This is a genomic window from Clostridium sp. UBA5119 (assembly GCF_002414285.1).
In the GTDB taxonomy this organism is placed as follows: Bacteria; Bacillota; Clostridia; order Clostridiales; family Clostridiaceae; genus Clostridium_J; species Clostridium_J sulfidigenes.
The window spans coordinates 474-45,245 of record NZ_DHYX01000053.1 but is presented as its reverse complement, the minus strand read 5'-3'; the positions used below and the strand labels follow the sequence as shown (position 1 = coordinate 45,245).

41 protein-coding genes are annotated in these 44,772 nt (G+C 30.0%); 2 read left to right on the top strand and 39 right to left on the bottom strand.

Features of this window, described 5'->3' with window-relative positions; genetic code table 11:
* The 36 genes from dnaE to B2671_RS08225 form a co-directional block, all read right to left on the bottom strand.
* A partial coding sequence (gene dnaE, locus B2671_RS08400) for a DNA polymerase III subunit alpha (RefSeq protein ID WP_346870007.1) occupies window positions 1-1,558 on the bottom strand: 1,558 nt, incomplete at its 3' end.
* A gap of 61 nt (window positions 1,559-1,619) precedes the next feature.
* Window positions 1,620-2,210 (bottom strand): class D sortase, encoded by a 591-nt coding sequence (locus B2671_RS08395; protein ID WP_346870006.1) that lies wholly within the window; start codon window positions 2,208-2,210, stop codon window positions 1,620-1,622.
* A 197-nt stretch (window positions 2,211-2,407) separates the two neighbouring features.
* A complete protein-coding gene (locus B2671_RS08390; protein ID WP_346870005.1) occupies window positions 2,408-2,698 on the bottom strand; it encodes a Dabb family protein in 291 nt (96 codons plus the stop codon).
* 32 nt (window positions 2,699-2,730) lie between these two features.
* A complete protein-coding gene (locus tag B2671_RS08385; RefSeq protein ID WP_346870004.1) occupies window positions 2,731-4,035 on the bottom strand; it encodes a DRTGG domain-containing protein in 1,305 nt (434 codons plus the stop codon).
* A gap of 2 nt (window positions 4,036-4,037) precedes the next feature.
* Entirely contained in the window at window positions 4,038-4,988 is a 951-nt protein-coding gene (gene whiA / locus B2671_RS08380) for a DNA-binding protein WhiA (protein WP_346870003.1), read from the bottom strand.
* Between the two features lie 4 nt (window positions 4,989-4,992).
* A complete protein-coding gene (locus B2671_RS08375; RefSeq protein WP_346870002.1) occupies window positions 4,993-6,336 on the bottom strand; it encodes a gluconeogenesis factor YvcK family protein in 1,344 nt (447 codons plus the stop codon).
* Window positions 6,333-7,217, bottom strand: a complete 885-nt coding sequence (gene rapZ, locus B2671_RS08370) for an RNase adapter RapZ (protein ID WP_346847672.1) — start codon at window positions 7,215-7,217, stop codon at window positions 6,333-6,335. Before rapZ ends, B2671_RS08375 begins: the two co-directional genes overlap by 4 nt.
* A 250-nt stretch (window positions 7,218-7,467) precedes the next feature.
* Complete coding sequence (locus B2671_RS08365; protein ID WP_346870001.1) at window positions 7,468-8,652, bottom strand: pyridoxal phosphate-dependent aminotransferase; 1,185 nt, start codon at window positions 8,650-8,652, stop codon at window positions 7,468-7,470.
* A gap of 24 nt (window positions 8,653-8,676) precedes the next feature.
* Window positions 8,677-9,600 (bottom strand): UDP-N-acetylmuramate dehydrogenase, encoded by a 924-nt coding sequence (gene murB, locus B2671_RS08360; protein ID WP_346870000.1) that lies wholly within the window; start codon window positions 9,598-9,600, stop codon window positions 8,677-8,679.
* 152 nt (window positions 9,601-9,752) lie between these two features.
* Entirely contained in the window at window positions 9,753-11,615 is a 1,863-nt protein-coding gene (gene uvrC / locus B2671_RS08355) for an excinuclease ABC subunit UvrC (RefSeq protein WP_346869999.1), read from the bottom strand.
* Between the two features lie 127 nt (window positions 11,616-11,742).
* The gene (locus B2671_RS08350; protein WP_346869998.1) at window positions 11,743-13,161 is read right to left on the bottom strand and encodes a peptidoglycan D,D-transpeptidase FtsI family protein; all 1,419 of its coding nucleotides are present in this window, start codon (window positions 13,159-13,161) and stop codon (window positions 11,743-11,745) included.
* Window positions 13,154-14,470 carry an FtsW/RodA/SpoVE family cell cycle protein gene (locus B2671_RS08345; protein ID WP_346869997.1) on the bottom strand — a complete coding sequence of 439 codons (1,317 nt, stop codon included), beginning with the start codon at window positions 14,468-14,470 and terminating at the stop codon, window positions 13,154-13,156. Before B2671_RS08345 ends, B2671_RS08350 begins: the two co-directional genes overlap by 8 nt.
* Window positions 14,471-14,486: 16 nt before the next feature.
* Window positions 14,487-14,915, bottom strand: coding sequence for an FHA domain-containing protein (locus B2671_RS08340; protein ID WP_346869996.1), 429 nt, complete (start codon window positions 14,913-14,915; stop codon window positions 14,487-14,489).
* A gap of 70 nt (window positions 14,916-14,985) precedes the next feature.
* Window positions 14,986-17,811: an excinuclease ABC subunit UvrA gene (gene uvrA / locus B2671_RS08335; protein WP_346869995.1), complete on the bottom strand. Its 2,826-nt coding sequence runs from the start codon at window positions 17,809-17,811 to the stop codon at window positions 14,986-14,988.
* Between the two features lie 11 nt (window positions 17,812-17,822).
* The gene (gene uvrB / locus B2671_RS08330) at window positions 17,823-19,808 is read right to left on the bottom strand and encodes an excinuclease ABC subunit UvrB (protein ID WP_346869994.1); all 1,986 of its coding nucleotides are present in this window, start codon (window positions 19,806-19,808) and stop codon (window positions 17,823-17,825) included.
* A gap of 26 nt (window positions 19,809-19,834) precedes the next feature.
* Window positions 19,835-21,139 carry a hypothetical protein gene (locus tag B2671_RS08325; RefSeq protein ID WP_346869993.1) on the bottom strand — a complete coding sequence of 435 codons (1,305 nt, stop codon included), beginning with the start codon at window positions 21,137-21,139 and terminating at the stop codon, window positions 19,835-19,837.
* A gap of 208 nt (window positions 21,140-21,347) precedes the next feature.
* Window positions 21,348-22,577 (bottom strand): S41 family peptidase, encoded by a 1,230-nt coding sequence (locus tag B2671_RS08320; protein ID WP_346869992.1) that lies wholly within the window; start codon window positions 22,575-22,577, stop codon window positions 21,348-21,350.
* 164 nt (window positions 22,578-22,741) lie between these two features.
* A complete protein-coding gene (gene ftsX, locus B2671_RS08315; protein ID WP_346869991.1) occupies window positions 22,742-23,635 on the bottom strand; it encodes a permease-like cell division protein FtsX in 894 nt (297 codons plus the stop codon).
* Entirely contained in the window at window positions 23,625-24,311 is a 687-nt protein-coding gene (gene ftsE / locus B2671_RS08310; RefSeq protein WP_346869990.1) for a cell division ATP-binding protein FtsE, read from the bottom strand. The genes ftsX and ftsE overlap by 11 nt, the downstream gene beginning before the upstream one ends.
* A 171-nt stretch (window positions 24,312-24,482) precedes the next feature.
* Window positions 24,483-24,860, bottom strand: a complete 378-nt coding sequence (locus tag B2671_RS08305; RefSeq protein ID WP_346869989.1) for a hypothetical protein — start codon at window positions 24,858-24,860, stop codon at window positions 24,483-24,485.
* Window positions 24,861-24,975: 115 nt separating this feature from the next.
* Window positions 24,976-25,914 (bottom strand): transketolase family protein, encoded by a 939-nt coding sequence (locus B2671_RS08300; protein WP_414632626.1) that lies wholly within the window; start codon window positions 25,912-25,914, stop codon window positions 24,976-24,978.
* Window positions 25,914-26,741, bottom strand: a complete 828-nt coding sequence (locus B2671_RS08295) for a transketolase (RefSeq protein ID WP_346869988.1) — start codon at window positions 26,739-26,741, stop codon at window positions 25,914-25,916. The genes B2671_RS08300 and B2671_RS08295 overlap by 1 nt, the downstream gene beginning before the upstream one ends.
* Before the next feature lie 363 nt (window positions 26,742-27,104).
* A complete protein-coding gene (locus B2671_RS08290; protein WP_035132183.1) occupies window positions 27,105-27,458 on the bottom strand; it encodes a type II toxin-antitoxin system PemK/MazF family toxin in 354 nt (117 codons plus the stop codon).
* A gap of 15 nt (window positions 27,459-27,473) precedes the next feature.
* Window positions 27,474-27,746 (bottom strand): CopG family transcriptional regulator, encoded by a 273-nt coding sequence (locus B2671_RS08285; protein ID WP_198028572.1) that lies wholly within the window; start codon window positions 27,744-27,746, stop codon window positions 27,474-27,476.
* 117 nt (window positions 27,747-27,863) lie between these two features.
* Complete coding sequence (gene alr / locus B2671_RS08280) at window positions 27,864-29,027, bottom strand: alanine racemase (protein WP_346869987.1); 1,164 nt, start codon at window positions 29,025-29,027, stop codon at window positions 27,864-27,866.
* A 169-nt stretch (window positions 29,028-29,196) separates the two neighbouring features.
* A complete protein-coding gene (locus tag B2671_RS08275) occupies window positions 29,197-29,703 on the bottom strand; it encodes a germination lipoprotein GerS-related protein (RefSeq protein WP_346869986.1) in 507 nt (168 codons plus the stop codon).
* Between the two features lie 98 nt (window positions 29,704-29,801).
* On the bottom strand, window positions 29,802-30,704 hold the full coding sequence (locus tag B2671_RS08270) for an NAD(P)H-hydrate dehydratase (protein WP_346869985.1): 903 nt from the start codon (window positions 30,702-30,704) through the stop codon (window positions 29,802-29,804).
* A gap of 1 nt (window position 30,705) precedes the next feature.
* Window positions 30,706-31,080, bottom strand: coding sequence for a holo-ACP synthase (locus tag B2671_RS08265; protein ID WP_346870008.1), 375 nt, complete (start codon window positions 31,078-31,080; stop codon window positions 30,706-30,708).
* Between the two features lie 203 nt (window positions 31,081-31,283).
* Entirely contained in the window at window positions 31,284-31,589 is a 306-nt protein-coding gene (locus B2671_RS08260; RefSeq protein ID WP_422653231.1) for a DUF6514 family protein, read from the bottom strand.
* 298 nt (window positions 31,590-31,887) lie between these two features.
* Complete coding sequence (locus B2671_RS08255) at window positions 31,888-33,153, bottom strand: hypothetical protein (RefSeq protein WP_346869983.1); 1,266 nt, start codon at window positions 33,151-33,153, stop codon at window positions 31,888-31,890.
* Window positions 33,153-34,280 carry a DUF58 domain-containing protein gene (locus B2671_RS08250; RefSeq protein WP_346869982.1) on the bottom strand — a complete coding sequence of 376 codons (1,128 nt, stop codon included), beginning with the start codon at window positions 34,278-34,280 and terminating at the stop codon, window positions 33,153-33,155. The genes B2671_RS08255 and B2671_RS08250 overlap by 1 nt, the downstream gene beginning before the upstream one ends.
* A 9-nt stretch (window positions 34,281-34,289) precedes the next feature.
* Window positions 34,290-35,240, bottom strand: coding sequence for a MoxR family ATPase (locus B2671_RS08245; RefSeq protein ID WP_346869981.1), 951 nt, complete (start codon window positions 35,238-35,240; stop codon window positions 34,290-34,292).
* 317 nt (window positions 35,241-35,557) lie between these two features.
* Window positions 35,558-35,899, bottom strand: a complete 342-nt coding sequence (locus B2671_RS08240; protein ID WP_035132193.1) for a single-stranded DNA-binding protein — start codon at window positions 35,897-35,899, stop codon at window positions 35,558-35,560.
* Between the two features lie 150 nt (window positions 35,900-36,049).
* Window positions 36,050-38,089 carry a PAS domain-containing sensor histidine kinase gene (locus tag B2671_RS08235; protein WP_346869980.1) on the bottom strand — a complete coding sequence of 680 codons (2,040 nt, stop codon included), beginning with the start codon at window positions 38,087-38,089 and terminating at the stop codon, window positions 36,050-36,052.
* A 233-nt stretch (window positions 38,090-38,322) separates the two neighbouring features.
* A complete protein-coding gene (gene galU, locus B2671_RS08230) occupies window positions 38,323-39,198 on the bottom strand; it encodes a UTP--glucose-1-phosphate uridylyltransferase GalU (protein WP_346869979.1) in 876 nt (291 codons plus the stop codon).
* A gap of 129 nt (window positions 39,199-39,327) precedes the next feature.
* The gene (locus B2671_RS08225; RefSeq protein WP_346869978.1) at window positions 39,328-40,155 is read right to left on the bottom strand and encodes a YihY/virulence factor BrkB family protein; all 828 of its coding nucleotides are present in this window, start codon (window positions 40,153-40,155) and stop codon (window positions 39,328-39,330) included.
* Window positions 40,156-40,443: 288 nt separating this feature from the next.
* Between B2671_RS08225 and B2671_RS08220 the strand changes: the two genes are divergently transcribed.
* Both B2671_RS08220 and B2671_RS08215 read left to right on the top strand, forming a co-directional pair.
* On the top strand, window positions 40,444-41,241 hold the full coding sequence (locus B2671_RS08220; RefSeq protein ID WP_346869977.1) for a nitrilase-related carbon-nitrogen hydrolase: 798 nt from the start codon (window positions 40,444-40,446) through the stop codon (window positions 41,239-41,241).
* A 93-nt stretch (window positions 41,242-41,334) separates the two neighbouring features.
* Window positions 41,335-41,505: an HTH domain-containing protein gene (locus tag B2671_RS08215; protein ID WP_346869976.1), complete on the top strand. Its 171-nt coding sequence runs from the start codon at window positions 41,335-41,337 to the stop codon at window positions 41,503-41,505.
* A 144-nt stretch (window positions 41,506-41,649) separates the two neighbouring features.
* On the opposite strand, the gene B2671_RS08210 is transcribed toward B2671_RS08215, so the two are convergent.
* The 3 genes from B2671_RS08210 to B2671_RS08200 are packed head-to-tail and all read right to left on the bottom strand — an operon-like array spanning window position 41,650 to window position 44,720.
* The gene (locus B2671_RS08210) at window positions 41,650-42,642 is read right to left on the bottom strand and encodes a hypothetical protein (protein ID WP_346869975.1); all 993 of its coding nucleotides are present in this window, start codon (window positions 42,640-42,642) and stop codon (window positions 41,650-41,652) included.
* An 18-nt stretch (window positions 42,643-42,660) separates the two neighbouring features.
* Window positions 42,661-43,689: a M42 family peptidase gene (locus B2671_RS08205; RefSeq protein WP_346869974.1), complete on the bottom strand. Its 1,029-nt coding sequence runs from the start codon at window positions 43,687-43,689 to the stop codon at window positions 42,661-42,663.
* Window positions 43,680-44,720, bottom strand: a complete 1,041-nt coding sequence (locus B2671_RS08200) for a M20/M25/M40 family metallo-hydrolase (protein ID WP_346869973.1) — start codon at window positions 44,718-44,720, stop codon at window positions 43,680-43,682. Before B2671_RS08200 ends, B2671_RS08205 begins: the two co-directional genes overlap by 10 nt.
* Between the last annotated feature and the right edge of the window lie 52 nt (window positions 44,721-44,772).

Genomic DNA, 44,772 nt, shown 5'->3' with positions numbered 1-44,772 from the left:
ACCCTTCTAAATCTCTAGCTACATCTATAAGTTCGCGTACTCTCTCATCTACATCATAAAGTTCTTGTAGCTCACTATTCATCTCCAGTGATTTGTCTATAGTTATATTTAATACTGAAGGGATCATCTTTGCAATTTTATCTACCTCAGCATAGGAATAATTCATTGCTCTTCCTACATCTCTGATACATGCCCTTGGTGCCATGGTTCCAAAGGTAATTATCTGTGATACATTATTTTCTCCATACTTATCAACAACATAATCAATTACCCTTTGACGCCCTTCATAGCAAAAGTCTGAGTCAATATCAGGCATACTTACCCTTTCTGGATTAAGAAATCTCTCAAAAAGCAAAGCATACTTTATTGGATCTATTTTGGTTATTCCCAAAGTATAAGCAACTATAGCTCCTGCTGCTGAACCTCTTCCCGGTCCTGTAGGAATTCCATTTTCATTGGCATATTTTATAAAATCCCAAACAATTAGAAAATAATCAACATATCCCATTTTCTTGATTATTCCTAACTCATAATCTAATCTATCGCACAGAAGTTTTCCTTCTTCATTTTCTCCTCTTATTGCATTTACTTTTTCTTCATCCAATACTCCATTTAAAGCTGAGAATACTTTATATCTTTCAATAAGTCCCTTATAGCAATTTTCCCTAAGATATTCAAAGGGATTTACTCCCTCAGGCAAAGGAAATTTAGGTAACTTAGATTCATGAAATTTATAATCGAAATTACATTTTTCTGCTATCTTTAGCGTGTTTTCCATAGCTTCTGGTATATAAGAAAAAGTTTCATACATTTCTTCAGGTGACTTAAGATAAAACTGATTTGAAGGATATCTCATCCTAGTTTTATCTTCTACTGTTTTACCTGTTTGAATACAAAGTAATACATCGTGTGATTTACTATCTTCTTCATTTATATAGTGAGTATCGTTAGTACATACTAATGGTATATCACATTCCTTAGACAACTCTAATAACATTTCATTCACTTGTAACTGCTGTGAAATTCCATGGTATTGTAATTCTAAATAAAAATCATCTTTAAATATTTCCTTATATTTTAAAGCAACTTCCTTGGCCTTTTCTTTATTATCTCTAAGTAAATTTTTTTGAACCTCACCACCTAAGCAAGCACTAGTAGCAATTAATCCTTCACAATTTTCCTTTAAAAATTCATAGTCTACTCTTGGTTTATAATAAAACCCCTCTATAGAAGCAGTAGATACTATTTTCATTAGATTTTCATAACCTACCTGATTTTTAGCTAACAAAACTAAGTGATAGGTATCATTGTCTTTTTGAGGTTCTTTAATGTACATTGATTTTCCTGCCACATATATTTCACATCCAATTATGGGTTTTATCCCATTTTCTATAGCTTCTTTATAAAAATCTACTGCACCGTACATAGTTCCATGATCAGTAATAGCAATAGCTTTCATACCTAATTCCTTAGTTCTTTTAATAAGTTTAGATATTTTCCCTGAACCATCTAAGAGACTATACTCTGTATGCACATGCAGATGTACAAAATCCTTCATATTTTCACCCCCTGCATCCTTGGTAACAAAACTAATTTCTTTTAAAATACTTATTTTTATATTATCTTTCTAACTTACCTCTTACTATTAATCTGTCCTTACCATCATAAGTACATGTTACAAGGGTTATTGTTGCATCCTCACTTTTATCTAAAACATAGGTGTCTTCTGGAGCAACTGTAAAGCTCTCTGTAACTTTATAAGTAAAGGTCTTATCATGAGTAGATACTATTATATCATCATTAACTTCTAATTTGTTTAGTCTTAGAAAAAATTCTCCTGTATCATAGTTTCTATGTCCTGCTAGTGCAAAGTTACCCATTTCCCCCGGCATAGCAGTATCCTTAAAATGTCCTACTGCATATTTTATAATTTCATCCTCAGCGCCTTCTGCTACTACTACTTTCAAATTCATTTTTGGTATTTCTAAAACTGCAATTGGATTTACCATATCTATATAAGGAAGTTTTTCTTCCTTACTTTTCTTATTTTTTTCATGATTAATTTCTTGCTTTTCTTCTGATACAAATTTGTCATAAAGCTGATCTTGAACTTTTTTTGTTTCCCACTTTCCTCTAAAAGCAAACAGTAATAATCCAACCCCCACTAAAATTAAAAGTATACTTATAATGTTTCTAATTTTCCCCTTCATTAAAACACCTCTTTACTTAAATTATAAACTATTAAGTAATTATACACACATATGTTTTGCAACATTCTCAAAAATGGAATGTCTTATATAATTAATCTTTTTAGCCCCAGTAATTTATCTATAAAACTGATCTAAAAATTAATGATTTTGAGACATTCCATGATAAACAGAGTTCTTTTTATCTTTAAAATAACACTTTATTTAATATAGTCAGCCACTTTAGAAACCTCAATATAAGGCTTAATTTTACCTAAAACTTCATTAACATGATATGGATGTATCTGATATTCATTCATGTCATCTACAGAATCAAATCTAGTTATAAGACATACATCAAAAGATCTATCCGTATGAAGCTCATCTATTCCTACTTCTATCTCCTTAAGCTCAGGTATTTTTCCTTCCTTAGCTTTAAGAGTATTTGCTACAAACTTTACGTTTTCCCTTGTATTTTCTTTTAACTTAAATAAAACCACATGTGTAAACAACTTTTTCCCCCCTATACATTAACCTATTTTATTTAATTATTTTTTAGTACCTTAGCTGATAGCATAGCCTTTGCCATAATCTCTTTATTTTGATTATACATTGTTACTTCTACCTTTGAATAATATCTTCCTCTATCTATTACTTCAGAATATACATCAATTATTCTACCCATTTGAACTGGCTTAGTAAAATAAGATGTGAAACTATCTATAGCTACATTTGTAATACCATTTTGTCTTAACACCATAGTTCCCATAGTTGATAAAAGCATATTTAATGCATTCCATGATGCAGTACCTATAGAGTCAAGCATTTCAGGTACAATTTCTCCCCAGAAATGCATCTTATTTTTACTAGACTCAAATTCAAAATTCTTTAAAATTAAATCATCCATAGTATGACCTACATGAGGCTGTCTTGTAACTATTTGTAATGCCTTTATTACATCTCCTCTGGAAATTATACCTATTAATTTCTTTTTATATACCACTGGGCATATTTGAATTCCATCCCAAGCCATGATATGTGCTGCATAGGCAACTGTGCTTGTAGGGTTTAATACAATAGGATTCTTTGTCATAATGCTATTTATGATCTCATTGTCATCATGATTGTTTATTTGAGTTATACTTACAAGACCTATAACTCTAGATTCCTCATCTAAAACTGGAAATCTTTCATGCCTGGTTTTCTCTGATAATTCTCTTAATCTTTTAATCTTGTCCCATACATTTAAGTATTCTGGATTTTTATCCATAACATCTTCTACTAATACAATTTCTTTTTTAACATTATTTTCATATATAGCCTTATTTATCATGCTTGCAACAGTAAAGGTATCATAGCTACAGGATATTACAGGCAAATTTGTTTTATCTGCTAAAGTCTTTATTTCATCACTACATTGAAAGCCCCCAGTGATAAGCACAGCACATTGGTTTTCAAGTGCTAGTCTTTGAGCTTTTTCTCTATTTCCTACTATAAGTAATGAACCTGGGCTTATGTATCTCTTAATGGTTTCAACTTCCATGGCTCCTATTATAAATCTTTCAAGAAAATTATTCTCTCCGCCCTTGCCACCAATTAAGGTTCCATCTACCATGTTTACAATTTCCTTAAAGGATATCTTGTCAATATTCTTTTTTTCTAACTTTTCTACTCTTACTGTGCCAACCCTAGGAATTGTATTGACAATTCCTATAGATTCACACTCCTTTATTGCTCTATATGCCGTTCCTTCACTGACACCTAATTTACTACTAATTCCTCTAACAGATATCTTAGTATTTATATCTAAGGATAGAATATATTTAATTATTTCCTCATGTTTTGACATGCCTATCTACCCTCTTTTCTAAGCTCATCAGCTATTTTTTCAATTCGTCTAAGACGATGATTTACTCCTGATTTTCCTACAGGTGGATTTAACATAGCTCCTAACTCCTTTAAGGATTCATCTGGGAATGCAAGCCTCAATTTAGCTACTTCCTTTAAATTTTTAGGTAATCTATCAAGTCCAATTTCACTTTCAATAAGCTTTATACTTTCCACCTGTCTTACAGCTGCATTAACAGTTTTACTAAGATTTGCAGTTTCACAGTTAACAATTCTATTTACATTGTTTCTCATTTCCTTCATGATTCTTATATTTTCAAGCTCTAGTAATGCATTATGTGCACCTATTATATTCAAAAGATCTACTATTTGCTCTCCCTCTTTTAAATATATTACAAAACTATTTTTCCTTTGTATTACTTTAGAATTAAGCTTATAACTGTTAATAAGATCACTAAGTTCATTGGCATAATCTTGATCATGAGTTACAAATTCCAAATGGTAAGTTTTCTCTGGGTTGCTAATACTTCCTCCCCCTAAAAAAGCTCCCTTTATATATGCTCTTTTACAATTTTCATTTTTTATAACTTCAACAGGTACTCCGTAGTGTATATTAAATAAACCATCCTTTTCTATTATTCCCAATTCTTGAAGGAGTCCCTTTACATCTACTTCTTCTGGTATTAAAACCATATATATATTATTTTTCTTTAACGAATTGCTTTTCTTTACCAATAATTTAGTGTGAATATCATAGAAATCTTTTAAATTTTTAAAAATCCATCTTGCTATAGCTGGATTTTCAGTTACTATCTTAAAGGTAATAGATCTGTTAAATCCAAAACCCAAGGTTCCACTTGACTTCATTATAGCTGATAATTGGGCAGCTATTTCATCTTTAGATAATTCACAATTTCTACATACTTCATTTTTTACCTTTAGTGAAAATGACATTTCTCTACTCCCTATCCTTTTTTTCTCTTCTTAATCTCTGTGATAAATATATATATTCAAAAATTCTTTTCTCATCATTAATCATTTTTTTCTTTAATATAGTTTCTATAAGTATTTTAGCAAGTTTATCCTCATCATGTCTTATGAGTTCTTTTTTAATCTTTATCATATCAAACTCTATATACTTTACATTTAGCTTATCTTTGTCACCATGGTCAAGTTGAACAAAGGTTGAGCCTTTTTGTAAGTATCTTTCTTTTATATTTTCTTCTTCCTTTGAGAGCCCTTTATTTACAATAGCATAATCAATAGGCATACCTTGGCAGTGTTTCATTATAGCTCTTATATGATCTTGAACACTAAAGTTATCACTCTCACCTGGTTGAGTCATTATATTTGATACATAAATCTTTAATGCTTTAGTGGCCTTTACAGCCTCTCTTATATCACCTACCATTAGATTAGGGATTATACTAGTATATACACTTCCTGGACCTAATATAACTGCATCAGCATCTCTTATAGCATCAACGGCCTCTTGAACTCCATTAGCATCTTTAGGCTCTATAAATACTCTATCTATAGGTGATTTTCTATTTAAACTCTCAGTAGGTATTGAGGATTCCCCTTTTATTATGTCTCCATTTTTTAGTTTTGCATATAATTGCACATTTTCTAGAGTAACAGGCAGTACTTTTCCAGTTACTGCTAAAACCTCACTGGTTTTTTTAATAGCCTCTAAAAAATTATCGGAAATCCCATTCATAGCTGCTAAAAATAAATTACCAAAACTTTGATTCTCTAAAGAACCATCCTTAAATCTATACCTAAAGAGCTGTTCCATCAAAGGTTCAGTATCTGCTAAAGCTATTATGCAGTTACGAATATCTCCTGGTGGTAACATTCCTAAATCTTGCCTCAGTACCCCAGAACCACCTCCATCATCAGCCACTGTAACTACTGCAGTTATATTAGTAGTATATCTTTTTAGTCCGCTAAGCATATTGGATAGCCCTGTTCCACCTCCAATAACTACCACCTTAGGACCCTTTACTAATATACTATTTTTAAAAAAATCATCGTCAAAATTTTTCTTTCCCATAGAAAAATTCAACGCTTCAAACTTTATTATATCTATTACTTTTTTAGTATACTTCTCTAAACTTATATAGGTCAATACACACCCTAAAACTAGTATTGCTACTAAAAATATTTTAATAGAAATACCTTCACCCCATCTTCTTATAAGCTCAATTATAGAGTAGGAAATTAAAAATACACCTAAAATAATTTGACATATCCACCTCTTAATTCCCACACCAGGCATTAACCCGTCCTTAAGCTTCATCGCTTTCCAGCTCCTCTACTTACATCCTCATTTATATCTCTATGATCTATAGTTACACTATTACCATTATGATTTAAAGTCTCATATACTTTATTTGCAATAGCTACAGAACGATGTCTACCTCCTGTACAACCAATAGCAACAATCAACTGTCTTTTTCCTTCTATTTTATAATTAGGAATTAAAAATTTAAGCATATCTATAAATTTTTCTACAAATTGCTGTGTTTCAACTTTAGATAATACATAATCTTTTACCGGCTTATCTAGTCCGCTAAAAGGCTTTAGATCAGCAATATAATATGGATTAGGAATAAATCTTACATCCATAACTAAATCCGCATCTAAAGGTATTCCATATTTAAATCCAAAGGATATTACATTAATGAGTAAAGGACTTTCAATTTGACCTTCATCTCCATAGGCCATAGTTATTTCTTCATTAAGCTCTTTATTAGTTAGTTTTGATGTGTTTATTATTTTACTAGCCCTTTCCCTTATTCCTTTTAGTTTTTTCTTTTCTATACTTATACCATTAATAATCCTTCCATCCGGTGCAAGAGGATGTTTTCTTCTTGATTCTTTATATCTTTTAACTAAGGTTTCATCTGTAGCTTCAAGGTATAATACTTCATATAGGTAACCTTCCTTATCAAGAGTTGACAAACTACCTAATAAGTCATCAAAAAATGTTCTTCCTCTAATATCTACTACTATGGCAATTTTATCTATTTTACCTTCAGTTTTGAAGCACACTTCAGCAAACTTTATTATAAGGGTTGGTGGTAAATTATCTACACAGTAAAACCCTAAATCCTCAAGAGATCTTATTGCTTGTGTCTTACCTGCTCCTGACATACCTGTAACTATCAAAAATTTCATTCTATCACACCTCTTTTGCATATTTAATTCCAGTAAAACTTGTAAATTTAATCTTATTTTATTTTAAAATTATACATCTTTTAAATTAATAATTTTAATAAAAATTAACACTAATATCTATATATTATACACATTAATTATATCATATAGTAATTTATATTACTAAAAAAGATATAGGATAAATATTTATTTATCCTATATCTCTCACATAAAATTTTAAAATTAATAATATTATTTTAAATTAAAATATTTATTTTATAGACTCAATTAATGATTTAAATCCAGGTAAGGCATTTTCTATAGTACTATAGGCTACACAATAAGCAATTCTAATATATCCTGGACAAGCAAAAGAAGTTCCAGGAACTATTAAAATATTATATTTTTTTGCCATATTACAGAATTCAATATCGTTCTCTATAGGTGATTTAACAAATAAATAGAAAGCACCTTCTGGTTTTATACAATTGTATCCATAAGAAGTAAGTTCACTATAAAGTAGTTCTCGATTTTTATTATAAAAATCAATATTTACTTTATCATCTAAACATCTAGCTATCACTCTTTGGAAAAGTGATGGTGCATTTACATATCCTAAAATACGAGTAGCTACATTAGCAGCAGATACAACATTTTCAAAATCGGATACTTCATTTGGTATAACTAAATATCCAATTCTTTCTCCTGGTAATGAAAGAGATTTGCTATAGGAATATCCAACAATTGTATTATCATAATACTTTGTTAAATATGGCACTTGAATGTTATCGTATACAAGTTCTCTATAAGGCTCATCTGATATTAAATATATGTCAGTTCCTAATTCCTTTTGTTTTTCTTTTAAGATATTAGTAAGTTTTATAATAGTCTCTTCTGAATAAACAACGCCTGTAGGATTGTTTGGAGAGTTAATTATAACAGCTTTAGTCTTATCCGTAATTTTACTTTTAAACTCATCTAAATTAGGTTGAAAATCTATAGTGTTTGGTGATACTACTACAAGCCTTCCATCATAGTTAGCTGCATAACTTCTATATTCACCAAAATATGGTGCAAATACTACTACTTCATCTTCTGGATTTAAAAGAGTTTTAAAAATCACGTTTAAACCACCTGCTGCACCTACAGTCATAACTATATTCTTTTCTGTAAAACTTGTATTAAATTTCTTGTTAATTGAGTTGGCAATAGTTTCTCTAACATCCTCATAACCTGAGTTGCTCATGTAACCATGAACCATAGTATTAGGTTCATTATTTAAAATATCTACAATTGCCTCCTTTACAGTGCTTGGCGGTTCAAGATTTGGATTTCCTAAACTGAAATCATAAACATTTTCTGCACCATAAATTGATGCGAGTCTTTTACCTTCTTCAAACATAGCTCTGATTAATGAACTACCTTTAACATAATCGACCATTTTTTTTGAAATCATATCCCCATCTCCCTATTTTTTATATTAGGTTAAACTATCTTCACCTATAATTCTAACTTCAGTGTGTAATTCAACCTTAAATTTTTCATAAACTTTAGCTTTTACAACTTCAATAAGATCTAAAATATCCTTTGACGTTGCATTGCCTCTATTTATGATAAATCCTGAATGTTTTTCAGATACCTGTGCGTCCCCAACGCTAGTACCCTTTAATCCTGAATCTTGAATAAGCTTACCTGCAAAATATCCCTCGGGTCTTTTAAATGTACTTCCTGCTGATGCATATTCTAAGGGTTGCTTACTTTTTCTTCTTTCTGCTAGATCACCCATTCTTTCCTTGATCAAAGCTTTATCTCCATGAGACAATCTCATTCTTGTTTCCAGAACTATATAGCCATACTTTAAAATTACACTATTTCTATATCCAAATTCTAGTTCCTCTTTACTCAATTCTCTAATGTTACCCTCATTGTCAATTACTAACGAACTTTCAATTACTTTTGCCATTTCTCCGTCATAGGCACCTGCATTCATTGCAGTAGCACCTCCAATAGATCCTGGTATACCAGACGCAAATTCTAACCCTGATAAACTATTCTTTAAAGCCTGATCTGCAACTGAATATAACTTAGCTCCACATTGTGCAGATATTAAATTTTCATCTACTACTATTTTATTTATGTGTCCTAGTTTTATAACTACTCCTCTTATTCCTCCATCTCTTATTATGAGATTAGATCCATTTCCTAATATGAAATAATCCACCTTATTTTCCTTGCATATGTTAATTAAGTCTTTAACCATTTCATAATTAGAAGGATAAACTAATAGGTCAGCGGGTCCACCTACCTTAAAAGAAGTATGATTCTTCATTAGTTCATCTATTTTTACATTTTCATTCCCTGCTACATCTAAAACACTTCTTATAAAACTATCCTTTAATTTCATTGTATACCTCTTACTATATTATTATATATTAAGTATAAAATACTTACGTTATATATATCAACAGTTATTACATATTTCTTTCATTTTAAGTATACTATTCTATTAATAGTATACACACTCTAATTCAATATTTTTATGCTGACATATGGTTATTAACTATTTTTCTTAAAATAATTAATTATACTTTCAGTAGCTTTCCCATCCATAGAAGGTGTAGCAATTAACTCTTCATAGGTAGCCTTTTTTATATTTTCAATACTACCAAATTTCTTTAGAAGTTCACGCCTTCTTTTTTCTCCTATTTTAGGTATTTCATCTAATATAGAATATAAAGTACGTTTATCTCTTAAAGTTCTATGATATGTAATAGCAAATCTATGAACTTCATCCTGAATTCTAGTTATTAAAAGCATAGCCTTGGAAGAGGGCTTTAATAGAATTTCTTTATTTTTATAAATAAGTCCTCTTGTTCTATGCTTATCGTCCTTTACCATACCACATACAGGTATAGTAATATTTAATTCCTCCAATACTTGAAGTGCTATATTAATTTGTCCTTTTCCACCATCCATCATAATCAAGTCAGGAAAAATAGAAAACTTACCCGACTTAAAGTCCATACCATTATTATTTATCTTCCTTACTTCTTCTAATCCATGGGTAAATCTCCTTGTTAATATCTCTCGCATAGAGCCATAATCGTCTGCACCTTCTACAGTTTTAATTTTAAATCTTCTATAATCACTATTTTTAGCTACTCCATCTTGAAATACTACCATGGTTCCTACAGAATCCATTCCCATGATATTAGATATATCATAGGCTTCAATTCTACTAGGCATATCTTCAATCCCAAGAGCCTCTTGAATTTCAGAAAGTGCCACATTATTAAGTTCCTTGTCTACTTTATGTTTAATCTTAAACATTTCGAGAGCATGGCTAGCGTTTTTTTCTACCATATCAAGTGTCTTTCTCTTTTCTCCTTTATGTGGAACCTTTATAGTGACTCTATATTCCTTCTTTATAGATAACCATTGCTCTAAGATATCAATTTCATCACAATGACTTACATATACAGTCTTAGGTATAAAAGCGGTTCCACCATAAAAGTTTTTAATAAATTCCTCTATGACATAGGCAGGCTCTTCTCCTCCTGTATTGTCTAAAATAAAATCTTCTCTTCCAACGATTTTGCCATCTCTTAAAAAGAATATCTGAATACAACTATCTTTTTCATCTTGAGAAATACCTATAAAATCTTCATTTTCAAAATTATTACTAATAATCTTTTGCTTTTCATTTATTTTATCTATAGCTATCAACTTATCTCTTAAAGAAGCTGCTCTTTCAAAATCTAAATTTTCTGCTGCTTCTTCCATTTCAGTCTTAATATTACTGGTAATTTTTGTATCCTTACCTGTAAGTAAATCCACCACATCATTGATAATCTTTTTATATTCCTCTTTAGAAATTAATCCTTCACATGGCCCACTACATAATTTTATATGATAGTTAAGACAAACCCTTGTTTTAGGACCATTTTCCTTTATAACTCTTCTACATGTTCTAAGATGAAATACCTTCTTTATAAGTTCATTTATAGTATATACTGCACTTCCATCCGTATATGGTCCAAAATATTTAGATGAATCATTTCCATAATTTCTTGTAACTAATACCCTTGGAAATTCTTCATTAGTAATTTTAATAAAAGGAAAATACTTATCATCTTTTAGCAAAATATTATATTTAGGACTATACTTTTTTATTAAATTACATTCTAGTATTAAAGCTTCTACTTCAGAATCTGTAACTATATACTCAAATTCACTTATATTCTTAACCATAGCTCTAACTTTTTCACTATGATTTTTAGAATTCTGAAAGTATTGTCTTACTCTATTTTTAAGATTTTTTGCTTTTCCTACATATATTACTTCTCTCAAAGAATTTCTCATTAAATAAACTCCAGGATTGTCTGGAAGATTTTTTAGATGATACTCAAAATCAAACATTAAATCACCTCACTTCTCATCCAAAAGTTGTTTCATCTTTAGTATAATACTTATTGAGCTTCACTTTTAATGCAATGATAAATACTCATAAAGTATATTATATAATTATATTTCAAAAGTTCTAATATTAATTTGTATTAAAATAAGATTTCATAAGCTCCTTTGCCATAGCGCTGGCATTAAAGCTATCATTTCCACCTTCTTCTGCAATTATAGCAAAGGCTATTTCTGGGTCATCATAACCTGCAAAACCTATAAACCAAGTGTGTGGCTCCTTATCTCCAGAGTCATGGTCTGCAGTTCCAGTCTTTCCTGATACTTCAATGTTCCATAACTTTGCTGCCTGACCAGTTCCCTCATTGACTACAGCTTTCATATATTCCTTTAGCAATGCTGCATTTTCAGGAGTTGTAACTGTAGCTGCTTCCTTTTGTTCATAGCTTTTAACTACTTTCCCTTCCGGACTTATGATTTCCTTTACTACATTAGGTTCCATCATTACACCATTATTAGCTATAGTACTAGCTACTAGTGCCATTTCTATTGGACTTGCTAGTACTCCACTTTGTCCTATACCACTTTGAGCTATATTACCAACCTCATCACTTTTATATTTGGGGAAAATACTATTATCAATGGTAAGAGTTTCTGATGGAATATCTTTATTAAATAAGAACTTTTCTGATGTTGCCTTTAAATTATCATTTCCAAGTTCCATAGCTAAGGTACCAAATACCACATTACTAGACTTTAAAAAAGCTGTTCTAAGTCCAATGCTTCCATAAGCATACCCTTTGTAGTTTTCTAGGTATTCACTTTCATTAAAACTAATTTTCCCCTCATCATTAAAGATTCTATTGGTTATATCTGACATATTATCCAAAGCACTTATGGCTGTAATAACTTTAAAGGTTGAGCCTGGTGGGTAAAGACCTGAAACAGCTCTGTTCAAGAAAGGTGTATCCTCTTGTTGTGACAGTTTTTCAAAGTTTTCTTGTATTGTATTTGCATCAAAACCTGGTTTTGACACCATAGCAAGAACCTCTCCCGTCTTAGGATTTAATGCTACTATTGATCCCTTTCTATTGCCTAAAATCTCAAAGGCTCTTTGTTGTAACTTAGAATTTAAGGTAGTCACTACATGATTTCCAATTTTATTCTCATCCTTTTTATTGGAAAATATATCCTTTATGGAATTCACTGATTGTCCTGAAAGTTCTTTATCAAACTTCTTTTCAATTCCACTAGCCCCATACTTAGCATCATTATAACCAACCACATGAGAAAAAGCTACTCCTCCAACATACTTTCTTGTTTGAGAAAACTCCCCTGTTTTTTCACCTGTAGTTAAAGGATTCATATCTCTGTCATAAATAGTTCCTCTAAGAACTCTATTTTTCTCCGCCTGATTTCTTTTATTATAAACACTATCCAAAGCTATTTGATTTTTAAATAATGTACTATAACTTATATAAGAGATTAGAGCAATAAATAATAACAGAAATACAATCATTACATTTTTTATGTTCTTTTGTAGATTATTCATAATTACTACTCTCCTCTGATATTTTTTGTATTATACCTAATGAAAGATAACTTATCAGCATAGAACTTCCTCCATAACTAACAAAAGGTAAAGTTATTCCTGTAAGAGGAATAGCCCCAGTTACACCACCAATAATTACTAGAGTTTGGGATACCATCATAGTACTATATCCAACGGCTAATAGCCTTGAGAATCTATCCTTTATGTAAAGTGCAGCCCTTATACATCTATAGAATAGTAGAAAGTTTAAAATTATAACTGCAAACCCAATAAGTAACCCTAGCTCTTCACAAATAGCTGCAAATATAAAGTCAGATTCCACTACTGGAATATATCCTGGATACCCATTTCCAAGTCCTACCCCAAAGAATCCTCCATTTGCTATAGCTATAAGGGATTGAACAAGCTGATGTCCTTCATTATATCCATATTTCCATGGGTCTCGCCATATCATAACCCTTATTTGAACATGATAAAATAAGTAATATCCTATGACACCACCAACTACAAATAACAGTAATGCTATTATTACATACTTTTTATTTGATGTAGCAATATAAAGCATAGTAAGTGCTATGGCAAAGAAAATTAGCGCTGAACCCAAGTCTGTTTGAGCTAACATAAATAGTAATGATATCATCATTACTATAGCAGGCTCCATTAAACTTATATATTTATATGATCTTTCTTTCCTAAATCCAATTGCCCTTCCTATCTTAATCCAAAACTTCGAAGGCTTTTCATAGTCCTTTAATGCTGAAGCAAGGTAAGCTACTAAGGCAATTTTCCCAAACTCAGAAGGTTGAAAACCAAACCCAAATAAATTTACCCAGTTTTTAGCTCCAAACTGTTCCTTTCCAAAAAAGGTACCCATGGACATAAATAATAATGTTACTATTAGATATAAATATTTGTACTTACTAAATCTTTTTAAATCTGGAAGTATTACAACTACTAATATAAACATAGTCATACCTAAAGCAAAAAATATAATTTGCTTAGCTGTTAAAAAACTTCTAGTACCTTCCGCTATATAACTACCTCCTGATATGGGTAAATCCAACCTATATATCATAGCAATCCCTATAACAGCAAGAATATTTGAAAATAACAATATAAATTTATCCCCATCTGGATAAAATCTTCTTATTACAAAGTGGGAATAACATAATAAACCACATATTATTGCTCCTATAAATATTGCACCCTTATCAATAGTTGGAGTTAGAATTGCTACATTAAAAAACAGTGCCATTACAAGCAAATAAGTAAATCTAAGCACTCTTTTTTCTTGTTTTATACCCTTCATACTTGCCTCCTAATAACTACATAAATTTAAAGGTAGCAGTTCCCACCTTTATTATATCCCCTGACTTTAATATAAGGGAATTCTTTATTCTAATATCATTAACCTTAGTTCCGTTAGTACTCTCCAAATCTTCCAACACATACTCATTATTTCTTCTGAAAATTTTAACATGATGAGAAGAAACATATTTATCATCTAAGATTACTGTATTATCACTTTTTCTTCCCATAGTTAAGTTATCTACTATTGGTAGTATTCCTCCATTTTTTAGATTTGTATTTTCTCCAGCTACCATTATTTCTAGCCCAGAAGTAGCCTTTCTAGTTCTATTCCTTCTTTTACCCACTGATTTAGTATCTGTATACATTATTTTTAAAGCGTAGATTATAATAAAATAAACTATAGCTATTATTCCTAAATTTAATGCAAATTTTAAAATATTCATAAGCAAAACTCCTTTATATATATATAACATAACTAGCATCATTATAAATTATGATGCTAGTTATAAGTAATTATATCATCTTTTTTAGGTACTGTCCTGTATATGATTTAGAACATTTAATTACATCCTTAGGATTTCCTTTAACTATAATAGTTCCTCCCTGATCTCCACCTTCTGGTCCTAAATCTATAATATAATCTGAACATTTTATTACATCTAAATTATGTTCAATCACTATTACTGTATTCCCTCCTTCTACAAGTCTTTGGAGAATTTTTATAAGTTTACTAACATCATCAATGTGTAATCCAGTAGTGGGTTCATCTAAGATATATAAAGTCTTGCCTGTACTTCTTTTAGATAATTCATAGGCAAGCTTTATTCTCTGTGCCTCTCCGCCTGATAATGTGGTTGATGGTTGACCTAATCTTATATAAGATAATCCAACATCCATAAGAGTTTTAAGTTTACTACTTATACGAGGTATATTTTCAAAGAAAGCTAACCCTTCTTCTACAGTCATATTTAAAACATCTGCAATGGTTTTTCCTTTGTATTTTACCTCTAATGTTTCCCTATTGTATCTCTTTCCTTTACACACTTCACATTCAACATAGACATCAGATAAAAATTGCATTTCTATCTTTATAATTCCATCACCTTTGCAAGCTTCGCATCTTCCACCTTTAACATTAAAACTGAATCTACCTTGTTTATATCCTCTACTTTTAGCCTCTGGAACCATAGTAAAAAGTTCTCTTATTAAATCAAACACTCCTGTATATGTAGCAGGGTTACTTCTCGGTGTTCTTCCTATTGGACTTTGATCTATATTTATAATCTTATCAATCTGGTCAGCACCTATAATTTCCTCATGTTTTCCTGGTAGTTTCTTAGAACCATTTAATTTTCTATTTAACCCCTTATATAAAACCTGATTAACTAAAGTACTTTTCCCTGACCCTGAAACTCCTGTTACAGATGTAAATAATCCTAATGGAAATTCAACACTTACATTTTTTAGATTGTTTTCCTTTGCACCTTTAACTTTTATAACTCTATTTTTATCCATAATTCTATATTTTTTCGGCACATCTATAGTTCTATGCCCACTTAAATATTCCCCTGTAATGGACTCTTTACACTTCATTACATGTTTTACTGTACCTGCAGCTACTATTTTTCCTCCATGCTCTCCTGCTCCTGGACCTATATCTACTAAGTAATCTGCTTCTCGCATAGTATCTTCGTCATGCTCAACTACAATTAAAGTATTTCCTATGTCTCTAAGATGCTTTAAAGTCTTTATTAATTTATCATTATCTCTTTGATGCAATCCAATACTTGGCTCATCTAAAATATATAAAACTCCCATCAAACTAGAACCAATTTGAGTTGCCAATCTAATTCTTTGCGCTTCTCCTCCTGATAAAGTACCTGATGCTCTACTTAAATTAAGATAACTAAGTCCTACATCCTTTAAAAAGCTAAGTCTACTCTTAACTTCCTTTAATACTTGTTCTGCTACAATTTCATCCTTTTTAGATAATTTTAATGTGTCTACAAAATCAAGTTCTTCTATAATAGACATAGTACAAAATTCACTTATATTTTTACCACCTACAGTAACAGATAAAGCTTCTTTAGATAATCTTCTTCCCTTACACTTAGGACAAGGATTATCACTCATATACTCTTCTACTTCCCTCTTTATGTAATCTGAGTTAGTTTCCATATATCTTCTTTTTAAATTATTTATTATACCTTCATAAGCATAATTATATATACCAGTTTTAAATTCCTTAGTATACTCTATTCGTAATTTTTCTCCATTCGTTCCATATAAAACAGAATTTAAATTCTCTTCTGATAGTTCTTCTATAGGAGTATCTAAAGTAAAACCTCTTTTTTTAGCGAGAGATTCTAATATGGCACGAGTCCATGAATCTTCCTTTAGACTCCCTTCACCTAAAGTTAAAATTCCTCCACCTAATATGGATTTGCTTTTATCAGGAATTACCAAATCCTCATCTATCTCCATTAAAGTCCCTAGTCCATCACACTCATCACACTTTCCAAAGGGAGAATTGAAGGAAAACATTCTAGGCTCAATTTCACCAATACTTATTCCACAACTTATACATGAAAATTTTTCACTTAAAAGTATATCTTCTCCATGAATAACATTTAAAATAGCTATACCTTCACCTATTTTTAATGCTGACTCTAAAGAGTCTGTAATTCTTGATTCAATTCCATCTTTAATAACTACTCTATCTATTACTATTTCAATGGTATGCTTTTTATTCTTCTCTAGTTTGATATCTTCATCTTCTAAATCTATCAGGACACCATCAATTCTAGCTCTAACATATCCATTTTTTTTAATGTTCTCAAGGATCTTTACATGTTCTCCTTTTTTTCCTGTAACTACAGGTGCTAAGATTTGGACCTTAGTTCTAGCTGGCAGAGCCATTGCCTGATCTACCATTTGATCTACAGTCTGCTGGGTAATCTCCTTGCCACATTTCGGACAATGGGGTACACCTATCTTTGCATAAAGAAGTCTTAAATAATCATAAATTTCAGTTACTGTTCCTACTGTAGATCTTGGATTTTTACTTGTAGTTTTTTGGTCAATAGATATAGCTGGTGATAATCCTTCGATATACTCTACATCCGGTTTATTCATTTGGCCTAAAAACTGTCTCGCATAAGCTGAAAGAGACTCTACATATCTTCTTTGTCCTTCTGCATAAAGAGTATCAAAAGCTAAAGAAGATTTTCCTGAACCTGAAAGTCCAGTAAAAACAACAAATTTATCTCTTGGTATTTCTAGGTCTACATTTTTAAGGTTATGTACTTTTGCACCTTTTATATAAATACTATTTCTCATAAATTTCTCCTTTACAAATTAAATTCTCTCTTCATACGTTCTATCTCATCTCTTAAAATCGCTGCTCTTTCAAATTGTAAGTCCTTAGCTGCTTCTTTCATCTCTTTTTCTAGTTTAGTAATATGCTTAGCCAACTCCTTCTTATCTAAAAGTAAATCACTACTTGCTTCACTGATATATGAAGCTTCATCTTCTGCCACTGTAGAAATTTCTATAACATCTCTTATTTCCTTGATTATAGTCTTAGGTACTATATTATGATCATCATTATATTTTTTTTGAATACATCTTCTTCTATTGGTCTCATTTATAGTTTTTTCCATAGAATTCGTCATATTATCAGCATACATTATTACTTTACTTTCTGAATTTCTTGCAGCCCTACCTACAGTCTGAATTAAAGATGTTTCACTCCTTAAGAATCCTTCTTTATCTGCATCTAATATAGCAACTAATGCTACTTCGGGAATATCTAACCCTTCTCTTAAAAGATTTATTCCAATTAGCACATCATAATCTCCTCTTCGAAGATCTCTTATTATTTCCATTCTTTCCATAGTAATTATATCAGAATGTAAGTAAGTAGTTTTTACTCCTAACTCCTTTAAATACTTAGTTAAATCCTCTGCCATCTTCTTTGTAAGAGTTGTAACTAAGGTTCTAAATCCTCTTTCCGTAGTTCTGTTAATCTCACCATATAAGTCATCAATTTGACCTTTTACTGGTCTTATTATAATTTTAGGATCTAAAAGTCCTGTTGGTCTTATTATTTGCTCTGCTATATTTGCAGAATGTTCATTCTCATAAACTCCAGGTGTAGCACTTACAAATAATACTTGATTTAATTTGTCTTCAAACTCTTCAAACCTAAGTGGTCTATTATCATAGGCTGATGGAAGTCTAAATCCATACTCTACTAAAGAAGTCTTTCTAGATCTGTCTCCTCCATACATAGCCTTAATTTGTGGTAGTGTAACATGACTTTCATCTATAAAGAAAAGAAAATCATCCGGAAAATAGTCAATAAGAGTTTGTGGTGGTGTTCCTTTTGCTCTTCCATCTAATATTCTAGAATAATTTTCTATTCCAGTACAATAACCTACTTCCCTCATCATTTCTATATCAAAATTGGTTCGCTGTTTTAATCTTTGAGCTTCTAATAACTTATCCTCATCCTTTAGCTCCCTTAACCTCTCTTCTAATTCAAATTCAATTTGAGAGATAGCTCTTTCTAAATTTTCCTTTGATGTAGCAAAGTGTGATGCTGGAAATATAGATACATGCTTTCTTCCACTAATTATATTGCCTGTTAATACATCAAACTCACGGATTCTGTCTATTTCATCTCCGAAAAACTCAACTTTTATCCCTTTATTAGTTGATGATGCTGGAAATATATCTAGCACGTCTCCTCTAACTCTAAAGGTTCCTCTTACAAAATTTATATCATTTCTTTCATATTGAATATCCACTAGCTGACTAATAACACTATTTCTATCTTTAATCATACCTTCTCGTAAAGATACAGTAAGCTTTTTATAATCCTCTGGATTTCCTAGCCCATATATGCATGATACAGAAGCCACAACTATAACATCTCGTCTTTCTATCAAGGCTGAAGTAGCTGAGTGTCGTAGCTTTTCTATCTCCTCATTTATTGATGCATCCTTTTCTATATAGGTGTCAGTTTGAGCCATATAAGCTTCTGGTTGATAGTAATCATAGTAAGAAACAAAATACTCAACAGCATTTTCCGGAAAAAACTCTTTAAATTCAGAGCATAATTGAGCTGCTAAGGTCTTATTATGAGCAAGAATTAAAGTTGGTCTTTGAACTCTCTCAATAATATTTGCCATAGTAAATGTCTTCCCTGATCCTGTTACTCCAAGTAAAGTTTGATATTTTTTATCTTCAAAAATTCCTTTAACTATACTATCTATTGCTTCAGGTTGATCTCCAGTTGGCTTAAATTTTGAATGAATCTTAAACTGACCCATGATACATCACCTCATCTTCTTTAAAATTAATCTTTATCGTTACTATCTTTCTTTTCTTTAATTTTATTTAGTATATCTGAAAAACTAGAATTACCTGGCTTTGCTACAGTAGCCTGTTTAGGAACCTCCCTAGGAACTATAACAATTCCTAATTTTTCTTTATTATTTTGTACTCTACATTCCAGTTCTTCCATAGTTCCATTTTCTCTTCTAACCTTCATATTTATATTATCCGGAAGACGTTCTAACATATTGAATATAATTTCATCCTTATATAATTTAATATTATTTATTTCTAATATTAAATCTCCCATTTTAACTCCCATATTTTTAGCTATTGAATTATGGGCTACATCTAGAACGCATACTCCCTCTTCATTACTCACATACTTTATTTTACCTTTTTTTTCTGCTAAGCGATCAATATATAACATATATTCATGTAATACAGGCATCAATGTAAGAATTATCACATCTAAAATCTTATTTATATCCCCCAAAAAAGATAATAGAATTAATACAGTCCCATAGCCTAAAATTAATAGTCCTGAGAATATTGGCTTATTTTTTTTACTTTTTGTAAATGTTATGGTAGCATAATTAACTCCTGCAAAAATCGGTAGTGCACCAATTACCATAGTAGCAAAAATCAACACGTTTTTATTATGATTAATTATTGGCCACCACTCTGGAGTGTTTACACTTCCGCCCATGACTGTATTGGCGCTAGTAGCCTGTACCATTAATAATATTATCATTGGTAATATCCATTGTCTTCTATATGCGAATCCACCTATGATTTTTTTATCTCTTGATCCAAATACAGGTATAGCGCCTCTTTTCCCATCAAAGATTACTAATAACCCTTCAACAATATGCATTACTGCAACCAGCACCAATAAATTAGTTATATCCATTTTTAGTACATCTAAACTTGGATTCTCCATAATTAATGATATAAAATACAGAAGTATTGATAATAGTCCCAAAATAGCTCCTGAATATGAAAGACAAACTAATTTTGGACTAAAGAACATTAACGCAACTGATAATATAAATATCAGAAATATATTAGAAGTTTCATAAAAAGTAATCCCCAAAAATGTAAGAATTAAACTAGCTACTACACCTCCTAATATTCCCATAACTATTTGTGACACAGTAAGTTCAAAAGCCGTTGATGAGTTTTTACCCATAATTAATCTTTCCATCACTGTAGTTTTTTTATTTTTCATATAGAATACAACAGCCATCATTATTAATATAAGCGCATAAGACGGCTCCACAATAGCATAGGACACCTGCTGCAAAGTATACTTTAAAAGTTCCATTATTTTTCTCCTTCTCATTATGTAACAAAGAGTAGATGTGCATAAGTAAAATTAAGTATCTACTATAATAGATACTTAATTTTACATCATCATTTATCTACTTGAAACTATAAAATTAATTTTATTAATTTTTCTATATGTTAACTTATTTTAATTAGTATTTATTATAATAAAAATACTAATATCTATTATAATACCCTATATTTTATTACTTAATCTTTTCTTTTGCCACTTCCAAAGCCTTTTCAAATTGAGGATCTACTGATTTATCATAGGATTTTCCTTTTAGTTCTTCTGGATACTCAACTAAAATATCTGGCTCTATTCCTATACCATGGATATTCTGCCCATTAGGAGTATAGTATTTTGATATAGTAACCTTTAATGCAGTTCCATCTCTAAATCCATCTCTATCCCTATAAAAAGTTGTTTGAACAACACCCTTACCAAAAGTCTTAGTACCTACTAAAGTTCCTAACTTATAGTCTTTTATAGCTCCTGTAAATATTTCTGAAGCACTTGCACTCCCCTCATCTATTAATATAGTAAGTGGTAATCCTTCAGCAATTCCACCTACAGAATTATAATCCTTCCTATTTCCATTCTTATCTTCCGTATAAACTATATTCTTATTCTTAGGAATAAATTGTGAACACATATTCACAGTTTGATCTAATAATCCTCCTGGATTTTCTCTTAGGTCTACTATTAAACTCTTCATTCCTTTTGAGTTTAAATCTTTAATTGCGTTTTCAAAATTGCTAGATGTGTTTTCATCAAACATAGTTACCTGAATATATCCTACTTGACTATCAATCATTTCTTTTTTTACAGTTATCATTTCTATTTCATCTCTTACAGCTTTAACATTAAAAGAACCTTTCTTTTCTCTAGCTAAAGTAAGTTCTACAGCTTCTCCTTTTTCACCTTTCATAGTTTTCACTGCTTTTTCCAAGTCCTTGCCTTCAACCTTTGTACCATTTACACTTTCAATTATATCTCCTGAAAGTATTCCCACTTTTTCTGCAGGTGAATTTTCAAAGGTAGCTACTACAACTATCTTATCTTCCTTAACTCCTACCTGTATTCCTAGTCCGACATAATTTCCTTCTGTTTGGGAATAGAAGTCTTTAAACTCTTCGGCATTCATATATGTTGTATATGGATCTCCTACAGCTTCAGTCATTCCCGCTGCTGCTCCATCTATAAGTTTATTAATATCAATTTCACCTAAATAATATCTATCTAATTTATCTTTTATAGTATATAACTTTTCAAAGTCCACTATATTTTCATATGTTTTTCTACTAACTATAACTTTACCATCTGGTAACTTAAAAGATATATAGTTAGATAATCCTAAAGTAATTAAATTTGTTACTATTAAAAGAGCCACTATACCCGTTACTCTTTTCCATTTATTTTTTTTACCATCCATAAAAATCACCCTCTCATTCTCATATATTTATTATTACTTTTTATCCCCGATAATAATACTATGAAATTTAAATTATTTTATTAATCCTTTCTATTACCAATATATTATATTATACACAAATAAGACTAAGAAATAAATTCTTAGTCTTATTTGTTCTTTATAATTTAAACTTTTAAGAATTTTCTCATGGATATTATACTTCCAATAGCGCCTATGAAAACTCCACATCCTAAGAATTCCCAAATAATCACCTTTAATATATATGAAATACCTACTAAATCAAATCCAAATAGTGTATCAGCACTTAAATTATTAATTATAATAGCATATATAAAACCTAGTGCTACTACCGATATGACTGCTCCCAATATTCCAAGTATCATACCTTCTATTATAAACGGCCATCTAATAAACCAATCAGTAGCACCTACATACTTCATTATTCCTATTTCTTTTTTTCTAGTAAACACTGTAATTTTTATGGTATTTCCTATCAAGAATAGAGATATCATAATAAAAACTACAAATGCTACTGCAGCGCCTATTTTAAATGAATCTGTAAGCTTAGAAATTTTTGCAATTATGGATCTTGCATCTTTTATCTCATCAATACCATTCATATCTTTAATACTACTTACAACTTTATCAACCACTAGTGGCTCTTTAACATTTACCGTAAAGGAAGCTGGGAATGGATTATTATCCTCAAATCCAGATGTTAACTGACCTAATTCATCATTCATTTGTTCCTTTACATCCTTCAAAGCATCTTCCTTGCTTTGAAAAGTTATCTTATCTATACCTTCTACTTCTTTAATTTTATTCTCTATATCATTTTTATTATTATCACTTATACCCTCTTTTAAGTAAATTTTTACCTCAACCATGGATCCCAATTGCGTAATTAATTTATCTGCATTAGCGACTCCTAGTGTTATAGCTCCTAATAAAAAAAGTGTAGCTGTTACCGTAGCTATAGATGCTATACTTAAAGTTTTATTTCTTTTTATACTTTTAAGCGCTTCCTTAAATGAATATTTAAAAGAATCAAATTTCATAACCATATTTCCCCCTTTCCTCATCTCTGGCAATAACACCCTTCTCAATAGCTATAACTCTCTTTTTCATAGAGTCAACTATGTCTCTTGCATGGGTTGCCATAACAATGGTAGTTCCTGCTCTACTAATATCACTTAAAATATCCATAATTTCTAATGAAGTTTCAGGATCTAAGTTACCTGTTGGCTCATCAGCAATTAATAATGATGGACTATTTACTATAGCTCTAGCTATAGATACTCTTTGTTGTTCTCCACCTGATAACTCCGTAGGTAAAGCATCTCTCTTTTTTGATAATCCTACCATTGAAAGCACTGCTGGAACCTTCTTTTGTATATCCTTTTCGCTTGATCCTATAACTCTTAGTGCAAAAGCTACATTATCAAATACATTCAAACTTTGTATCAATCTAAAATCTTGAAATACTACTCCAATTTTTCTTCTATAATAAGGTACTTCTTTCCTTGTTAGCTTTGTTAAATCTGATCCTGTAACTATAACTGAACCCGCTGTTGGATCAACTTCTTTTAATAACATCTTTATAAAGGTAGATTTTCCTGCTCCACTTGGGCCTACTAAGAAAACAAATTCACCTTGGTCAATATGTACATTTAAATTAGATAAAGCTAGTACATTGTTATTATAAACCTTAGTAACATTTTTAAAATCTATCATAATTATTAACTCTCCTCGACTTTTTACTTTTTATCTGTGTATATTATAACATAAAAATTTAAAATGCAAGTCCTACATAAGTTAAAAAATAATAAATTATTATTTTTCTCCACGAAAAAAGAGTGGAAACATATATATTTTTTTCCACTCATGTTTCTTTATGTATTTTAACTACACATATAAGTTGTGAATTAGTATATCATATACTAAGAAATATGTTGCTAATAATGCAAAGGTGCAGAATATAGTTCCTACTAAACCAAATTTATGAAGATATTGTCTCCAAGTTTTCTCATAGCTTAAAGGTCTCAATAACTTTGTCGGTTGTAAAAATGCTAATGCTGATACAAATAATCCTCCACAAGAAAATATAATTCCTGTATTTCTTATTCCCTTAAGTATTCGATAAAGTTCCATAGCTTGACCTTTAATTAATAGATATATGCAACTAATAACTATACCTAAAACTACAGGTATAATGACTAATTTTAAAGACAATTTAAAACAAAAGATTACATCATTCATATATCCTTTAACATCTTGTTTCATCTATAACGCTCTCCTTACTAAATCGAATTTTCAAATTATTTATAAATTATATCATAGGCTATAAAAAAAAGAAACCTAAGTATCCTTAGATTTCTTCCCTATTTAATTTTATTATTTATTTCATACTAATTCCAGTTTTAACCGCTTTAACTATATCTACTGCAGTTAATCCATAAGCTTTTAATAATTCTGCTGGCTTACCACTTTCCCCAAAAGTATCTTTTATTCCAACTCTTAAAACTGTAGCTGGACAATGTGTAGTTACTACCTCTGCTACTGCTGAACCAAGACCTCCTATGATACTATGCTCTTCTGCTGTAACTATAAGATTTGTTTCTCTTGCAGCTTTTGTTATCAGTTCTTCGTCTATAGGCTTTATTGTATGTATATTAATAACTCTAACTCTTATCCCTTCTTCAGCCAAAATATTGTATGCTTCTAATGCTGCCTCTACCATAATTCCAGTTGCAACTATAGTAGCATCTTTCCCATCTCTTAAAGTTATTCCTTTACCTATTTCAAACTTATAATCTTCATTATCATTTATTATAGGTACTGCACTTCTACCAAGTCTAACATAGCAAGGACCTTCATATTTTGTTATAGCTTCTATTGCTGCTTCAGCCTCAATTCCATCACTTGGACTAATTACTACCATATTAGGTATACTTCTCATTAATGAAATATCTTCTACAGATTGGTGAGAAGCACCATCTTCTCCTACTGTTAGGCCAGCATGAGTAGCACATACCTTTACATTTAGTTTAGGGTAACATATAGAATTTCTTATTTGTTCAAAAGCTCTTCCTGTTGCAAATATAGCAAAAGTAGATGCAAAAGGAATTTTCCCACAAGCTGCCATTCCTGCTGCCACAGTCATCATATTACCTTCAGCAATTCCCATATTAATAAATCTTTCTGGGCATACAGCCTTAAAATCAGCAGTTTTAGTAGACTTAGATAAGTCTGCATCAAGAACTACTATATTTTCATTTTCTTTACCTATTCTTGCTAATGCTTTTCCATAGGCTTCTCTAGTTGCAACACTTTTCATTATTCTTCTCCCCCAATCTCTTTTAATGCTATTTCACACTGCTCTTTACTTGGAGCTGAACCATGCCAACCTGCTTGATTCTCCATAAAAGATACACCTTTTCCTTTAATTGTTTTACAAACTATCATTGTAGGCTTATTTTTTATTCCTTTTCCAGCTTCTATAGCATCTTTTATCTTAACTAAATCATGACCATCTTCTAAATAAATCACGTTCCATCCAAATGCTACAAATTTATCTGCTATAGGATTAGGATTCATAACCTTATCAATATCTCCATCTATTTGAAGTCCATTATAATCTACAAAGGCTGTTAAATTGTCTAGTTTGTAATGAGCTGCACACATAGCCGCTTCCCAAACTTGACCTTCCTCTAATTCTCCATCTCCTAGTAGGGTATATACTCTATATGAGCTATTATCAAGCTTTCCTGCTAGTGCCATACCTACCGCAGCGGAAACTCCTTGACCTAATGAACCTGTAGACATATCTACTCCTGGTATGTAATTCATATTTGGATGACCTTGTAGCATTGCTCCAGTTTTTCTTAATTTCATAAGTTCTTCTTTATTAAAGAAACCCTTCTCCGCAAGAGCTGCATATAAAACTGGTGCAGCATGACCTTTTGATAATACAAATCTATCTCTATTAGGATTCTTAGAGTCTTCTACATTAATATTCATTTCATTAAAATATAATGTAGTAATGATTTCTACAGCTGATAGCGAACCGCCTGGGTGACCAGATGCTGACTCTGTTACCATCTTTATAATATCTTTTCTTAAAACTTTCGCTATATTCTCTAATGCTATTAATGACTTTTCCATTGCTTATCCCTCCCTGATTTTCTTCTAAACTCATTATATCAATAATTTATTTATTCTCAACTATTTAGTTGAAATTTTCCTTTTATCAATACATTTGATTATAAGAAATCTCCAATAATTATTAATATATTATTTACCTTACACTTCAATTAAATACAACTATCCTTCTATGATTATAAAAGTAATAAATACTTTATATTTTTTTGTCCATCTAAAGATTTAATTTAAAAGGAGCTATTTCAAAATAATTCACTACTCTTTACAAAGTGTTAAGTTTCACTAAAATATTGTTGTTAGTGCATACTCCACACCCAATTAAGATTTAGTGTATTTTGAAACAGCCCCTTAATATTAAATTTATTTTTACATTTTTAAATCTAAACTAATTTTAAGAGCAACATCAACTTTAATCATATCTTCATCGGTCATATGACCTATCTTTTCTTTTAATCTTCTTTTGTCTAAAGTTCTAACTTGCTCTAGCAAAACTACCGAGTCTTTATTTAATCCGTATTCTTCAGAAGAAATCTCTACATGAGTTGGAAGTTTTGCCTTATTTATCTGAGAGGTTATAGCTGAAACTATCACAGTTGGACTATATCTATTTCCCACATCATTTTGTATAATTATTACAGGTCTTATTCCACCCTGTTCTGATCCAACCACTGGGCTTAAATCAGCATAAAATATATCGCCTCTCTTTATAACAATTGTCATTAGGCATTCACACTCCTAAAGGCTAGCTTCATATTCACTTAAGTCATTAATATAACTCTCAAAGCCATATTCTGATAATTCTAAATTTAATTCTCTCATAGCTAAATATCCTTGTTTCATTTTCTCTATATAGCTATTACTATTATAGCCTTCACTATATACTATTCCATAATCCATAATTAATTTACTATTTGTTATAAATTGTTTTTTATCTACATCATTAAATTTTTCGCAAAAACTACTACCAAAATTCAGAATAAATTTCTTTGAGCTACCCATGGATTTCATTACCTCCAATTTAAATAACAACTTTATGTACAACTTAATTATAAATCATCAATTGTTATTATGTCAAAGAAATTATCCTTAATTTCTACTTTTTACAACATTTTTTTATACTTTTTACTATACGTAGTTTCTTATGCTGAAAATTTTTCCTTTTTTTGTATATATTCTTGGAATTCTCTTACTTATATCACAAATTATTTCATAATTGACTGTGCCTATAGATTCTGCTACATCATCTGCTGTTATAACATTCCCTATATTATCTTTTCCAATTAATATAACTTCATCCCCAATTTTCACATCAGGTACATCTGTTACATCTATCATGCATTGGTCCATACAAATACGACCCACAACAGGTACTACTTTACCATTCACAATTACTTTAGCCATCCCTGTTAATGCTCTTGAAATACCATCTGCATATCCTATAGGAAGAGTTCCAATTATCCGTTCTGCAGGTGCTTTATATAACCTACCATAACTTACATAATCGCCTTCCTGTATTTTTTTCAAATGAACAATTTTACATTTTAACGACATAACAGGTATTAAGTTAACATTATTTTTATTAACATACTTAGAAGGATAATATCCATAAAGCATAATACCAGCTCTAATTCCATCATATGGTAAGTCAGGAAAATCTATTATAGCAGCACTATTGCTTACATGTTTAAAGGGTATAATTACACCTAATTCTTCAATATATTGATTAAATATATTAAATTTTTCAATTTGAGAATTAGCATAAGTTTTATCTTTCTCATCAGCAGTAGCAAAATGAGTAAATATTCCTACAATTCTTACTCCTTTTAACTTAGTTATCCTATGTACTTCTCTAGCCTGCTCCCTCGTTGTTAAAAATCCAATCCTCCCCATACCTGTATCTACAGCTATATGAATTTTAGCTATTCTATTCTTCTTTATAGCTATGTCTGAAAGTATTTTAGCATCTTCATAATCATATATAGTTTGTTCTAGGTTTAAATCAATAACTTCATCATAAAATTCCTTTGGTGTATATCCCAATATAATAATAGGAGTTTCCACACCAGCTTTTCTTAATTCTATAGCTTCTGTAACAATAGCTACTGCAAATCTATTTATACCTTCATCCATCATAGACTTATATATATCTATAGCTCCATGTCCATATCCATCAGCTTTTATTGTAGCAATTATTTCCTTCCCCTCTGAAACCCTTTTTACTTCCCTTACATTATTCCTTAAAGCATCTAAATCTACTTCTGCCCAAGAGGGTCTTATCTTTTTTCCCATATTACTCACCTTGCTCACCTTTCCAGTTGTCAAGAACTACCTCATAGTAAATACTAGATTCGTTCTTACTGTTTTGTATCATTGTTATAAATCTAACTCCACATCTTCAACCTTATCAGTCCAGTTAAAGTTTTCATAAGTATATATAATTCTTTCTCTACCCTTATTATCATAGATTATTATTTTCTTTGGCCTNNCCTTGAAAAATGTTGTTATTACTTCCAGGAATAACTGTTGTTATCACAAAGTATTCACCATTATTTATTGTTTCAGTTTCAAATTCTAATTCTTCATTTGTATATATTAATCCTATATATTCACCAATAAATCCACATTTAAATACTTCATCAAACCCTTTATCTAAGGTATACTCTTTGATATTCTCCTTATCTTTAACAAGTATCTCATCGCCTTTAAAAGTAAAAGATCTCTTATCCTTTAAATCCAGTTTATATCCTATATCTTTTTTATAGGTTTGAAACCCTTCATACTTATTTGTTTCTCTGTCATTTACAATCTCTATAGTTATATCACTCTTATAGGCTTTAATCTCACTTAAGGAATCAATTGCATTATACTCATCTAAAGTCCTTGTTCTTCCTTTAATCAATAAAGCCACTGTAACGGTTAGGCATATAGCTATAATGAATAGTGTATAAGTTAGTCTTTTTTTCATAAATTCCTCCAATTACTTATTACACTATATGTTTATTATAGTTTTCTTCTCTCTATAACCATATTTATTTTATTATAATTCACAGTTATTTCTATGTATCAATTACTATCCAAAATTTCTTTTATCCCAAAAGGTAATTCTTCTATAATATGGGTAGCATTGACACAGAACATATTCTCTGCTAGTCTGTCACCACAATATCCATGTATAAATGTAGCAATGCATGTAGCTTCTAGAACTTCATATCCCTGAGCAATAAACGAAGTTATAATTCCTGTCAAAGTATCTCCCATTCCACCTGATGCCATTGCACTATTTCCTGTAGTATTCTCAAAAACCTGTGTTCCATCAGTTATTACAGTTCTATGGTCCTTTAATAAAACTATTACATCATACTCATAAGCAAAATTTCTTGTTACTTCTACCCTATTTTCTTTTATTTCATCAACAGATAATCCAGTTAACCTTGCCATCTCTCCATAATGAGGTGTTAATATAATGCTATTATTTTTGCTATGAAGCAGTTCAAGTTTTCCCTGTAGTACATTTAGTCCATCTGCATCAATTACAATAGGGCATTCTGCATTTTCAATCATACTTTTCACTATATTAAAAGTTAACTTAGTATTCCCCATTCCTGGTCCAATAGCAATACAATTAGACTTGACCATAATATTGCCTATTTTTTCACTTTGTTCAAAATTGATTGTCATAGCCTCATTTAACTTTATGCTCATTATCTCCTGTATTTCTTTAGGAATGCAAAGGGTCACTAATCCAGCGCCACTTCTTACTGCACTTTGAGTGGTAAGATATGCAGCACCGGAAAAACCCATAGAGCCAGCTATTATAAATGCTTGTCCATAATCTCCTTTGTAGGTATCATCATCTCTAGCTTTTAATATATTTTGTATCATTTCCTTATCCATTTGTATGGCCCTATGTTTAAATCCTATAAACCCTAATCTATTACTTTTTAATTTATCAAAAGGATTTACCATATTAAACAACCTCCAAAACAGCATAGGCAATAGCACTATCACATCCATGAGAAATACTCAGATGGATAGTTGTATTCCCATTCTTGTTAGCAATATTTTTTGCCTCCCCTTCTAATGTGACTGTAGGTTTACCAAGAGTAGTACTATTTACTATTATATCTCTGAAGTTAAATCCTCTAAATCCTGTTCCTAGTGCTTTTGAAACTGCTTCCTTTGCAGCAAACCTGCCTGCTACATATTCCGGCCTTAAATTCCTAGTTTTCAAGTATTGTATCTCGTTATTTGTAAATATTTTTTCTAAAAACTTTTCATTTTTTTCCATTATATCCTTTATACGTCTTATTTCAACTATATCTACTCCAACTCCTACTATCACCATCTCACCTCCAAACCTAAATATTTCATATACTTATAATTAAATTATAAACATATTTTTACATCTTTAATTTTAATAAATAAATAGGTTAATATCAACTATAACTTATATATATATGAAAATATATGATGATAATATTTTAAATTATCTCATTAATTAAGTTTAATTTTATAAACTACTCATATAAATAATAATAGTTATAATTAATTTGCTATTGCTTGTACAAGTTCGTCAAAATCAGCATAATATGCCTCTATATATTCTTCTATAATATCTATAAGATGTATTGGTGAGACCACATTATTTTTTAATAATCCCAGCAGTTCACTTCCCTTGTATTTATTAGNNTGTTCTTTGTATTGCTTTACATGTTTGCCTTTATTTTTCACTTCACTTTCTATTTCTACACCATATACATCTATAACCCTTCTTTCACCATTCATATGGACCTCTAATTCTGATTGAATTAAATTATAAGTGTATTCTATAGTATTCTCTTCACATACCATGTTAGATTTTAATGTCTCAATTATCATAAAAGCACCCCCAAATAATGTAAAACCATTTATAGCAATAAAATTACACTATTTTATTGCCTAAAGAAATTGTATCACTATATAAAAAAATAATGTGTAAATTCTTGTAGCCAACAATAATATATTCCCCCTCAAAATTTACACCTTATTTCACAAAATTACTTATTCTTTACAGTTATACAATACTATTTGTAATTGTTAATATATCAGTGGATAAAATGTTAATATTATGTGAGTTTTCTTGTCTTTTAATGTAGATTAATTTTTCTTGTTAATATTTTATGTTTTTATTAATGTTATCCACATACTTTTCCACTTTTTGTTCATAAGACTTGTTTATAATATGTGTGGAAAACTTTGCTTCATTATACATATCGGTAACTTCATCAACTTCCATACAGTTATCAACTTTTATCTTAACAATATTACCAAGTTGTCTTGGAGTCATGTATGTCTTAAAAATCTCTTTTTTATTTGCAACTTCTACAAACTCACTATACTTATATAAAACTTCTTCCCTAGGGGTACCCTTCTTTCTAAATATTTTTTTGATTTTATCTATAACTTTTTTATAACCAGGATCCTTTTGTTCAATCTCTTCAATTATTTCAGTATAGCCATCATCTCTATTTAAATTAGTACCCTTTATTATTCTTTTTATGATGCTACTTACAATTAATATTAATATTATTGTTACTATAACCTTCATTATAAATATAAATGTGGGACTTGCTGTTACCATTTCTGGCGTTAATTCTTTTATATTTTTGGGATTTTTATTACCTGCATCTATTCTTCCAAATATATCTTCTAAAGATCCTCGTCTTTCAGTAAATAATTTTTGTAAAGCATTAAAAATCCAAGTCATTGGAACTCCAATAATTTTTACTATTACATCTATTATTAATTCAGTTATAAATTCAATTCCTACATATAAAATTGTAACTATCTTCACAAATATATTATAAAAAAACTCCTGTGTAGTTAATAATGCCAATGAAATTAGAGATATATTTATAATTTTATTGATTTTTGAACTTTTTATATTATAGCAATACCCCATAGTCTCTCTCATAGTAATAACCATCAAAATGAGATATATAATTATACCTCTGAATACAATTTCTGCATAAATAGGCTTGAATATACTACAGATGATTGATGCTATAAAAATATAAGAAATTCCATTTATAAAAATATTTTTATATCTATCATAGTTTATATTTTCATTAGTTTCTCTAAGTAAAACAGCACTGATTAACGCTACAAATATTATATCTACAATGGCAATTACTATTTCTTGAATAAATATTTCGTAAACAATAGTTGGGATTAAAGAAACTGCAATACAAATTTCTACCTTCTTACCTTTTCTTAGTAAATATTTACTAGTTAATATAGATATCATCATTAAAATGAAAATAGAAAATTTCATATCCTTAGAAAATATAAGAGCTGTTGCTATCATCCAAACAATAGATGTTAGCATACTAAATGTTATATCATAATAAATCCTAACTTGTTCAGACCAGCTCATTACTTCATCTCCCCCTTATATGAAATTTTATCAATTCCTTTGATATTTTTAATTTTGTTTTCTCTAGAAACATCTATAATATTTATTTTATAGCCATTTGCCACTAGAATATTTAAAATCCTAATATCTTTTTCATTTAAATAAGTAGTAATTAATACATAGGTACAACTTTTATCAAAATAAGGCATTCTACTCTTTAAGTATTCATTAAGGTCATATTTCACAGCAAGATATATTCTAGTGCAAAACTCCAATATCCTATTAAAACTTCCTACCTTGGGCTCAATTTCATTTATAGAATTTTCATTACAATAAATCAAATGTGCATTGCTCCAAATACCTGTTGGGATACTTTCCTTAGATGCCTTTGCAGCTAATGCAACTGCAATATCTATAGATGTTTCTATAAGCTCTTCATCTATATAATTACAACAAGGATCTCCACATTGTGTATTAAGGATTATAACCATCTGTTGTTCTGAAGTATAATCATAGTCCTTAACCATAAGCTTATCTGCCTTTAAAGAAGTTTTCCAATGAATATCCTTCATTCTATCTTCAACGTTATACTCTCTTACCCCTTTTATATACAAAGGATCCTTATATATCCATCTCCTTACTGTATTGTCTCCTAAAAAATTTGTCACATCAAATCTAAAGTTTCCTATGGATTTTACCTTAGGATAAATTAAAACTTCAATATAATCATTCTGCTCTCTACTTTTAATATTTAGTCCCAACATATCCCCTATAAAAATATTCATGCTCTTTATTATGTAAGCTCCTCTTTTTTTTCCTACTAAAGTATAGGTTCTACTTTTCCTTTGAAATTTACCCATTACATACTTGCATATGTGCCAATTATCATTTCCATATTTGTAAGTAGAAACTTCGCCAACAAATCTTAATTCAACAGGTATTCTTTCTTCCACCACCAAGAATAGAACAGGCATTCTTTTATTGTTTTCTACTTTCATAGCTATTGTAAATTCTTCGCCCACAGTTACTCTATCTGGTTTTATTTCCCTATACACCTTTAAGTTTTCATACCCTTTTTCAGTAATAAAACTCATTATATTTACCAGTATAATTACAATTGCTGCAAGAACAAATATTTGAAGTATCATAATACACCTCTATTGCCTATTTATTGGAGTTTCTATAGTTGCGAGAATGTTTTGTATAACTCTTTCACTCTTCTCACTGCCACTATTTATTTCACTTTTCAAGATAATTCTATGACTCATTATAGGTACTGCAAGCTCTTTCACATCTTCAAGAATCACATAATCTCTTTCTCTAATAGCAGCTAATGCTTGACAACCTTTCATAAGATTTAATGTAGCTCTAGGACTACATCCTAATTCTATTTCACTGTTAGTTCTAGTGGCATTGACTAAATCTACTATGTATCTTCTTATTTCATCACTAACATGAACTTTATTATAATTCTCTTGAACATAGTTTATTTCTTCTATAGTTATAGCAGACTCTAGGGAGTCTAGTGGATCTTTTCCTATAAACCTGTCCATCATTTTTATTTCTTCATCATAGCTTGGATATCCCATAGATAGTCTCATAAAAAATCTATCTAATTGAGCTTCTGGTAACGGGAATGTACCAAATTGTTCTACTGGATTTTGAGTTGCTATAACAAAGAATGGCCTCTTTAACTTTATCGTATTTCCTTCTACTGTTATCTGTCTCTCTTCCATACACTCAAGTAAAGCAGATTGTGTTCTTGGCGTAGCTCTATTTATTTCGTCAGCTAAAACAATTTGACTTAGAAGAGGTCCTTCCCTAAATTCAAATTCTTTTGATTGTTGATTATAAAAATATATTCCTGTTAAGTCCGAAGGTAATAAGTCTGGTGTAAATTGAATTCTTTTAAAGCTACAATTCATAGTTTTTGACAATGTTTTGCACAGTTTAGTTTTCCCAAGTCCTGGAACATCTTCTAATAATACATGACCAGAAGTTATAAATGACACTATTATTTTATCAATTATATGCTCTTTACCAATTATAACTTTAGATATGTTTTCCATTGCTTTTTCTCTAAATACTTTAAATTTTTCAAGCTCCATAATAAACTCCTCTACCCTTATATTTTGCTTAACTTTAATCTATATTTTATGCCCAAAATTTACCATTTTAAATAAGATTAAAGTTTTGCTTTATGAATTTATTATACTCTTAATATGGCTATTATCCAAATATTTTTAATATACTAACCTATGACTTTTTAATAAATAAATATTTTTTTACTTATTATTAATTAATTTAAAAAAGCCTAGTCTATTGTGATATTACAATAGAATAAGCTTTACTGATTAAAAATATTGTTTAGATTGTTATACACATATATGCGATTTACTAAAATAATAATTTAAGTCATGTGGATTTAACCAATTTCTTCTTTAGGCTTCTTAGTATTCATGAACTGAAATTCATCTGCTATAACTTCTGATATGTACTTTTTCTGTCCATCTTCACCTTCATAATGCCTACTTTGAAGTCTACCAGTTACACTAATAACACTTCCTTTAATTAGATATTCATTAACAATTTCTGCTTTTTTTCCTCTTAATACTACTGGAATGAAATCTACATGTTTTTCTCCCGATGCAGTTTTATAAGGTCTATCTACAGCCAAAACCAATCTAGTAAAAACCTTACTACTATCTTCAAAAACTTTAATTTCAGGGTCTCGTGTCAATCTACCAACTAAAACTATTCTATTCATCATATACCTCCAAAAAACATATCATTTTTTGTAATTTTACCCATGAATATATTTTTTAAACATATTATTAAAAATATCTTAACCATTCTTTTAATGTATGAAAAATAAAATACTATTGGAATAACTATCCCAATAGCATTTTAAATATTCTTATCTATATATATCTGAAAACTCAATTTTTATTCTTTCTAAATTATATTTATCAGCATGATAAAGATTTGTTGAACAAAATTGATTTTTAGAAAGAATGTTTGGAAGTTCTACAATAAATTCACTTCCTCCATTAACAATACTTTTTACATATGTCTTTCCACCATGATTTTCAACTATAGATTTTACTAGGGACAATCCTATTCCACTCCCCTCGTGAGATCTGGTAAATAGATCCTCACCTTGCACAAATCTATCAAATATCTTTTCCTGAAGTTCTTCTGGAATACCAATTCCATTATCCTTCACTGAAATTTGAATCTTGTCCCCTAAATCATGAATAGATACCATAATAGTTCCGTCATCCTTAGAAAATTTAACTGCATTTGATAATAGGTTTAATATTATTCTCTCTATATTTTCTCTATCAATTCCTATAATTTTTTCTTCAATATCAGTATCGAATATTAAAGTCATACCTTTACTTTCCACATACTCTACTGCAGCCATAGTTATATCCTCTACTATAGCTACTATATCATAATTGCCAAAATTCATTTTTAAGTTACCTACATCAATTCTAGTAACATCTATTAAGTTATTTATTAGTCTTAATAATCTATAGCTATTTACTTTCATTAAATCTAGATATCTATCCAATTGCTCATCATTTTTATCTTTATAATTGTATTGCAATACTTGTACAGTACTTAATATTATATTCAATGGTGTTTTTAACTCATGGGACATATTAGATATAAATTCAGTTTTTAACTTATCATATTTTATAGCTTGTTCCAATTTAACTTTATTTAATTGAGCCTTTTTGCGTTCTGTAACTTCTTGAATTAAAAACACTACAGATCTTCCATAACTAAAATTTATTCCGAAACTTGCAATCTCAGCATCTATTAATGCTCCATATCCCCTTCTCACTTTAACTTCCTTAAACTCTGTAGATTTCCCTCTAAATTGAGCATCAAAATACATTTCTTTAACTACATCTTTATATTCTTCATCTACTATATCTATATAGGATAAATTTTTTAATTCATCTATTCCATTAAGTCCTAAAATATTAACTAAAGCCTCATTACCTATTTCAAGCTTACCATCAGAATATATAACCATACCAAAGGGTAAAAGTTTAAGAAGTTCAACATAATTATCCCTATTGCTTATTACAGCTTCCTCTACTTTTATTCTTCTTGTTATATCCCTAATTAAAAATATAGAATATATATCATTATCATTGACAAAACACATGGGCGTAACTTCACAATACACAATGCTCCCATCTTCTCTAATAAACTTTCTTTCTACTATGTTCAAACTAGAATTATATTTAGAATACTGTTTTTTTAAAAACTCATCATTATATTGTATAGAATCTAACTTAATTATTTCAAAAATACTTTTACCTAAAAAAGTATCACTTTTAAAGTCTCCAATTATATCCATAGCAACTTTATTTATATAACTAATTCTATTTTCCTTTTCTATTACAATTCCAGTGGTACTATTAGCAAAAATAGCTTTATAAAAATTTATATTTAAGTCTATTTCTTTTGTTGAGATGAAGGCTTCATCTTCATCTTTATCTACTACAATATATTTAAATTCTTCATGCTCCTCTAATTTGCTACTATCTTTATTGATATCTTCTGATTTAAAATGGAGATTATTGCTTGCTATATTTTTCAACAACATTAAGGTGCCTTCATTATTACCAACCTTTATACTTCTAAAAACTAATTCTATTTCTATTTCTTTATATATTCTTGTATCTATACTTGCACGAATTCTCTCACTTCTATCATTTTTTATAAAATCCTTTACATCAAAGACACCACTCTTCAACGTAGAGAACTTTATCATTGTATTTATATCCAACTCTTCAATCGAATCTATACTTTGAACTCCTAAAAATTCTAACGCTCCTTCATTGCAGTATTTAATTTCACTATTACTATCTATAACTATAATAGGTTCCGAAATGTTGTTGTAAAACTCCAAATCTTCCTTATTTTTAAACTCCATTATTTATCCTCCAATTTTAACGTTACTCAATGTACCACTTAATCATTTTACACTAAAATTAATACTTTTTTTACTACATTTTTCTACTATTATTCTACATTTTTTTCTTGACAGGTTGATGAGAATAAGTCTCTGTACCTCTTCTGAGTAAAAACAATAAAATTTGATATACAAAATAAAAACTGATATATACCATTGGAATTATATACCAGTTTTTATACATTATTATTAAATTATATATGCTTTAAATTAAATTTTTCTTCCAAAAAATTTTTAAAGTTATCTTTCAAATCTTGTCTTTTTAAAGCAAATTCTACTGTAGCTTCTAAAAATCCTAATTTATCACCTACATCATATCTTCTACCTTCAAAAATATAAGCATGCATACTTTCCTTTTCCATTAGAGTTTTTAAACCATCAGTTAATTGTATTTCATTTCCTTTTCCTGGCTTAGTATCTTCTAGTATGTCAAATATTTCAGGAGTTATAATATATCTACCTAAAATAGCCACATTAGATGGCGTTTCTTCAACCTTTGGCTTTTCCACTAAATCCTTAACTACATACTCCCTATCATTAATTTTATTGCCTTTTACAATTCCATATTTATTTACATTTTCTTTGGCTACCTCTTGAACTCCTAAAATTGAAGTACCATGCTTATCATAAGCATCCATTAATTGCTTTAAACAAGGAACTTCACTATCTACTATGTCATCTCCTAGCATAACTGCAAAGGGTTCATTTCCAACAAAAGCTTTAGCACAACTTATGGCATGACCTAACCCCTTTGGATTCTTTTGCCTAATATAATGGATATTAGCCATGTTAGTTGACTTATGGACTAACTCTAAAAGTTCCTTCTTCCCATCTCTCTCAAGATTCATTTCTAGCTCTACAGCTCTATCAAAATGATCTTCTATAGCTTTTTTATTTCTACCTGTTATTATAAGTATTTCTTCTATACCTGAAGCCACAGCTTCTTCTACTATATACTCTATAGTAGGTCTATCTACAATAGGAATCATCTCTTTAGGCACTGCTTTTGTAGCTGGTAGGAATCTAGTTCCTAAACCTGCTGCTGGAATTATAGCCTTTCTAACCTTCATCTCATACCCTCCATTACCATTGACCTTATATATTCTACATCATTGTCATTCTTCTTCATTATCTTAACACAATATTACAAATAATTAAACTAAACATTCTCATAAGTGTTAATATTAAACATGAATTTCTTATATTTTGAAGTTATTTTCTTTATCATACATTAATAACGCATTCAGTTCTCCTCCTAATAAAATTGTAGTAGATGTTATTTGTAACCAAACCATCAAAACAATAACCACTCCTATGCTTCCGTAAATATCAGTATATTTCCCATAGTTGTTTACATAAAATGCAAACCCCATTGATAAAATTATCCAAGCAATACTTGTGAATATAGCCCCTGGCAAGGCCTCTCTGCATTTTATTCGTCTTGAAGGTATAAGCTTATATATAGCTGTAAATATAACTATCATACCTGCAAAACCAATTGGGTACCTTAAATATCGTATAAAATAAAATAACTTAATATCAAGATCTAACCATTGAACTAATTCTAAACTTATCATCTCTCCAAAGACTAAAAAACCTAGTATAAATATTATCATAAAAGATGTCACTATCATAAATAAAACGGAGAGTACTATTAACTTTATCTTGTTTTTATCTTCCTCTTCATTATATGCTCTGTTTAGCCCATATCTTATGGCTCTAAAGGCTCTAGATGCTGTATAGAGGGAGAACATTAATGAAAAAGATAATAGGTTTCCATTTCTAGTTTGTAACAATTGAAGAGCTAAAGTAGATACTAATTTATATAATTCCTCTGGCATTATATTTTGTAAACTTCCAATCACTTCTATGGGATCTACGTTTATAAATCCAACTAGAGTTAATAATAAAATCAAAAATGGGAAAAATGAAAACAGCATATCAAAAGCTAACTGTGAAGCTAATGAAGATATATGATGGTTCTTATATCTCAATGCCATTTTTACTGTGTTTTCAGTTATTTTCATAGGCAATACCCCTACCCTTTACATTATTCTATTGTCTATATATTATAATATTAACCTCTTTATCTAGGCAGTATATAGACAGTATGAAGAATTTATAAACTCAATTAAAAATTGACCTATTATTGTAGCTAAGTTTCCCTTAATTATACCACTTTATTTAACATAATTAAATAAATCACCCTTCATATGATTTAGTATTAACTTTATTACAAAATAATAAATTTCTTAGTATTATTATGAATAATAACTTTAAAATATATTATAATTAGTAATATAAGGGGTGATATTGTGAAAATTGGATTGGTACAGAATAATATTTTATGGGAAAATAAGCAATTTAACTTATCGGCAAGCAAAGAATTTTTTAAAAAAGCTAAAGAGCTAAAAATAGACCTACTTTTATTTCCTGAACTCTCCTTTACTGGCTTTACAATGCACATAGAAAAATTAAAAGAATTTGATTTTTCTACGGTTTCCTACATTGCTAGTTTATGCAAAGGTTATTGCATTAATGCAGGAATTGGTTATATTCAGGGTATTACTAATGATATAAAGGGTAAAAATAATTATACAATAATATCTTCTAGTGGAAATATTCTATGTAACTACTCTAAAATACATCCTTTCTCCTATGGCGAAGAAAGTAAATACTACATTGGTGGTGAGAAAATATGCTTTGCACAAATTGATGAAATAACCCTTTCACCTTTTATATGCTATGACTTAAGATTCCCTGAAATCTTTCAAATAGCTTCAAAAAAATGTGACTTAATTACTGTAGCTGCTAATTGGCCTGAAAGTAGAAAAGAACACTGGATAACCTTGCTTAGAAGTAGAGCTATTGAAAATCAATGCTATATTGCTGGAGTTAATAGAATTGGTATTGGTAATAGTATAAACTATAGTGGAAATTCTTTAATTATAGACCCTTTAGGTAAAATCATAGATAGCACAGAGGAGGGTGTGGAGGATATTCTCACAGCAAACATAGATAGATCTTTAGTTAGCAGAGTCAGAAATTCCTTTAAAGTAAAAGAGGACAGACGAGAATTACTTTATAATAAATTACAAACTGATAACATATAAAATATAATATTGTNNNATATTGTTGATATTTTTATTAAAATATTATATAATAAATATTATTAAATAACTTTAATTATTAAAAGAGGTGTTAACATGGTAGATAAAGTTTTAGAAGTACTGAAAAATTCATCTGAGCCATTAAAAGCTGGAGAAATTGCTGAAAAGGCTGGTATTGACAAAAAAGAGGTAGATAAAGCTATAAAATCACTTAAAGCAGAGGATAAAATAGAATCTCCGAAAAGATGCTATTATGCTTCAAAATAGTTACTAATTTATAATTTAAAGCAAATTAATCTTAAACTAAATTGAGCCTTCACTGATATTCTTAAAGTGAAGGCTCTAATATTTATTATTTTTTTGTATATTCTCTAAAAGCTATGTCTATAGAACTATTTAAATAACCTTATATTATAATGTAATATAATTATAAATAACTTCTATTCCTTCTTCTATATCTTTATAATTAACCATTTCCATATTTGTATCCTTATATCTTACAGGATAAATCAAAGTTCCAGTCTTAACTCCTACTCCCTCTTTATGGATTGTTTTACCATCACCTTGAGTTTCACCAAAGATATAATGTGGATTTTTATCTATTTTCTCATAAACTTTTTCCAATTGTTCTTTCACTTCATGATGCATTAACAAAGTCCTATCCATGAACTTTATTCCTGTACCCTTTCCTAAAGAAAACTTCCCACTTCCCCCTAATGTATCTCCAGCATTTTCTCCATCTATAACTAAAGCATACATAGGATTTATTTCATAAGCTGCTGCCCTTGCTCCTCTTCCTCCTAAAGTGTTTTGAGTTGAAAATACAAAATATATTTCCTTATCTAACTTCTCTAATGATTCTTTATTTTCTATAAGCTTTTCTATAGATTTCAGTGACATGTAACAGCCTACTCTATTATCTAAAGCAGGTGCAATTATATTCTTTTCTTCTTCTATAAAATTAGATGTAATAATACATACATCCCCTTCTCTTACTAGTTCTAAAGCCTCTTCTCTACTTTCTACTCCTAAATCTATATACATGTCATCTATTTTAGGACTATCTTTAGTTCCGCAAACTCTTCCTGAATTTCCATTTTCAAATTCTACCATATTATTCACAAAGGCAGCTTCATCAAATTCTCCTACTTTTCCAATTCTCAAGAAACCATTATCTTCAATATACATAACTATAAATCCCATGGTATCCATATGAGAAGAAATCATAATTTTCTTTTCTTCCTCCCCATTACCTTTACCTATTTTAGCTATAACATTTCCCATGTTATCTACCTTATTTTCAACTTCTAGTGAATTTAATTGCTCAACAATTACACTTCTAACCTCTTCTTCATGTCCACTAACTCCAAATGCTCCTACTAAATCTTCAAATAATTTATTCATCACAAATACCTCCAAAATCTATAGTGTTTTTAAGTATTCTACTAATAATTTAACTGTATTCTTTATGTCTTCCTTTGATGCTACTGAAACTGAAGAATGGATATATCTACATGGAACTGAAATAGTAGCAATCTTTGCCCCACATCCTGTGCCATGAAAAGTAGCTGCATCATTTCCTCCAGCTATAGCTTTTCTTCTTTGATATGGAATATTTAAATTATTCCCTACTTCCATAATGTCATCAGCCACATCAACATCGAATATACTAGTTAAATCCATTATTGATATAGCTGGTCCTCTGCCAACTTCAGTAGCTCTTAAGTGCTTAGGAACACATGGCATATCTGCACATATTGTACCCTCTAAATCAATTCCTAAATCTCCCTTTAAATTTAAAGACGAAATGAAAGCACCTCTTTCTCCAACTTCTTCTTGAACTGCAAACACTCCATATAGGTCTACATCATAATTTTCTTTTAATGCCTCCATTAGTACAAAGCATCCTACTCTATCATCAAAGGCCTTTCCCTTTACAAGACCTTCTCCGAATTCATCATATTCTGTATCAAAAACTACATACTCCCCTAGATCTATAAGCTCCTCACTTTGTTTTCTAGACCTAGCTCCTATATCAATACAGCAATCACTATAATTTAGACCCTTTTCTCTCTCCTCTGCTCCTTGAAGGTGAATTGGTTTTGCTCCAATAACTCCTGGTATTTTATTAGACCCTATAAGTACAGTCTTAGAAGGTATTATCTTAGCATTTACCCCTCCTAAAGCACTAAATCTTAAGCTTCCATCCTCATTGTAGCCAGTTATTATAAAACCTACCTCATCCATATGAGCATCAACTATTACTTTTTTTCCTTTCCCCTTTTTATGAACAATAATATTTCCCATTCTATCTATAAAAATCTCATCTACATAAGGGGTAACCTGTTCTTTAATAAAGCCCCTTACTTCTCCCTCAAATCCTGAAGGACCACTTAAAGAAGTCAATTTATCTAAAATACCATTCTTTTGAAGAATCTCATCTAAAAACATACTAATTCCTCCAATTCTTCACTCTTTATACTTTCTATTAGTTTTGCCATCATATATCCTGTGTTTTTTATATCATCCATATTTACTGTTTCCACTGAAGTATGCATGTATTTTATAGGAATTGATATAAGAAGTGTAGCAACACCTTCACCAGCTACTTGAATATCCCAAGCATCTGTTCCTGTATTTCCGGCTTCCACTTCTAATTGAAATGGAATATTATATTCTTTACAAACCTTCATAAGATGCTTTCTAACCTTAGGATGAATATTAGGACCTATACAGATTACTCCACCCTTACCTAGTTCAGTATCACCATGTTCAAGACCATACATTCCACAATCGAAGGTAACATCTACAGCAATACCTATATCTGGATTAATTCTATTAGTAGCAGTTTTAGCACCTCTATGGCCTACTTCCTCTTGAGCGGAGCATACAAAATAAACATCCATATCGTGTTCTATATTTTTAAGTTCCTTAGCACATCTATATAAAGCTACAACTCCACCTCTATCGTCAACAGTTTTAACACTTACATTATTATTTAAAAGTTCTTTATAGTTTCCTTTAACAGTAACATAATCTCCTGGTTTAACTATGTTCTCTAAAGACTCCTTAGAATACCCTGTATCAATCAATAAAGAATCTATAGTTACTGCTTTTTTTCGATCTTCATCCTTCATTAAGTGAGGCGGCTTAATTCCTATAATACCGTGAATAGCTTCTTTTCCATGGATTATAACCTCTTTAGAAACTAAAGTCTTAGGATCAATACCATTACCTTTAAATGCTAAAAATCCATTCTCTTTTACCTCTGTTATAATCATAAATACTTCATCTAAGTGAGCCATAAGCATGATTTTACCTTTGCCCTTACCCTTCTTATGAATAATTATATTATTTAAATTATCCCTAGTAACTTGTCCAAATTCTGAAAATATCTCTGTCACATAATCTCCAAGCCAGTGTTCTCTTCCACTAGGTCCATGAGACATACAAAGTGTTTTTAGTAACTCTTTATCCTCCATAATCATAAGCCTCCCCTTCTAATCCAAAATACATTTATCCGATGACTACCAG

Excerpts from the sequence above, each read along its gene's own strand:
- B2671_RS08270 (WP_346869985.1), bottom strand. The coding sequence starts at position 30,704 with ATGGTAAATCCTTTTGATAAATTAAAAAGTAATAGATTAGGGTTTATA.
- ftsX (WP_346869991.1), bottom strand. The coding sequence starts at position 23,635 with ATGAAATTTGATTCTTTTAAATATTCATTTAAGGAAGCGCTTAAAAGT.
- B2671_RS08300 (WP_414632626.1), bottom strand. The coding sequence starts at position 25,914 with ATGAAAAGTGTTGCAACTAGAGAAGCCTATGGAAAAGCATTAGCAAGA.
- B2671_RS08245 (WP_346869981.1), bottom strand. The coding sequence starts at position 35,240 with ATGGAGCTTGAAAAATTTAAAGTATTTAGAGAAAAAGCAATGGAAAAC.
- B2671_RS08325 (WP_346869993.1), bottom strand. The coding sequence starts at position 21,139 with ATGGAACTTTTAAAGTATACTTTGCAGCAGGTGTCCTATGCTATTGTG.
- rapZ (WP_346847672.1), bottom strand. The coding sequence starts at position 7,217 with ATGAAATTTTTGATAGTTACAGGTATGTCAGGAGCAGGTAAGACACAA.
- uvrB (WP_346869994.1), bottom strand. The coding sequence starts at position 19,808 with ATGGGTCAGTTTAAGATTCATTCAAAATTTAAGCCAACTGGAGATCAA.
- B2671_RS08320 (WP_346869992.1), bottom strand. The coding sequence starts at position 22,577 with ATGGATGGTAAAAAAAATAAATGGAAAAGAGTAACGGGTATAGTGGCT.
- B2671_RS08255 (WP_346869983.1), bottom strand. The coding sequence starts at position 33,153 with ATGAGCTGGTCTGAACAAGTTAGGATTTATTATGATATAACATTTAGT.
- B2671_RS08210 (WP_346869975.1), bottom strand. The coding sequence starts at position 42,642 with ATGAATAAATTATTTGAAGATTTAGTAGGAGCATTTGGAGTTAGTGGA.
- B2671_RS08395 (WP_346870006.1), bottom strand. The coding sequence starts at position 2,210 with ATGAAGGGGAAAATTAGAAACATTATAAGTATACTTTTAATTTTAGTG.
- B2671_RS08200 (WP_346869973.1), bottom strand. The coding sequence starts at position 44,720 with ATGGAGGATAAAGAGTTACTAAAAACACTTTGTATGTCTCATGGACCT.
- alr (WP_346869987.1), bottom strand. The coding sequence starts at position 29,027 with ATGGGAAAAAAGATAAGACCCTCTTGGGCAGAAGTAGATTTAGATGCT.
- murB (WP_346870000.1), bottom strand. The coding sequence starts at position 9,600 with ATGAAATTAAAGGATAGTTTTATAAGAAGTGTTTTAGATGTAGCAGGG.
- B2671_RS08285 (WP_198028572.1), bottom strand. The coding sequence starts at position 27,746 with ATGAAATCCATGGGTAGCTCAAAGAAATTTATTCTGAATTTTGGTAGT.
- B2671_RS08375 (WP_346870002.1), bottom strand. The coding sequence starts at position 6,336 with ATGAAGCTTAAGGACGGGTTAATGCCTGGTGTGGGAATTAAGAGGTGG.
- B2671_RS08215 (WP_346869976.1), top strand. The coding sequence starts at position 41,335 with ATGGTAGATAAAGTTTTAGAAGTACTGAAAAATTCATCTGAGCCATTA.
- B2671_RS08225 (WP_346869978.1), bottom strand. The coding sequence starts at position 40,155 with ATGAAAATAACTGAAAACACAGTAAAAATGGCATTGAGATATAAGAAC.
- B2671_RS08345 (WP_346869997.1), bottom strand. The coding sequence starts at position 14,470 with ATGAAGGGTATAAAACAAGAAAAAAGAGTGCTTAGATTTACTTATTTG.
- B2671_RS08240 (WP_035132193.1), bottom strand. The coding sequence starts at position 35,899 with ATGAATAGAATAGTTTTAGTTGGTAGATTGACACGAGACCCTGAAATT.
- B2671_RS08340 (WP_346869996.1), bottom strand. The coding sequence starts at position 14,915 with ATGAATATTTTAAAATTTGCATTAAATTTAGGAATAATAGCTATAGTT.
- B2671_RS08385 (WP_346870004.1), bottom strand. The coding sequence starts at position 4,035 with ATGTCAAAACATGAGGAAATAATTAAATATATTCTATCCTTAGATATA.
- B2671_RS08365 (WP_346870001.1), bottom strand. The coding sequence starts at position 8,652 with ATGATTTCAAAAAAAATGGTCGATTATGTTAAAGGTAGTTCATTAATC.
- B2671_RS08250 (WP_346869982.1), bottom strand. The coding sequence starts at position 34,280 with ATGATACTTCAAATATTTGTTCTTGCAGCAATTGTAATTATACTGGTA.
- galU (WP_346869979.1), bottom strand. The coding sequence starts at position 39,198 with ATGAAGGTTAGAAAGGCTATAATTCCAGCAGCAGGTTTAGGAACTAGA.
- B2671_RS08305 (WP_346869989.1), bottom strand. The coding sequence starts at position 24,860 with ATGAAACAAGATGTTAAAGGATATATGAATGATGTAATCTTTTGTTTT.
- B2671_RS08205 (WP_346869974.1), bottom strand. The coding sequence starts at position 43,689 with ATGTTTTTAGATGAGATTCTTCAAAAGAATGGTATTTTAGATAAATTG.
- B2671_RS08350 (WP_346869998.1), bottom strand. The coding sequence starts at position 13,161 with ATGAATAATCTACAAAAGAACATAAAAAATGTAATGATTGTATTTCTG.
- uvrA (WP_346869995.1), bottom strand. The coding sequence starts at position 17,811 with ATGAGAAATAGTATTTATATAAAAGGTGCAAAAGTACATAACCTTAAA.
- B2671_RS08235 (WP_346869980.1), bottom strand. The coding sequence starts at position 38,089 with ATGGAGTTTAAAAATAAGGAAGATTTGGAGTTTTACAACAACATTTCG.
- ftsE (WP_346869990.1), bottom strand. The coding sequence starts at position 24,311 with ATGATAGATTTTAAAAATGTTACTAAGGTTTATAATAACAATGTACTA.
- B2671_RS08290 (WP_035132183.1), bottom strand. The coding sequence starts at position 27,458 with ATGACAATTGTTATAAAGAGAGGCGATATATTTTATGCTGATTTAAGC.
- B2671_RS08295 (WP_346869988.1), bottom strand. The coding sequence starts at position 26,741 with ATGGAAAAGTCATTAATAGCATTAGAGAATATAGCGAAAGTTTTAAGA.
- uvrC (WP_346869999.1), bottom strand. The coding sequence starts at position 11,615 with ATGTTTGATTTTGAGTATCATCTAAAAAATCTTCCAGACAATCCTGGA.
- whiA (WP_346870003.1), bottom strand. The coding sequence starts at position 4,988 with ATGTCATTTTCACTAAAGGTAAAAAATGAAGTATGTAGAAATTGTGAA.